This window comes from Pantoea sp. (assembly GCF_039594315.1).
In the GTDB taxonomy this organism is placed as follows: domain Bacteria; phylum Pseudomonadota; class Gammaproteobacteria; order Enterobacterales; family Enterobacteriaceae; genus Pantoea.
This window is the reverse complement of record NZ_JBCNNP010000017.1, coordinates 1-57,671: the sequence shown is the minus strand read 5'-3', so window position 1 is coordinate 57,671 and position 57,671 is coordinate 1. Positions and strand designations below refer to the sequence as shown.

The window sequence follows — 57,671 nt, the reverse complement described above, 5'->3', positions numbered from 1 at the left end:
TGTTCAAATCCAGCCAGAATACGCGTCAGGAGTTTCTGCGCGCGGTTCGTCACAGTTAATCTGTTTGGGCGACACCTTGTCGCCCATTTTCCCCCATTTGTCAGGGCACTCGATGCAACGCTATCTCGCGCTGGATTTCATTCGTGGTTGCGCCATTCTCGGCATTTTGCTGCTGAACATTGTCGGCTTTGGCTTGCCGTCGGCGGCCTATCTTAATCCGGCGTGGCAAGGGCAGGCTTCACTCTCAGATGCGTGGACGTGGGCGATCATGGATGGCCTGGCGCAACTCAAATTTCTCACGCTATTTGCTTTGCTGTTTGGTGCCGGTTTGTACATGCAAGCGCCGCGCGGCAGTCGCTGGATGTCGGCGCGCCTGACGTTATTAGTGCTTTTTGGCTTTATCCACACGCTGTTTTTCTGGGAAGGCGACATCCTGCTGGATTACGGCCTGATTGGGCTAATTATTTGGCGCATGTTGCGCGATGTGCCCTCCGACCGTGCGTTGTTACAAACCGGCGTATTGCTCTATTTAGTCGGCTGCGGTGTGTTGCTGGTGTTCGGCATGATTTCTAACGCCCAACCCAGTCGTTCATGGTTGCCAGGCGCGGCGGATTTGGAATACGAAAGCTACTGGAAACTGCTCGGCGGCTGGGAAGCGGTGCAGAATCGGCTTGATCACTTGTCATCCGGTTTGATGGCGCTGGCTTCGCAATATGGCTGGCAACTGGCCGGTTTGATGCTGATTGGTGCTGCATTGATGCGCAGCGGCTGGCTGAGCGGGCAATTCAGCGTGCAGCATTATCGCCGTTCAGCCGCGCTGTTGCTAACCATCGGTTGGCTGATCGCCATTCCCGGCATTGTCGCGCAGTGGATGATTGGCTGGGAATTCCGCTGGACCGGCTTCTTCCTGCAACTGCCGCGCGATCTTGCCAGTCCGTTTATCAGTCTCGGTTATGCAGCATTGTGTCTGGGATTCTGGCCGCAAATTGCTGCAACGCGTTTCAGTTACGCCATTCAATGCGTTGGCCGCATGGCATTGAGCAACTACCTGTTACAGACGCTGATTTGCACCACCTTGTTCTATCGTTTCGACCTGTTCCTCAAGTTTGATCGCCTGCATCTATTGGCGTTTGTTCCAGCTATCTGGTTGGTTAATATCCTGTTTTCCGTACTGTGGCTACGTTTCTTCCCACAAGGCCCAATGGAGTGGATATGGCGTAAATTGACGCGCTTAGCAGCTGGACAACCCAACTCTTCCTCTCACATCAGATAATGATGTTCATCACAAAGGTTACAGATTTGTATGTAACCGTTTTCATCCGTGTGACGTAATTCACGTAGTGGGTCCACATGCCCTGACAGAATAGCGCCGTTACGCGCTTGTCGCGCATTTTTAGCCTCTGTGGAACCGCTGCATGATAACGATTCGTGATGTTGCCCGTCAGGCCGGTGTGTCTGTTGCCACCGTGTCACGTGTGCTCAATAACAGCAGTGCAGTCACCGCCGATACCCGCGAAGCCGTGCTGGCTGCGGTTGATGCGCTGGGTTATCGCCCCAACGCCAACGCGCAGGCATTGGCAACGCAAGTCAGTGACACCATTGGCGTGGTGGTCATGGACGTTTCCGATCCCTTCTTTGGCGCGCTGGTGAAGGCGGTAGATACCGTGGCGCAGCGCGTGCATAAACACGTCTTAATCAGCAATTCCTGGCATCAGGAAGAGAAAGAACGTCATGCCATTGAGGTGTTGATACGTCAACGTTGCAACGCATTGGTGGTGCACGCGAAAACGCTTTCAGACGCTGAGTTGACACAATTTATGGGTCACGTTCCCGGTATGGTATTGATTAACCGTACAATTCCGGGATATGAGCACCGTTGTGTTTGCCTGGATAATGTCACTGGCGCGCAGGTGGCAACGCGCATGCTGTTACAACAGGGCCACCAACGCATTGGTTTTCTCAGTTCAAGTCACCCGATTGAAGATGTTACACAGCGGCGTGAGGGTTGGCTGCAAGCCTTGTCAGAGCAGGGGATTCGCCCACAAGAGTCATGGATTGCCCATGCCGAACCGGATATGCAAGGCGGCGAAGCAGCGATGGTGGAACTGCTCGGCCGTAACTTACATTTAACAGCGGTGTTTTCCTACAATGACGGCATGGCGGCCGGCGCATTGACGGCATTGAAGGACAACGGCATTCAGGTTCCGCAGCATTTCTCTGTCATCGGCTTTGATGATATTCCCATTTCACGTTACACCGATCCGCAGCTGACTACGGTACGCTATCCCATTGTTTCCATGGCAAAACTCGCCACTGAGCTGGCATTGAAAGGCGCGGCAGGTGAGCTGGATCTGCACGCTTCACACTGCTTTATGCCAACGCTAGTGCGTCGTCATTCGGTGGCTCAGCGGCAAATTGTGGAGTCGGTCACTAATTCAGGCGATAGCCCTGTGTAACCGTTTCCAATCTGTGATTGTATTCACAGTTAATTAACATGCTGCTCACTATGATGGCAGCGTCTTACCGGACTGAAACATCATGTAACGCCGGGTAATCCTTCTCCCAGCAGGTTTCAGTAGCCGATTGAAATAGTTCACAACACTCTTCAGGAAGCGTTTACCTACAGGGAAGTCAGGATTGCGATGGTGGCCCGGCTTTGCGTTTACGCGTCCGCCCCATTATTGAATTAAACCGACGGCGCTGGTTGCCCGCAGGCAATACGGCGCAATGAAATGCCCTACATAAAAAACCGGAGATACCATGAATAAGAAGGTTTTCACGCTCACAGCACTGGTTGCCAGCATGATGTTTGGTGCAACTGCGCACGCCGCCGATACCCGCATTGGCGTGACCATTTATAAATACGACGACAACTTCATGTCGATGGTACGTAAGGACATTGAGAAAGAAGCTAAAGCCGTTGGCGGCGTCCAGCTGCTGATGAATGACTCGCAGAACGACCAGTCAAAGCAGAACGATCAGATTGACGTGCTGATGGCGAAAGGCGTGAAAGCGCTGGCAATCAACCTGGTTGACCCAGCTGCTGCGGCAGTGGTGATCGACAAAGCAAAAGCTAACGATGTGCCTGTGGTGTTCTTCAACAAAGAGCCAAACGCCAAAGTACTGGCGAGCTATCCAAAAGCTTACTACGTCGGTACTGATTCAAAAGAGTCCGGCATTATCCAGGGGCAGCTGATTGAGAAGCATTGGAAATCAACGCCAGCCTGGGATCTGAACAAAGATGGTCAGATTCAGTACGTACTGCTGAAAGGCGAACCAGGCCATCCTGATGCCGAAGCCCGTACCAAATACGTTATCGATACTCTGAACAAAGACGGTCTGAAAACGCAGCAGCTGGCGATGGACACCGCGATGTGGGATACCGCACAGGCTAAAGATAAAGTGGATGCCTGGTTGTCTGGCCCGAACGCTGACAAAATTGAAGTGATCATTGCCAACAACGATGCCATGGCGATGGGCGCGGTTGAAGCGCTGAAAGCACACAACAAAACCAGCATTCCAGTATTCGGAGTCGATGCCTTGCCAGAAGCGCTGGCGCTGGTGAAATCCGGTGCGATGGCCGGTACCGTGCTGAACGATGCGGAAAACCAGGCTAAAGCCACGCTGGATATCGCCAACAACCTGGCCAATGGCAAAGAGCCAACTGCCGGTACTAACTTCAAGATGGAAAACAAAATCGTACGTGTTCCTTACGTACCAGTAGATAAAGAAAACCTGTCTCAGTTTGTGAAGTAATTCATCCTGGGCGCGGCACTTCGCCGCGCCTTATTGCATCTGACCAACGCTTTTATTTAGCCAGGTAAATTATGGCCAGTGAGAATCCGACCACACAGCGTGAATATCTGCTGGAGATGACGAATGTCTCGAAATCATTTCCAGGGGTTAAAGCCTTAGATAATGTGAATTTAAAAGTGCGTCCGCACTCCGTTCATGCATTAATGGGAGAAAACGGCGCCGGTAAATCGACATTATTAAAGTGCCTGTTTGGGATTTATAAAAAGGATACGGGGAGCATCCTGTTTCAGGGTGAAGAGATTGATTATAAGAGCTCCAAAGAAGCGCTGGAAAATGGCGTCTCAATGGTGCATCAGGAATTAAACCTGGTTCTGCAACGCAACGTAATGGATAACATGTGGCTGGGCCGTTATCCACGTAAAGGCGTGTTTGTTGATCAGGATAAAATGTATCGTGATACCAAAGCGATCTTTGATGAATTAGATATTGATATCGATCCGCGCGACAAAGTGGCGAATCTATCGGTATCGCAGATGCAGATGATTGAAATTGCCAAGGCTTTCTCTTATGACGCCAAAATTGTCATTATGGATGAGCCAACGTCATCGCTGACAGAAAAAGAAGTTAACCACCTGTTTACTATTATCCGTAAGCTGAAAGATCGCGGCTGCGGCATTGTTTATATCTCGCATAAGATGGAAGAGATTTTCCAGCTGTGCGATGAGATCACCATTTTGCGTGATGGACAATGGATTGCCACTCAGCCGCTGGAAGGGCTGGATATGGACAAGATCATCTCGATGATGGTGGGACGTTCATTGAATCAGCGCTTCCCGGATAAGACCAACGTGCCGGGCGAAGTGATTCTTGAGGTGCGCCATTTAACCTCGCTGCGCCAGCCGTCGATTCGCGATATCTCTTTCGATCTGCACAAAGGCGAAATTCTCGGCATTGCTGGCTTGGTGGGTGCTAAACGTACTGACATCGTCGAAACCCTGTTTGGTATTCGCGAGAAGTCAGGCGGCACGATTAAATTGCACGGCAAGAGCATTAATAACCACAGCGCGAATGAAGCAATTAATCATGGCTTTGCGCTGGTGACGGAAGAGCGTCGTTCTACCGGGATTTATGCTTATCTGGATATTGGTTTTAATTCGCTTATCTCCAATATTAAAAAGTATAAGTCCAGCATGGGACTGCTGGATAATAAACGCATGAAAAGCGATACCCAATGGGTAATTGATTCGATGCGCGTAAAAACGCCGGGGCATCATACCCAAATTGGTTCGCTTTCCGGTGGTAACCAACAGAAAGTGATTATTGGTCGCTGGCTGTTAACCCAGCCGGAAATATTGATGCTGGATGAGCCGACGCGCGGGATTGATGTCGGGGCTAAATTCGAAATCTACCAATTGATTGCCGAATTAGCTAAGAAAGAGAAGGGCATCATTATTATCTCTTCTGAAATGCCAGAGCTGTTGGGAATTACCGATCGTATTTTAGTGATGAGTAATGGCCAGGTAGCGGGCATTGTTGATACCAAAACGACCTCGCAGAATGAAATCCTGCGTTTAGCGTCATTACACCTTTAATGAAGCAAGGGCTTTAACATGAAAGCGACTACTAAAAAGAATGCGCTAACCTGGTTAAAAGAGGGCGGCATTTACGTTGTCCTGTTCGTACTGCTGGCAATTATTATTTTCCAGGATCCAACGTTCTTAAGTTTAATGAACCTGAGTAACATTCTGACCCAATCTTCAGTGCGTATTATTATCGCGCTGGGTGTGGCGGGCTTGATTGTGACGCAGGGTACTGACCTTTCCGCCGGACGTCAGGTGGGCTTAGCTGCGGTGGTGGCCGCCACGCTGTTACAGGCAATGGATAACGCCAACAAGGTGTTCCCACATCTGGATACCGTGCCAATCCCATTGGTGATCCTGACCGTATGCATCATCGGTGGCGTGATTGGTCTGGTGAACGGCGTGATCATCGCTTACCTCAAAGTGACGCCATTTATTACCACTTTGGGCACCATGATCATCGTTTACGGTATCAACTCACTCTATTACGACTACGTGGGTGCTTCGCCGATTGCCGGTTTTGATGCGGGTTTCTCGAAGTTTGCTCAAGGCTTCTTGCGCTTCGGTGATTTCAAACTCTCCTTCATCACCTTCTACGCGATCATCGCTATTATCTTCGTGTGGGTGCTGTGGAACAAAACGCGTTTTGGCCGCAACATCTTTGCGATTGGTGGCAACCCAGAAGCAGCCAAAGTTTCTGGCGTAAACGTACCGTTGAACCTGATTCTGGTGTACGCCTTGTCAGGTGTGTTCTATGCCTTCGGCGGTTTGCTGGAAGCGGGCCGTATCGGCAGCGCCACCAACAACCTCGGCTTTATGTATGAGCTTGATGCAATTGCGGCGTGCGTGGTCGGTGGCGTGTCGTTTGCTGGTGGCGTCGGTTCGGTGGCTGGCGTGGTCACTGGTGTAATCATCTTCACCGTCATCAACTACGGTTTGACCTATATCGGCGTGAACCCTTACTGGCAGTACATCATCAAGGGCGGCATCATTATCTTCGCGGTAGCGCTGGATTCACTGAAGTACGCACGTAAAAAATAAGACACATCACACAGCAAACAAAGGGCCGCACAGAGCGGCCCTTTTTAGTTGGGTGCGCGTTGCCGGATAGACGATAAAAAACTTACTTCTGCAACTTCTCTTCCAACTCTAACAACTGCTCTGGCGTTACGGCCGGATAACTCTGCGCATCTTCCGGCACTTCATGTACCGCTGGAATCGGAATCAACGGCCCAAGAAAACGCGGCTCGCGCTTCATTAAATACAAATCAGCCAATGCGCCCAAACGCGCACCCACTTCACGTAAGCGCACCGACAGCATATTTTTCGGCGATGGCACCGCATAACACTGCGCCTGAATGCCTAAATGCTGGGCAATATACAGCGCGCGTTCACAATGAAAACGTTGCGTAATGATGATGAAATCGTTGGTATCGAACACTTTGCGGGTTCGCACAATCGAATCCAGCGTGCGGAAACCGGCGTAATCCAGCACGATGTCGGCGGGCGCTACGCCGGCTTTGATCAAATCGCGGCGCATCGTCATCGGTTCGTTGTAGCTTTGCTGGGCGTTATCGCCGCTCAGCAGCAGATAATTGACCTTGCCGCTGTTGTAAGCATTCAACGCGCCCTGGATGCGATACAGGTAATACTGATTGATCACGCCAGTGCGATAATATTTGGCGGTACCCAAGACCACGCCGACCTGACGATGTGGCAATGAAGTCACATCTTCGTAAATAAACGGTGCGGTTTTCCAACTAATCCAGCGATCCAGGCCGAGCGCGGTCGCCACCATCAGTAAGATGATGAAAAACAGACCAAACAAAACGCGTTTAATCATGCGCGTAAGCACTCGGTTGGCAGAATTCAGAATGGATAAAGGCTACTTGAGGCAGGTCGGGGAAGCAAGCTAACGCCGGTTGGCTGATGTTATTTTAAGCATTGCCGGACCTAATCGATCCGGCAATGCCTACAATCAAATAGACGTACGACGGTAATGACGATACTGCGGCAGCCAGAAGTTATTGCTAACCGCTTTCGACAGCACATCTTCCGAAGTGACCACTGCAACACCCGCCAACTGCGCCGCTTTGCCAACTTCAATGGCGATCAGTTTAGATACGCCCTGGATGTCTTTGATTTCTGGCAGCACCGGTCCTTCACCATCATTCACCAGCGGTGAACAGTCAGCCAACGCGCGGCTGGCGGTCATCAGCATTGAATCAGTGACGCGCGTTGCACCCGCTGCAATCACGCCCAAACCGATGCCTGGGAAGATGTAGGAGTTGTTGCACTGGGCGATAGGATAGGTTTTTCCCTTCCAGGTAACAGGCGAGAACGGGCTGCCGGTGGCAACCAGCGCCGCACCGTCGGTCCACGCGATGATGTCGGCTGGCGTCGCTTCGACACGTGAAGTCGGGTTCGACAGCGGCATCACGATTGGACGTTTGGTGTGCTTGTGCATCTCACGAATGATCTCTTCGGTGAACAGGCCCGGTTGGCCCGACACGCCGATGAGGATATCGGGCTTCGCGTTACGCACCACGTCCAGCAACGAAATGGAGTCGCTGTCGGTGTCCCAATCCTTCAGGTTTTCGCTCTTCTGCACCAGTTTGCTTTGGAAGTTGAGCAGATTTGGCAGTTTGTCCGTCAGCAGGCCAAAACGATCGACCATCATCACGCGGCCGCGCGCTTCGTCATCGCTTAAACCTTCCGATTTCATCTGCGCAATGATCTGCTCGGCGATACCACAACCGGCGGAGCCCGCACCAAGGAACACTACTTTCTGCTCACACAGACGGCTACCGGCTGCGCGGCTGGCGGCGATCAAGGTGCCCACGGTAACAGCGGCGGTGCCTTGAATGTCGTCATTGAAGCAGCAAATCTCATCGCGATAACGCTCCAGCAGTGGCATGGCGTTTTTCTGCGCGAAATCTTCGAACTGCAACAGCACGTTTGGCCAGCGACGTTTCACTGCCTGAATGAATTCGTTAACAAAAGATTCGTACTCTTCACCGGTGATACGCGGATGGCGCCAGCCCATGTACAGCGGATCGTTGAGCAGTTGCTGATTATTGGTACCGACATCCAGCACCACTGGCAAGGTGTACGCTGGGCTGATGCCGCCACAGGCGGTGTACAGCGACAGCTTACCAATCGGAATCCCCATGCCGCCGATGCCGAGATCGCCGAGGCCGAGAATACGCTCGCCATCGGTTACCACGATCACTTTTACATTCTGCTTGGTGGCGTTTTGCAGCATGTCTTCAATGCGGTCGCGGTTGTTATACGAGATGAACACGCCGCGCGCGCGACGGTAAATTTCGGAGAAGTGTTCGCAAGCCGCGCCAACCGTTGGGGTATAAATAATCGGCATCATCTCTTCCAGATGATTGTCCAGCAGGCGGTAGAACAGCGTTTCGTTGGTGTCCTGGATGTTACGCAGATAGACGTGCTTGTCGTTATTGTTTTTGAAATCCAGGAACTGGCGCCATGCGCGTTCGACCTGCTCATCAATGGTTTCTACCGCTTCGGGTAGCAAACCGTTGAGGTTAAATTCGTTACGTTCTTCGAGGGTGAAGGCGCTGCCTTTATTCAACAGCGGAAATTCCAGCAGGATCGGACCCGCATAAGGAATATACAGCGGGCGTTTACTTTCGTAGTCGAGTTCCATGCAGTGCTTGCTCCGGTTGCAGTGTTTTCTGACGTATCGCCGGGAAAAGGTAACGCCAGTCTATCTTGAAGTGAAGAGGTTCTGGCGCCCGATCCTATGAAAATTCCTGCAGATGTACAGCTTTTGTTAATAGAAGGTCACAAAAGCGGTAAAAGGATCACTAAACTGATGTTTTCGAAACTAAAGTAAGTGAAAAATCTTCACATCCTAATGCGGCAAGCGTGGCGCGTGTGGCATCCAGCTGACTTAGCGTACTGTCCTGACACTCAGCCAAAACCGCTTGCTGAATAGTATCTAGCGCTTCGTTGCTCATATTCATCAAAATCAGCGCCGCCTGTAACGGTGGCAAACTTGGGTTAAAGGCGGCATTTTCCGCGTAACGTCCGGTAAACGTCTTGCCGCTCGCCGTAAGCAATGACACGCCGCTGTAACTTTTGCTGTAAGGCGCGTGGCTGTGATTCGCTGCCTCAATGGCTGCTTGCTGCAATGCGTCGCCTTGCAAGGCAAAACCGTGATCAACCGGCGTCAGCAAACGCTCGGTGATATTCAAATCTGCCGGGCCAAACGCATCGGGTAGATAATCACCCAGCGTGCTCACTGCGCGTCCCGGCAGGCTGATGCGAATAGCGGTGCCGCTGTTCAGTTCGTTCATAAACTGGCGGCAATGTCCGCATGGCGTGTAATTCACCGTTATCGCCGCCAACTGCTCTTCACCGCGCAACCAGGCATGGGTAATTGCGCTTTGCTCTGCATGGACGGTTTGTTGCAGCGGCGTATGCAAAAATTCCATGTTGGCGCCGAAATACCAATGTCCGCTGACACCACGAGAAATCGCGCCAACGTTGAAATTCGAAACGGTCGCCACGGCACAACTGGCCGCCAGCGGCAGTAAGGCCAGCGCCAGCGCATCATCATCCAACGCAGTGAGTTGTTTTAATTGCCCCACATCTTGCGGACGCAGCACGCCATGAAAATCATCCGCATCCAGCAATGGCTGAACGGCCGATTGCAACGCAGCGGGCAGGGCGGAGAAGGCGGGTGTAAATCGTGGATGCATGATGTGATGGCCTCAGTTGCACGTTAGCGGCAATGCGCCGCCTCACGGTTTATATGTGATCCAAGTCGCTATGACAATGCAAGCTGATTGGCTTGTTTCAACTTTGCGAGATCTCTCGCAAGTTTCAGCCCAGCCAATGCATGAGTAACGGGAAAAGGAACGGTGCCAGCAGCGAGGTGATAATGCCGCAAATCACCAGCGCCAGAGAGCTAAACGCACCTTCCTGATAATCAATTTCAGCGGCACGCGCGGTGCCTAGCGCATGTGACGCATTGCCAATCGCCAATCCGCGCGATGATTTGTTTTTCACTTTAAATAGATTGAGCAGCATATGGCCGAACACCGCACCCAATACGCCGGCGATTAGCACGCAAATGGCGCTGATAGCGGGAATACCGTGCAGCGATCCGGATACCGCCATGGCAATCGGTGTCGTTACCGATTTCGGCATGATGGTCGCAGCAATTTCAGGCGTCGCGCCCATCCACAGCGCAATGGCGGTGCCCGAAACCATCGCGGTGATGCTGCCAATGAAACACACGCTGATAATGGTTTTCCAGCGGGCGCGGATCTGGTGCATCTGTTCATACAGCGGCAGCGCCAGCGCCACCACCGCGGGTTGCAGTAGCTGGTTTAAAAAACTGCTGCCGGCGAAATAGCGTGCGTAGGGCATATGAGTGAGCAGCAACAAGGGAATGACAATCGCCATCGCCACCAATAATGGATTGACGATGGAGATGTTGATTTTCGCTGCCAGTTTGCGCGCGACAAAATAGGCGATAACCGTCAGAGGCAGCGACCACCATGCATCAGTCATGTGGCTTCTCCTGCGGGCGCTGCAAGCGTTCAGCGCTGAGCCCGACAATCAGCAACACCATAAAAGTACTGGCAATGCAGGAGACGACAATCGGTCCAAACTGCGCGGTGAGAATGTCGGTATAGCCCATTACGCCGACGCTAATCGGCACAAACAGCAGCGCCATATAGCGAATCAGCAGATGACAACCGGGTTTGACCCACTCAACCGGCATAATTTGCAGCGCCAGCAACAGGAACAGCAGCAACATGCCGATGATGCTGCCAGGAATGGTGATCGGAAGCAGGGCGGAAATGCCCATTCCGGCATACAGCGCCGCATAAATAATCACGAAGGCGCGCACATAGCGCCAGCAAGCAGAGAGAACGGCAGGCATGTCAGGCTCCTGTTTTCGTAGCGCTTTATCATACGCATTAAGCCAATAGCGTGCTAGCGATCACATTGGAATGCAGATTCCAGCTTTTGCATCCGATTATTTTTTTCGCCTGCCATTGGCGTAGGCTGCGCCAAAACAAGGAGGTGAGGATGCGCCATAGCATTGTGCGGCAGCGTGAACTACGGAAAGCCATGCCAGAAGCGGAACAACAATTGTGGCGTTTTTTACGTAATCGGCATTTGTGCGGTTTTAAGTTTCGCCGCCAATACAAGATTGGACGCTATATCGTGGATTTCGCTTGTATAGAACGGATGCTGATTGTTGAGCTGGATGGTGGGCAACACAATGAAGATGAAGCGAAAATTTATGATGAACAGCGCACGGCGTGTTTGTTGCGTGCAGGCTGGAGAGTGATTCGCTTTTGGGATAATCAGGTCTTCAAGGAGTTTGATGCGGTGATGGAGGAGATTTATCGGCAGTTGGTGCTGCGAGGTGAGTGAGGAGATGAATTTCCCTCACCCTAGCCCTCTCCCACAAGTGGGAGAGGGGATTATTAGGTGGAGCTGAGGCGAATTCGGTGCAAATTGTTGAGATAGAATACCGTTCTTGCAAACCGCATTAAACGGTTCCCTCTCCCGCCTGCGGGAGAGGGCTAGGGTGAGGGGAAGAGCGCACCTACTTAACCGGCATCCCCGGCACGGCTCCGCTATCAACTGACAACACAAACAAATCTTTGCCGCCTGGACCCGCAGAAAGCACCATACCTTCAGAAATGCCGAAGCGCATTTTACGCGGCGCGAGGTTAGCGACGATAATCGTCATCTTGCCAACCAGCACCGACGGATCCGGATACGCCGCGCGAATGCCAGAGAAAATCTGACGCTTCTCGCCACCCAGATCCAGCTCCAGGCGCAGCAGTTTGTCGGAACCGTCAACCAGTTCGGCTTTCTCGATCAGCGCTACGCGCATATCGACTTTGGCAAAATCATCAATGGTGATGGTGTCGCCAATCGGCGCATCGGCCAGCGGACCGGTTGCCGCTGGTTTGTTAGCGGCTGCGGCGTCCTCTTTTGAAGCCTCAATCAGCGCCTCAACTTTGGTCATTTCAATGCGGCCATACAATGCTTTAAACGGTGCCACGTCGTGATCCAGCAGCGGTTGTGCAATCGCATCCCAGCTCAGTTCGCTTTGCAGGAAGGCTTCGGCACGCGCGCTCAATGAAGGCAACACCGGCTTCAGCCAGGTCATCAACACGCGGAACAGGTTGATGCCCATTGAGCAGATCGCTTGCAGGTCGGCATCGCGGCCTTCTTGCTTCGCCACCACCCAAGGTGCCTGCTCGTCAACGTAGCGGTTGGCCAAATCAGCCAGCGCCATGATTTCGCGGATCGCACGGTTATATTCGCGGCTTGCCCAAGCTTCACCAATCTTCTCAGACGCATCCACGAAGGTCTGATACAGCGCCGGATCGGCCAGTTCGCTCGCCAGTTTGCCGCCAAAGCGTTTGGTCAGGAAGCCAGCGTTACGCGAAGCCAGGTTCACCACTTTGTTGACCACATCGGCATTCACGCGCTGCACGAAATCTTCCGGATTCAGGTCGATATCGTCGATGCGTGAAGAGAGTTTAGCCGCGTAGTAATAACGCAGGCTATCGGCATCCAGATGCTGCAACCAGGTGCTGGCTTTAATAAAGGTGCCGCGCGATTTGGACATCTTCGCGCCGTTCACCGTCACATAACCATGCACGAACAGGTTGGTCGGCTTACGGAAGTTGCTGCCTTCCAGCATGGCTGGCCAGAAAAGGCTGTGGAAATAGACGATGTCTTTACCGATGAAGTGGTAAAGCTCGGTGATTGAGTCTTTTTTCCAGAACTCATCGAAATCGAGATCGCCACGTTTGTCGCACAGGTTTTTGAATGAACCCATGTAACCAATTGGCGCGTCCAGCCACACGTAGAAGTATTTGCCTGGCGCACCTGGAATTTCGAAGCCGAAGTACGGCGCATCACGGGAAATATCCCACTGTTGCAGGCCAGATTCGAACCACTCTTGCATCTTGTTAGCAACTTGCTCTTGCAGCGCACCTGAGCGCGTCCACGCTTGCAACATCGCGCTGAACGACGGCAGATCAAAGAAGAAGTGCTCTGAATCACGCAGCACTGGCGTCGCACCAGACACCACTGATTTAGGATCGATCAGCTCAGTTGGGCTGTAAGTGGCGCTGCACACTTCGCAGTTATCGCCATATTGATCCGGTGATTTACATTTCGGGCAGGTGCCTTTGACAAAACGATCCGGCAGGAACATGCCTTTCTCTGGATCGTACAACTGCGAAATGGTGCGATTCTTGATGAAACCATTCTCTTTCAGACGACCGTAGATCAGCTCAGACATCTGGCGATTTTCTTCGCTGTGTGTCGAGTGATAGTTGTCGTAGCTGATATCGAAGCCAGCAAAATCGGTTTCGTGTTCCTGCTTCATCTCAGCGATCATCTGCTCTGGCGCGATGCCCAACTGCTGCGCTTTCAGCATGATCGGCGTGCCGTGCGCATCATCTGCACAGATGAAGTGAACCTGGTTGCCACGCATTCGCTGGTAACGGACCCAAATGTCAGCCTGAATGTGTTCAAGCATGTGACCGAGATGGATTGAACCGTTTGCGTACGGCAAAGCGCACGTTACCAGAATTTTTTTAGCGACTTTAGTCATGATTGCGTAGCGTTCCATTGATGAAAAAATGCGAGCTAGATGGTAACCGAAGCACCCTCTGGCGTAAACACAACTGCGGCGACACGTCACTTTTAACGCCTATCTGATATTATTGAACAGATATCGCCGCAATCTGGCGTGATGAAAATAACAAGGAGTAGGGATGACTTCTCAATCCCAGCAACACCATTCACCTGAAGCGCTGCGTGCCGTGGTTATCGGCGTGCTCAGTGAATTTGAACATCCGACGCTACAACATAATCTGACCACGCTGAAAGCCTTGCGCCATGTCGCGCTGCTGGATGACAAGCTGCACATCGAACTGGTGATGCCGTTTGCGTGGGCCAGCGCGTTTGAAGAGTTGAAAGCGCAAACCAGCGCCGAGTTGCTGCGTTTAACTCAAGCCAGTGCGATTGATTGGCGGTTGCGTCACGACATTGCCACTTTGAAGCGGGTAAAAAATCATCCCGGTGCCAACGGCGTGAAAAACATTATCGCGGTGAGTTCCGGTAAAGGCGGCGTGGGCAAATCCAGCACCGCAGTGAATATGGCGCTGGCGTTGATCGCCGAAGGCGCGCGCGTCGGCATTCTTGATGCCGATATTTACGGTCCTTCGATTCCCAATATGCTCGGTACTGAAAGCCAGCGCCCGACCTCACCGGACGGCACGCATATGGCGCCGATTATGGCGCACGGTCTGGCAACCAACTCGATTGGCTATCTGGTGACCGATGACAACGCCATGGTGTGGCGCGGTCCGATGGCCAGCAAAGCCCTGATGCAGTTGCTGAACGAAACCATGTGGCCGGATCTCGATTATTTGATTCTGGATATGCCGCCGGGAACCGGTGACATTCAGCTGACGCTGGCACAAAACGTGCCGGTGACCGGTGCATTGGTGGTGACCACGCCGCAGGATATTGCGCTGATCGATGCGCGTAAAGGCATGGTGATGTTCGAGAAAGTCAGCGTGCCGGTGCTGGGGGTAATCGAAAACATGAGCATGCACATCTGTAGCGAATGCGGCCATCACGAACCGATTTTCGGCACCGGTGGCGCGCAGAAGCTGGTGGAGGATTACCACACCCGCTTGCTGGCGCAGTTGCCGCTGCACATTATGCTGCGTGAAGATCTGGATGATGGCGAGCCGACGGTAGTGCGTCGTCCTGACAATGAATTTACCGCGCTTTATCGCCAGCTAGCTGGACGCGTGGCGGCGCAGTTGTATTGGCAGGGCGACGTTATTCCGGCTGATATCGCTTTCCGCGCGGTTTAATTTTAGCGATTTCCGCTGGCGCGTCTGGCCAGCGGAAAATGCATCAACACGTACTTTCCCTGTTCGCTCTCGCCAGTCGCTTCCCGTCGCCAACCGTGTTTGAGGTAAAAATCCTGTGCCGCCTGATTTTCTTGCAGGCATTTCAACGCGCCGGTCGAGCTGAAACGTGATTGCACATGCGTGAGTAACGCGCTGCCCACGCCTTGCCCCTGCGTTGCGGGATCGACATACAAACTGTGTAGAAAATTGTCGTTATCCAGCACAGCGGCAAATCCCATGCGATGACCGTCATTTTCGGCGACGAAAACCGTTTCGCCCAAAATCACCGCATCAAAATCTTCCAATTGCCAATGTGCGCCATCCAGCCACGTCCAGTTATGGCGCCGCGCCGCCAGATATAGCGTGCGCAAAAACGGGCGATCGGTTTCCTCAAATAAACGTATATCCACTCAGGCACTCCATTCACAGAATTGATTGACGCTTTGCCAGGTCACCATAAATGGCGACCCTACGAAAACGGCTCAGCTCTCTGTAGGGTCGCCATTTATGGTGACCGTCCGCATTCCTAAAAAATAGCAGCAGCGGGACGAAAAGATAAAGCCTGTTAAATCAGCGCTTTTTCTGTGTAGAATGCCCGCGCGAGCCGCATGAAATCAGGTGTCGGCGCTTTGATAGCTTTTAGTTATCTGATTGATAACGTCTGCGTATTAGAAGTTGGCCCGAAAATTCTGTAGCCTGCATCACATCTTTTAACGGAGGTCACCATGTCCATCATTAATACCAAAATCAAACCATTTAAAAATGCAGCGTTCAAAAACGGCGAATTCATCGAAGTCACCGAGAAAGACGTTGAAGGTAAATGGAGTGTTTTCTTCTTCTACCCGGCTGACTTCACCTTCGTATGCCCAACCGAACTGGGCGACGTGGCCGATCACCACGAAGAATTCCAGAAACTGGGCGTAGACATCTACTCCGTTTCTACTGACACGCACTTTACCCACAAAGCCTGGCACGGTTCTTCTGACACCATCGCGAAAATCAAATACGCGATGATCGGTGACCCAACTGGCGCACTGACCCGTAACTTCGAAATCATGCGTGAAGACGAAGGCCTGGCAGACCGTGGTACCTTCATCGTTGATCCAGAAGGCATCATCCAGGCTATCGAAATCACTGCTGAAGGCATTGGCCGTGACGCATCTGACCTGATCCGTAAAGTGAAAGCAGCCCAGTACGTGGCTTCTCACCCAGGTGAAGTTTGCCCGGCTAAATGGAAAGAAGGCGAAGCAACTCTGGCTCCATCACTGGACCTGGTTGGCAAAATCTAAGTCAACACCACGCCATTCGATCTTTCTCAATCGGGTGCTACGGCACCCGATTTTCATGACAGGAACTCACTATGCTCGACACCAATTTAAAAACCCAACTCAAGGCCTATCTTGAGAAACTAACTAAACCGGTTGAGTTGATTGCCACATTGGATGATGGCGCCAAATCTGCGGAGATTCGCTCTCTGTTGGCCGATATCGCGAGCCTGTCTGAAAAAGTCAGCTTCCGTGAAGAGAACGATCGTCCGGTTCGTAAACCTTCTTTCTTAATTACCAATCCAGGCAGCAACAGCGGCCCGCGTTTTGCCGGTTCGCCAATGGGTCATGAATTTACCTCGCTGGTTTTAGCCTTGCTGCAAACCGGTGGACACCCTTCGAAAGAAGCGCAAAGCCTGCTGGATCAAGTGGCGGCGCTGGAAGGTGACTTCCATTTCGAAACCTATTACTCGCTGTCGTGCCACAACTGTCCTGATGTGGTGCAGGCGCTGAACCTGATGGCGATCCTCAATCCGAGTATTAGCCACACCGCGATTGACGGCGGCATGTTCCAGAACGAAATCACCGATCGCAACGTGATGGGCGTACCGGCGGTATTCCTCAACGGCAAAGAGTTCGGTCAAGGCCGTCTGAGCCTGGCGGAAATCGTCGGTAAAGTGGACACCAACGCTGATAAGCGTGCGGCAGAAGAGCTAAACAAACGTGATGCCTATGAAGTGCTGATCGTCGGCAGCGGCCCAGCGGGCGCAGCTGCAGCTATCTATTCGGCGCGTAAAGGCATTCGCACCGGTTTGATGGGCGAACGTTTTGGTGGACAGGTACTGGATACCGTGGACATCGAAAACTACATCTCAGTACCAAAAACCGAAGGTGCGAAGCTGGCCGGTTCACTGCGCGCGCACGTTGATGATTACGATGTCGATGTTATCGACACGCAAAGCGCTATCAAGCTGATCCCAGCGGCAAAAGAGGGCGGTTTACACGCAATTGAAACCGCTTCTGGCGCGGTGTTGAAATCACGCAGCATCATCATTGCCACCGGCGCACGCTGGCGCAACATGGGCGTGCCGGGCGAAGAACAGTATCGCACCAAAGGCGTCACCTATTGCCCACACTGCGATGGCCCGTTGTTCAAAGGCAAACGCACGGCGGTAATTGGCGGCGGTAACTCTGGCGTGGAAGCGGCTATCGATCTGGCTGGCTTGGTTGAGCACGTGACGCTGCTGGAGTTCGCCGGTGAAATGCGTGCCGATAAAGTGTTACAGGATAAACTGCGCAGCCTGAAAAACGTCGATGTAATCCTTAACGCGCAGACCACCGAAGTCAAAGGCGACGGCAGCAAAGTCACCGGCTTGTCTTACATCGATCGCAACACGCAAACCAGCCACGACATCGCACTGAGCGGTATTTTCGTGCAAATCGGTTTGCTGCCAAGTACCACCTGGCTGGAAGGCGCAGTTGAACGCACTAAAATGGGCGAAATCATTATCGACGCCAAGTGCGAAACCAGCCTGAAAGGCGTATTCGCCGCGGGCGACTGCACCACCGTGCCGTACAAGCAGATCATCATCGCCAGCGGTGAAGGCGCCAAAGCCTCACTGAGCGCGTTTGATTATTTGATTCGTACGCAGCCAGCTGAATAATTTTCAGCACTCGCTTCACGAAAGCCCTGCAACAGATGTTGCGGGGCTTTTTTTTGCCTGAATTCAGCTGATTAATCCCGCTGCCGATTTTTTCTCATTGCGGCTAAACTGCCAATATTACAAGCGGTGCGCAAAAGGAAAGCGAATGAAGTGGCTGATGTTGATATTGCTGGTCGTACTGCAAGTGGCGAAGGCTGAACCTATTGCCTTAACACCAGCACAACAAGCATGGATAAAGGCGCATCCGGGTATTACTTATACGGTTGCCGATCGCTGGCCGCAGGACTACCGTGAAAATGGTCAGCCTATTGGGCTAAGCCGCACCATTCTTGATGAAATTAGCCAACGTACTGGCCTGCATTTCAAATATGTCCCTCCCGAAGAAGCGCTACTTAATCCACCAATGCTCAATGCTGCGGTAAGCGCAGATCTTCTCCCCACGCAGGAAAAACAGCGATGGTTGTTTACGCGATCCTGGATGCAAACCATGCCGATGTTGGTCGGACGTAAGGAAACAGTGGATATTCGAAGTATCGATCGGTTAAGCGGCAAGCGACTGGGTATCGCGCAGTCGTCAGAATATGAGCCGTGGATTCGTCAGCATTATCCTGCAATTGATTTGGTGGATTTCACCAACGTTAGCGATGCATTGCGTGCAGTGGAAGAGGGCAAGATTGATGTCGTGATAGGTTCTGGTTTGATTATCCTGCCGATTTTGCAGCGGTTTTATGCGGGGGATTTGGCCGTTACCGGTCAAGTGCCGGAAATGGCAAGTGGCATCAGCATGGCCATTAATCCTGCCAATCCAGAGTTACGGGATATTATCAACACGGCATTTACCACCATAAATGGCGTTGATGCGCAAAATATTTTCAAACGTTGGGTGGGGATCGTTGATTTAGGCACACCGTCAATTGGTGTGATTATTGAACATTATCGATACCAGTTACTGATTTTTGCCACCTTACTCATCTTGTTATTGTTGGCATTGCGCAGCGCCGTTGTCGCGCGTCGCCGAGCGCAGGCCAGTGAAAAAAGTAAATCTGAATTTCTCGCCGTGATGAGCCATGAAATTCGCACACCAATGAATGCCATCATCGCTTCACTTGAATTGCTGCAACAACCGGCACCGGCCAAAAAACATCAGGAATATCAGGCGCTGGCGCTTTCGTCGTCGCAGGACTTACTGGAACTGCTGAACAGTGTCCTCGATCATACAAAACTCACCCAGCAGCAAATCCCCCTCAATATTGCGCCTTGTGATATCAGCACGCTGTTAACCGCAGTCTGTGATAGCCACCGTCCATCAGCCGAACGTAAAGACGTGCAGCTAATATTGGTGATACAACCAAAACTGGAACATCTTTGGGTGGAAGTAGATGCGCATCGTTTGCGGCAAATTATCAATAATTTGCTGTCAAATGCGGTCAAATTCACTGACAGCGGCAGCATTACGATGAAAGCAGATTGGCAAAGTGAGCCTGGATTACCTGATGCGCTGACAATCGCGGTAGAAGATTCTGGTATTGGTATTGCGCTAGCCGACCAACAACGGATGTTCCAGGCTTGGCAGCAAGCTGAAAGCCGTGGTGGCCGCATTCGCAGTGGCAGCGGATTAGGACTTTATTTATGCCGCACGCTGACCAAACGTATGGGAGGAGATTTAACACTTAGAAGTGAATTAGGAATTGGCAGCACCTTTACTTGCATTCTGCCGCTAAAACAAACGCATAGTGACCTGCAAATTGAAGAACAGCGGCCTCTTAATGCACTACCGAACGGGCTGTCTGTTTTGGTGGTTGAGGATCACCCTGCCAACCAGCAAGTCGTGGCTGCGCAGCTCACACAGCTAAATTGTCATTATGAAATGGTGGCAACGGCTGAAGAGGCGCTACAACTGCTGGAGGAAGAGAATTACTACGATGCCATGCTGCTGGATTGCAACTTGCCGGGCAAAGACGGTTACTGGCTGGCCGAACAAATCCGTCGGTTTGAAATGGAGCAACAACGCGATCGCACGCCGTTAGTGGCGATTTCGGCCATCAGCAGTCTGGAGCATCGCCAGCGTTGCCTCAGTAGTGGCATGGATGATGTGTTGGTAAAACCGATACGTTTGGCAGAGTTGGCGGAAAAGTTGGGGCAATACCATGCGATAAATGAACCTCAAGCGCCAATGCTGCTCAGTGATGAGGTCAAACTCTGGTTGCAGCAGGACCGGGATAATTTTGCAGGTGCCTGCGAGCAACGTGATACCAAACACATGATTCATTTTATCCATCGCATTTACGGTGTCGCGCAGATGTACCAGCTTGATGAGTTGGCAGTTTGCGCTGGTAAAATCGAAACGCATTTACGCCACGCTGAGCTGCCCGAAAAACCGATGCTGACAAGCTGGCAATCACAATTATCCCTGCTTATTCCTTAAGACTCATCGCAAATTCGAGAGTGCTCTCGTAGAGAGTGTGCTGAAATTTGCATCAAATATCCGGCTTAATCTGCTGCGCCGGAACAAATTTTGCGCGGCGTTTGGTTTCTCTAGCCGAGTTAATACGTTATGCGCACATTGCTCTCAGGTTTGCTGTTGCTGGCAAGCCTGCTGCTCCCTTCATCTTCAGTTGCTGCTCAGATATTTTTAACGCCGGATGAACAGCGTTGGATCGCTACGCACTCTACTGTTCCTTATCATTTTATTGCCAGTTGGCCGCTTGATTACCTGGATCAAGGGGAACACATCGGTCTGAGCCGCGATTATCTGGATAAAATCAGCCGAATCACCGGATTGCACTTCGTGCAAGCACAACAAACTGGGCAGCAACCGCTGCTGGTTTCGGCGGTAGCGCCCGAATTTCTCTCTGCGAAGCATCTCCGCAACTGGTCTTTTAGTGAGCGCTGGCTTTCCACTAGCGCGTCGGTCATTACTCATAACGATGGCGCAACGATTAATTCACTCGATCAACTGCAAGGGAAACGCGTTGCCGTGCGCAGTGGCACGCTCTATGAAAGCTGGCTACGAGAAAACCGCCCCGATATTGTTTTAATTCCAGTTGATCACATGCGCGAGGTTTTTCAGGCGGTATTCGAAAATCGCGCGGATGTCGGATTAGGCTCCAGTTTAGTGATGCGGCCGTTATTGTGGCGTTATTACTCGCACAAGCTGGCGCTGGCGGGACAAATTCCAGAACTTTTTGCCAGCATGACGATGGCGGTAAGCGCACAACATCCTGAATTACTGAGTATTATCAATAAAGCATTAGCCGCGCTGCCTGCTGAAGATGCCAATGCGATGTTTGATCGTTGGGTCGGTGATTTGCGCTTAGGTTATCCATCAATGGGGGTGATTTTTTCGCTGTACCAGTGGGAAATCATGACCTTTTGCCTGCTGGTATTATTGCTCGGTTGGTTGTTACAACGCGCAGTGGTTCATCGTCGGCGTGCCATGGCCAGTGACGCGCGTAAGACCCAATTTCTTGCCATGATGAGCCATGAAATTCGCACGCCGATGAATGCGATGATTGCCTCGTTGGAGTTGATGAAACGCACTGATAATGAGCATCAGCAAGAGCAATATTTAGCCTTAGCTTCCTCTTCCGCACGCAGTTTATTGGATCTGCTCAACGATATTCTTGATCACAGCAAATTGTCAGCGGATTGCATCACCATTGATAGTCAACCCTTCGACCTCAGCGAACTGATCAATACCATCTGCGATAGTTATCGCCCCATCATGGCGGAGAAAGGGTTGAATTTGGTGATCTCTATTGAAGAGCCGCTCAACAAACAGTGGATGCTCGGCGATCCGCATCGTTTACGGCAAATTATCAATAACTTGCTGTCTAATGCGATTAAGTTTACTGAAAATGGCGCCATCTCCATCACGCTTGATGGAGAATATTTTGCCGACAATACCTGCATGATTTCTTTAGCAGTGGCAGATACTGGCATTGGCATTCCGGCAGAGGCACAAAACACCCTGTTTGATGCCTGGACGCAAGTCGATGATGGCGCAGAGCGACGTTATGGAGGCAGCGGACTCGGTTTATGGATTTCACAGCAGTTAGTCACGTTGATGCGAGGCGCACTGAGTTGTTATAGCCAGCCTGGAGAAGGCAGCACCTTTATTCTGAAATTACCGCTTCGTCCCTGTGCCGCTAAGGCCAAAGTGGTCGAAGCCGCATTACCGCGTTTTGTCACAGAAACCATGATTCTGCTGGTTGAAGACCATCCAGCCGCGCAGCGAACCTTGCAGGCGCAACTTGCAGAATTGGGCTGTCAGGTTGAATTAGCCGAAAATGGACAACAAGCGCTGACTTTGCTGGAAGAAGAGAATTACTACGATGTCATTCTCCTGGATGCCAACTTACCGGATATCAGTGGCTATGACATTGCCCGGCGCCTGCGCGAACTTGAACGTGAGCGCGGTAATGAAGCGACGCCAGTGGTGGCCATTTCAGCGATGAGTGATGATGCGCATTATGAGCAATGTGAAGAGAGTGGCTTCGATGTGGTATTAAGTAAGCCGATATTGCTCAATACATTAGCCCAATGTTTGCGCCGTTGGTGCCACCTGGCATCGGCTAATGAGGTGCGTGAAATCAGGCTGGAATCGAATCAACAGGAATTACAAGTATGGCTGGAAGCGGATGTGCGCGGGTTTAATAACGCCAGTCTGAACGTAGATATACGGCTAATGCAGCATCATATTCATCGTCTACGCGGTACTGCGCAAATTTATCAAATGAATGAGCTGGCGCAGTTGGCTGCCACGATAGAAGGCCAACTGCGCACAGGAATTACGGTCAGTGAAGAGTTAGCTCATCAGTGGAGCGACACGCTTAAAAATGCAGTGATTTAAGTAATTCTTCTTTGATGATGAACAGTTCGTGGTCAGCTTTTAGTCCCAGTTTTCGCATGGCGCTTTGTTTTTGACCGCTGATGGTTTTCAAACTACGGTTAAATTTCTCGGCAATATCCGTTACCGTCATGCCGGTGAGGAAACAGCGAATCACCTCCTGCTCTTTGGGTGACAGCGCTGATAAACTCACGGCCTGACGCATGTTTTCTTCACTGAAATTTCCATTGATCAGCGCTTCACCATGGCGCTGTTGATTCGCCAACTCTTGTGCCATTTGTGGTTCGATAAAAGTACGGCCACGGCTCACTTCCAACGCAGCATTGCGAATCTCTTCAAACGGTCGATTTTTACCAATAAAGCCTTTGGCACCCCCGCGGAATGCCAAGGCAACGGTGGCAGGATTGTAATGGGCCGAAACCACCAGCACGGCAATATTGGGATGCAATCTCGACAATGTTTTAATTAAATTAAGACCATCAACATCTGAAGGCGCGAGTTCATAATCAGCTATAACCACATCGACTGAGGTTTTTTTAATACAATCAAGCAATTCCTTGCTACTGGTAAAGGTTCCCACCACTTCAAAGTCAGGATTTTCTTTCAGTACATCACTTAGCCCGCGTAATACCAAAAAGTGATCATCTAACAAAGCAATAGAGACGTTTTTACGACGGAATGTTTTCATCCACAAACACTCTTATTTATCAAATAGGGGGTAAGAATCAGTGTACTGCACTTTTGGCAACTGTATGGCATGACTGACGATTTTTAGCGCATCACATCCGTGTTGCCGCGGCCGAAAACTACCGCGCTTGTCGGATGATGTCATCCTTTTTTGCTATCTAATTGACGCTGCTCACCAAAAAATTTCTTATTAGATGAAATTAACAGCGTAATGATGAATTACATACAATCTATATCGGTTGGGAAATGATTTTATAAAAAATAATTGATTGATTTGAGAGTGCTCTCGTTTTTCTTTTTACTTGGAAGCTTTACGCTTGAGCATGAACATTACGCTTCTTCCGTAAAATAATACTGTTGCTTTTTGATTGTAAATGAAAATTTACCCTACGTTAAAATTATTGGGTTGGCATGCTATTGCCTTTATTTTCATGAAAGTCAAAAAATAATGCCTGCGCGGATCATGGCGATGAGTCGTTATGAAGCCATGCGAAAAATAAAAGCGCCAGCAGATATACGCGAGAGGTTTAATTAGCCCCCAATCGACTGGAACTCTTATTGTTATGCAATTGTCCGGATATTTAAAACTCAGCTTGGTCATCGGCAGTATTGCGATGATAACTGGCTGCATTTCGCGGCATGAAGCCATGGCTTCACACCACACCACTGCGTTACAAAACGCGTCGCTGCCAGGTCTTGAGCGCTGTCAGTCTGAACTATCGGCGTTGGCACATTACGATCTGGCGCGTTATCAAACACAACATAGCGCGCTTAACGGTTTACTGGATCGCAGCGCTAAATATCTCTTAACACGCGCGCAGCTCAATACGGATATGCAAGCCACGCTCGACAGCGTTTATCAGGCCGAGTTAGCAAAACGCTGCCAAAACATTCATAGCGAATTGTTCCGTGCCATGTTGGCGCAGGCTGATGGGGAGTGATGTAACTATGAAAACCTTGTTCCCATTATTCGCTGTTAGCGTGCTGTTGAGCGGTTGTGTTGCACACAATCCACCGCAATCGCAATTGAACCAGACAAGCGCCCCGCAATTCGCCGAACCTCGATTATTGCGCGACTTCAGCCAGCAGATGGACAGCACACGTCAACAAGCCGCTGCCGGCGCGCGCAGTGCTCAGCAACAATATGGTGGCTGGTTAGCTTCTGCCGGTCAGCGTGATGCCGCGCAACCGTTGCTGACAGCTGCGGCCGAAAGTGGCCAGGTGCAGGCGCAATATCAACTCGGCATGTTGCTGCTAGATAGCCAGCCGCGTGAGGGCAAGCAGTGGCTGCAACATGCGGCTGAGCAAGGTAACAGCACAGCAGCACAGCAGCTTGCTCGCTACCATCGCAGCGGTAATCCGCTGATACAGGATCCCCAGCAAGCATTTAATTGGTTGTTGCATGCTGCGCAGCAGGGCGATGCACAAGCACAAAACGATGTTGGAGCGGCCTACAGTCGCGGAATTGGCGTGAAGAAAAACACCGCGCTGGCGGCAGGCTGGTATCGCAAAGCGGCCGAACAAGGTAATGCGCTGGCGCAGTTCAATCTGGCCGGTGCTTATCAAGCCGGTGAAGGTGTTAAAACACATCCGTTGCAGGCCTACGCCTGGTACCACGTGGCGGTACAAAACAGCCGCGATCCGCACCTGACTACTATTGCTGAGCAGATGAAGCTGCGCATGTATGCCGCTGCCACGCGTAATGGCCAGGCGGCGCAGGCGCGCCAACTGGCGCAGCAATTCACGCAGCAATATGTCAAACCTCATGAGGATGTACTGCCATGAAACCGATATTCCCCCGATCACTGATTGGCTTGGCCGTGGCGACAACCTTGTGGTCTTCTGCCAGTTTAGCCACGCCGTCGCTGACGGGTTTTAGTTCTGATAGCACGATTCCGTATTCATTATTTGAGGATACTGAAACGGTAAACCCATGGATAAAGCCAGCACCCGCAAAGAACAAGCCGCTCAAACCGGCCACTACTAATCATGTGAAGCAGATGCAGCAGCTCAAACAGTTGCAGCAATCGTTGAGCGAACAGCAGCGCATCAATCAAGAAGTACTGGCCGGACATCAAGTTGAGAAGCAAGCCTTGCAACAGCAGTTAGCGGCCTTGTCCGCTGACCAAGCCACGGTTGAAACACAACGGCAGCAATTAGTGGCTTTACAGCAAGAGTTGGCGCATCGCGAAAATCAGCACACCGGTTCGCAGCAGCAGTTAAATGATCTGCGACTGTTATTGGCGGCACATCAGCTGCAGGTGGATACCCACACCCTGCAGCAATCAACGTTGGCCGATAAGCTGAAAGAAAAAGAACAGGTGGTGATTGCGCTGAGCAATCAGCTGGAAGCAGAGCGCGTAGAAAAGCAGGCATTACAAGATCAGGTTGTAAAACCCGACGCTGCGCAATTGGCTGAGTTGAAACAGCACCAGGATAAAATTGCTGAGCTGCAAATCACGCTGCTGGAAGCCGAGGATCAGCGGGCAGCATTACGTGAGCAATTAACTAAGCAGCAAGCCATGCAGCTAAGCGCGGCGCCAGAAAGCCATGAGCAGAAACTCTCTTATGCCAACGGCGTGGCGTTCGCCAGCAACATTGTGCAGAGCCTGCGCGCGCAGCAAAACCTTGGTGTGGAGCCGGATCGTCCGATGGTTCTGGCGGGGATAAAAGATGCTTTTAGCCAGCGCGTGGCACTGAACAGTGACGAAGTCGCCAAACTGGTCACCGAGCTGGATGGCACGCTTAATGACAAGCTGCAACAACAGCAGAAAACCCAGGCGGCAGAGCGTGAAAAACAGTTAAAAGCCGGTAAGGCGCTGATTGAGAAAACCAAACAGCGTAAAGGCGTGAAAACACTGGATGGTGCTTATTATGTGGTGAGCAAAGCCGGTAAAGGAGAGAAACTTAATGCAGAAAGTACGGTAGATATTCTGCTCACCGGGCGCTTGCCGGATGGCACGGTATTCGATAGCAGCGGCAAGGATAATAAGGTGCAGCGCGTGAAGCTGGATTCCTTATTACCGGCCTTAACCAAAGTGTTAAGCCAATTGCAGAAAGGCAGCCAAGTCGAAGTGATATTGCCAGCTGAGAAAGCCTTTGGCGATGCGGGGGTAGAGAATCTTATTCCTGCCGGCGCGACGTTAATCTTTGATATTAAAATCAACTCTTAATTACCCTACGTCGACAGGGGGCTGTCGTCACCTTGAGGAAAATATCTGACTCATTCCCTCTACGCCACGCTAAATAGTGTGGCGTTTTTTTATGTTTTATTTTTAGGGTTTTCTCACCGAATTGAGAGTGCTCTTGTGTTAGGCGGGGAGGGTAATGGGTATTATTATTTCACCAAGAAGCGATGGTTATAATTCGCACAGCAAAGTTTTATTGGTTGTACCACGTAAAAAACAAAGGAAAATTCATGCAGTTTTCCCTTGTTAATTTTCTAACTTTGAAAAGGGTTCGTAATAATGAACAAAAAAATCTTGTCATTGATGACATTCGCAGCGATCTCGGCAGCAAGTGTGAGCAGTGTTAATGCTGCAACCTCGGGTGTATTAAGTTTTACCGGTACTGTTGAAGAGTCAACATGCGAATTAGTTGGCCACACTCAAACCATTTCTTTCCCAGAATTTAACGTAGCAGAAGTCAACGGATTAGCTCATAACGCTCAGATACACAGAATGCCTGTTAATTTCCGAGTTCAAAATTGCCCAACTAATGTCAGTGCTGCAGGTTTAACATTTGATTATACGCCTCAATCAGGAACTGATAAAGAATATATTGATTTACCTGGTGCATCAGTACGTGGTGTGGGTATGGCTATTTATGCGGGTTCTTATATCAAGAATGGCGATACTCGCACTGTAAATATTAGAAATGGTTCTGGAAGCTATACTGTATATTCCCGTTTGAACCGCATGACACGTAATGGCCCAGAAGGTACCGGCGCAACGGTGGTGCCAGGCAGCTATAATGGTACGTTTAACGTGACTATGACTGTTCAATAATAATTTTAATTAGGGGAATATAAAATGAAATTTAAAAAATCTGTATTAGGCGCTATTTTGGTTATGGGCATGACTTCTGCATCTGCATTTGCTGCCAATAACGGAACAATTACTTTTTCTGGTGCCATCACTGATGGTAGTTGCCAGATTCCTGTCAGCCAAATGACTCGGACTATTAATCTGGACAATGTTGGCGCATCTGATTTAAACACTGCTTCGATTGGTACAAGCGTCCAAGAAGAGGCATTGCAATTTGACGCGGCATATTGCCCAAATACAGTAACTGATGTGGCTGTTCAATTTGACTTCACTCCAGATGCTACTAACAGTCAGTATATTGCCAACACTGGAGATGCGCAGGGCGTGCTGTTTGGTATCACCGATGCTAACGATACCTTAGTCGCAAATGGTGGTTCTGTTGCCGCTGATGCAGTGTCTGGTACTGGCACCGCAACTGTTAATGCTAAAATCCGTGCTTATCGGGTTGGTAGTGCAGCTCCAGTTGCTGGTTCTATTGCTTCAACAGCGACTGTAACGCTGATTACGCAATAAATTTATGGCAGCATGAAATAAAATAAAAACGCCTTGAGGAACTCACGGCGTTTTTTAAATCAACAAGTATGCCTTAGGAATGCATCAGATTCATTCCTAAGGTTACTAATGAAAGTTTTTAGTTGTTGTTTTGGTTCTTATTATCGGGAGAGAAAGATGAATTTTTTATGTAAAACAGTTGCTTGTTTATTGGTATTAAGTCCTTTGATTATAACTGATGCTCTCGCAAATAATGGAGAAGGAGGTTTTAGTTTAGGTAGCACGAGAGTCATCTATGATGGCCGAAACAATGAAGCAACGTTTAGTGTTATAAATAGTGCAAAAGATGCACCTTTTTTAGCACAATCATGGATAACTGCTTATGATGAAAATGATAAAACTAAGCCACCATTTATCATAACGCCACCCCTTTATCGTCAGGATAATGGAAAAAACACCCTAAGAGTTGTACGCTCAGGTGGAGATTTAGCCACTGATAAAGAGTCCGCATACTGGTTAAATGTTAAAGCTATTCCTGCAGGAGTTAAACCCAGTGATCAAAGTAATTCACTATCATTTGCCTATGTTCTTCGGATAAAACTTTTTTATCGTCCAGCAGGGCTTGCCGGAAATCCTTCTACTGCCTACAAGGATCTGGTTTTTACACGTCAGGGTGAAAAACTTATCGTTAAAAACCCAACGCCTTATCATATAACACTTAATAAAGTTTCATTGGGTGGGGAAAATTTGAAAAATATATCTGCTATGGTTCCTCCTTTAGGGCAGCAGACTTATGAGCTACCCCATTCAGCCGTTAGTAACGTTGTTCGCTATCAGGCTGTCAACGATTTAGGTGGTGTTCTGCCTGAAGAGAATAAAAAAATATAAGATAGTTGCGTAGAATGCCGGCGATTAGTACGCCAGGGGAGAGTTGCGTGCGTAAGAATAATAAAGAAAATAATAAAGAAAATAATAACGAAAAATATATTCCTTCTAACTTGCGTGTGAAATTACTGAATTTTTTTGTTCGTCATGCAATCTTTACTGGAGGTGTTTTTCTTAGCCTGAACGGAACAGTATTGGCTGATGAGTATTTTAATCCGGCATTACTCTCTATGCAGGGGCAAGATGTTAATAGTGATGTAGCAGACCTCAGCCATTTTTCATCAGGTGCGCAGTTGCCAGGTGAATATCGCGTATCACTCTATATTAATGACCAATTCATTGGTGATGAAAAAGTCAACTTCATCGCTGGTGACGGTAAGCAATTGTTGCCAGAATTCACCCGTGCGCAATATGAGCAATTTGGTGTGCGCACTAACGCTGTTAATGGCTTATCAGATCGCGCCAATGATGAGGTGATAAAAGATATTCGTGACTATATTCCTAGTGCACGAAGTGATTTTCTCTTTTCTGAGCAACGCTTAAAACTGTCAATTCCACAACTATTAATGAAACGTCGTGCACAGGGAGAAGCAGATCCTTCAAGCTGGCAACAGGGGTTGCACGCTGCTTTACTTAATTATGCAATTACAGGCAACCACACTCGTGATCCCGGTCGATTAAACGCTAGTGCAAATGATTCCCTGTATTCCAATTTACGTGGGGGAGTCAATTTCGGTGCCTGGCGCTTACGAAGTTACGCTACGTATCAAAAACGATCCTCAACCAGAAACAATAGCAATAGCTTCGATGTGATAAGCACGTATTTGCAACGCGATATTCACGCCATCAAAGGCCAGCTAACGCTCGGTGATACTGCAACGCCCGCTGATGTATTTGACAGTGTGCAGTTCCAGGGAGGACAACTGGTTTCTGATGACAGTATGTTGCCTGATAGTTTGCGCGGTTTTGCACCAGTGATTCGTGGCGTGTCGGAATCAGGCGCGGAAGTCACTATTCGTCAAAATGGCAGCACGATTTATCAATCTTACGTGCCGCCCGGCCCATTTGAGATTAACGACCTTTATCCGGCATCGCTGAGCGGCGATCTTGTAGTGACCATCAAAGAAAACGACGGCAGCGAGCGTACGTTTTCTCAGCCTTACTCGTCCATCGCCATCATGCAGCGCGAAGGGCAACTGAAATACGCTATGACCATTGGCAAGTTGCGTAATAGCGGCGGCGCGATTTCCGCCAGTGCGGCTAAGTTTGTGCAGGGTACGCTAATCTACGGCTTGCCGAATGCCATCACCGTGTACGGCGGCATGCAGTTGGCGAAAGAGTATCTGTCGGCTAGCGTTGGTGTCGGTTTGGGCATTGGCCGCTTGGGTGCAGTATCTGCCGACATCACGCAATCCAACGCTACCTTGCCAAACGGTGAAAAGAGCCAGGGGCAATCTTATCGTCTGCGTTATTCACGCAGTATTGTGGATACCGGCACTTCAGTATCGCTGGCGGCCTATCGCTACTCCACCGAAGGTTATTACACCTTGCAGGATGCAATGACCAACCCTGGGGATGCGATTGATGGCGGCTTTAATCGTAATTATCGTCCGCGCGGTGAATTCCAATTGATGGTGAACCAGTCGTTGGGTGACATCGGTTCGATGTATGTATCAGGTTCCCAGCGTGATTATTGGAATAAACCGGGCAATCTTCGCACTTATACGTTGGGCTATAACACCAACGTGTTTGGCATCAGTTATGGCATGAATCTCAGCCAATCACAGGACAGTGATAGCGGTAAAGAAGATCGTCGCCTGGCGTTGACTGCTTCAGTGCCATTGAGCCGCTGGTTGGCTGGTGATTCGCGCAACACCATGCAACTCAATTATGGCATGGCACACACTAAAGGGCAGGGAACCACGCAGCAGGCGGGTTTGAGCGGCAACGCACTTGATAACCAGCTCAACTACAACCTGAGCCAGACGCTGGGCAATGACAGTAACACCAGCAATCTTTCAGCGTCCTATCGTGGTAACAGCGGCACCGTGTCTGCGGGATATAACCGTAGTCACGCGCAGGAACAAATCAACTATGGCTTGCGCGGTGGAATTGTCGCCCATCCGTATGGCATTACACTGGCTCAAGAGCTAGGCGACACCGTTGCCTTGGTGCGAGCACCTGGCGCAGCCAACATCAAAGTGAACAACCAAACCGGTCTCTCAACCGACTGGCGCGGCTACGCAGTGATGCCGTATATGTCGCCGTATCGTCGCACCGACATTTCGCTCGATCCGCAGGGCTTAGGCAACAACGTCGCCCTCGATCAAACCAGCACGTCGGTGACGCCAACGCGCGGCGCTGTGGTGCTGGCTGACTTCAAAACCCAGCGCGGTCACCAGGTAATGATGACGTTACGTAAAGCTAACGGTGACTTCGTGCCGTTTGGCGCCACCGCCAACCTGTTGCTGGATGAAGGTGAGCAGAATAACGGCAGCATTGTGGGCGATGAAGGATTGCTCTACATCTCCGGGATGCCAGACAGCGGCACGCTGAGTGTGCAGTGGGGGCGGGGTGCAGACGCATCGTGCAGGGTGAGTTTCAATCTGAAAAGCGCCAGTGAAAATCAAATTGACGGCGTGCCGTTGCAGGTAGAGAACGTCTGCCAGAACAGAGAGGGAACTTAACATGGCTAACGCTATCGTTAAAGGCACGTTATTCAGTGGCCTGATAACCGCCGTTTTAAGCAGTAGCGCCATGGCGCAGAGCCTGGCGCTCTCAGCATTACCCGCAGGATGCAGCTACACGCGCAGTGAGCAGCAACCGCTTAATGGACTAATTAAAATCCCGGCGGCAACGCCACAGTTTGCTGCCATTGGTGAAGCCCCCCATACGTTGATGGATATTGGGGTGTTGTGCGAGGGACCGCTGAGTGCGCCGGTGTCAATCGGATTGAAAGAGAGTGGCGCGCTGAGCTGGATTGGTCCCGGTCGTGATGTGCTGGCAACCAATGTTAACGGTATTGGGGTGCGCCTGTTTGCGGAGGATACAAGTGAAGGCGGTCAATGCGTTGGTTCGGGCGCGATAACGGCCGGACAATCCGCGCACTGTTCGATTGGGCGTGAAGGTGAGGGCAGGAAACGCTTCGATTTTAAACTGAAAGCGCAACTGGTGAAAATTAACAACAACACGCCAATACAGTCGCAGCGCACGCTGCAATTAAGCGACGGCGGAGCGATGTTCCTGGAGTCGCAAGGCACAAGGCAGCAACAGTTAGATGTGTTGAACAGCGGTTTGCTCGCGCCATCGATTGCCACGCAAGCCAGCTGCACGCTAAGGACACCACAAAACCGCACGGTTAATTTTGGTACGCTCTACCGTCCCAAATCGGGCAATCAGGAAGTCACACTGGGACAGGCGCAGGTCACGCCAATTGAAGTGTCCTGTTCGCCGCTGCGGGATGACGGCAGCAATAACTACAACGTCGACATCACTTTCAGTGCCGGCAGCCTGTCGAATAATGATGATACGGCGCTAGCGACGTCCATCGACGATATGGCGATCCGTTTTTCCACCAAAGCGGAAGGAGGAGACTGGCAAAAATTTGGTGAAAAACTGCCGATGATTTATAGCGCAGCGTTAAGTGGTAACGAAAGCCATTTTGCACAAACGTGGTATTGGTTCTTACGTTATTTGCCGAATGCTAATCATCAGCAAACCGGGAATTTCACGGCCGTGGCGACTTATACCATTACCATCCAGTAATTATACTTTTCATAAGTTATTTCTTATGAAAGCTGATTGATGATTGAGAGTGCTCTGGTGTTTGATTTGAATTAATAATCGCATAATGTCTTGGTGGAATCATGGATTTATAAAGAATTCCAATTATTGCTAGCAGGTTATTATTTTGAATGGACGAAAATAAAATGAGTGAAAATAATATTGTCATCCTCGATGATCATCCGCTGTATTTGATTGGCCTCAAAAGAATTATTAATGACGAATCCGACTTTCGCGTAACTGATTGCTGTAAAAATAGTAGTGAGTTATTTTTGTCTCTCAGTTTAGCACCTGCAAATATTGCGATAATTGACTGTTCACTTCCCAATGGGGATTTGGATGTTAAAGCGGTGATTGATAAACTTCACCGCCATTATCCCAAAATGGCAATTGTAACGATGGGGGATTGTCGTCATCATCAAATGCAGAGTGATGCACTGCAACCATTGGTCAAATCTTATTTTTGCAAGTCGCTCTCTCCTGAAAATGTCATTACCGGCTTACGCCACATTTGGCTTAATCATCGCTATGATGAAAAAGGTATTTCCGCTGATGGGGAAAAGGACAAAATTGGCGCCCGATTATCGGCAAAAGAAAAAATAGTAATGGAATATTTGCATGCAGGGCTTAGTGTATCGAAAACGGCATTGAGATTATCACGCAGCGTCAAAACCATTAGTTCGCAAAAAAGAGCGGCGATGCGTAAGCTCGGATTACATCGCGATAGCGATATCTTTCGCTTAGATATAAATGATGTTTAAATAATCATGCTGCGAGGATATTATCCCAGCCAGCGGCGGGCTTCCGCATCACTAATATCGCGGTAATATACTTTATTGATCTGAACATCGCAGCCTTTACATTGGGCGCTGATGTGTGTGGAGTAATAGCTGCGGCCAGAGGGTGAAATGGCACCACCTCGCGTGATGGTAATATTTTTCCAGCGATGCATGTGGGGGATAAAACTGAATAATTTCATTGTGATTTCCGGTTCTAAAACAGGTAAGTGACAACTTGACGCGTTACGCTGTGTAGCCGGAGGCTTATTAGGCCGATTTTATTCATGTCATAATTTGATTTTAATCAATTTGAATCCATTGTTTACCTATGAATAGGTATTAGCGGTGTTCAATCATTTCCATTATATGAATATTGGCGCGCTATTAACGCTTAGCGCGCCTTTTATTTGATGTAAACCGTTTAGAGCGTTATCGCCATAAACAGCAATTTATCATTGAAACAGCTTACTTCCTTTTCCATCGTGGCGATCAACTCAAATCCTTTCTTGCGATAGATCACAAGCGCCGGGCTGGACTGCCAAACACATAAAGTGATACGGCGCAATTTTTGCTGTTTGGCTTGATGAGTTATCCGCGACAAAACTTGACTGAAATAGCCTTTACCCTGTTCTTCAGCATGCAGCGCCACGCTGCAAACAAAGTAATCGTCAGGCTGACTGTGATAGGTGACAAAGCTGTCGTATGCGTCATCCAGCGGCCTTACCTCCGCGCGGTAACCGTAGCCAACCTTAATCGAATCGTAATCTCTCATCGGTGCAGCATTGATGAAACCAATCATTTTTCCAGCCGCGTTGTACAGCATGGATATTTGGCTAAGAAACGGTTGGATATTTTGTTGTTGCTGTAAGCTAATAATATCCAGCGAGTGAAGGTTGCTAATCGAACAATATTCCAGATAACTGGTGCGAAGAATTAGTTGTGCCATACAGCGTAGTTCGGCGCAGTTGGCTAAGGTTCCCGGCTTAAACCATAATGTTTTTTCAATCGTGGCGAAAATCGGCTGCCAAAAATCACCCGCATCAATCGCCTGTTGGTTATTAGCAATAAGGAAATCACTAAATAACGCGTTAACTTTATCGAGTTGTTTATCCTGAGATAGTACGCCGTAATAGTGATAATAAGGAATCTCAGCGCGCAGTTGCGGTGCATAAGCAATCTGCAAAATATCACAGTCAATAAACAGTGGGGCAAATTCAGCCAGCGTTAAAGGGTTATCTATTTGCCAGTTACGCAGATTGAGCTGAGCTATCGTGTGTTGATAATACGACTCTTCTTCATCACTCAAAGCACGCTTTTCGCCGCTTAAAATATCCTCCTGCAAGCGCATACCTTTAATTCCACAGATGCGCTGTTGTGGCACATCAAAACCGCAGATTGCGTATTCACGGCTGAAATCCTGGTGGCTCAATTGGCTAATGGTTAATTGTTCGCACCATAATTGATAAAACGGCTCGAAAATCGCACGCTCGCTTTCGGGTGTTTTATTCGCTAGTGGTTGCGGCCAGTGGCGATAAATATCGCTGAGTTGTTGCTGCATTTTTAGTAACGCAGGATTTTGCTGGTGGCTAATGATCATGCCAGTTTCATCAGTAAATAAATTTAGCCAGTTAATTCGCTGTTGCGTGCCGGAAAAATCCGGCAGTTCTGGCTGACATAAAAACAGCGTTGCCGGTTGTGCGGGAAGAGTATCCGCATCCATATATACGCCGCCACGTTGGGTCAAAATGGCCATGCGGAAAAAGTCGGAAAGGGTGGCGTAATAACGTTTATCATGCAGTTGCTGCAACATCTGCGTTAAAGCAGGATCAAACTCGCGCATTAACGCGCTCAAACTGTTCACGTTAACCAACGCATCCGTTAGAAACAGGATGCCAGGTTGCAATTCATCATCGGCTTGTTGAGCGACAAAGCGCACATCGCCCGCCAGTTGCTGCGCATCCCAAACCCATAATGTCTGCTGAAATTCACTTTGGCTGGCCTCGATAGCGCGTTGCCATTGGACAATAGTTTGGGTTACGTTCGGCGGCGGCGGGCCACCAAGCCATACGCGATGCAGCGTGCATTCTTTGCCGCTCAAGCGACTGGTGGGCACCGCAAACATCGATGAGAAATCGGCAACGTTGATTTCACCGGGCTGAAATTGTTGGCACCAACGTTTGAATTTGCGAAATTCATGTTTCCATCGTGTAGTAGTTGGGATGGTAAAGCGTTGTTTTAACCCAGCAATTTGCTGTTCATACTGAACTAAAAAGCATTCACGATTGAGTTTCATCATACTTCCCCTTCAACCGGCTGAACGACATATCCCTGCGGGTTTAGTACTTGCCAGCGCCAGGCATCGCGCAGCATCGCTTCCAATCCACGGGTGGCTTGCCAATCCAACTCCTCTCTAGCGGAACTGGGATCGGACAAGCAAATCGCCACATCGCCGGGACGACGTGGACGCATATCCAGCGGTACGCGCTTGCCGCTCACCTGTTCAAACATGCGTACAATTTCTAACACCGAGTAGCCTTGCCCGGTGCCGAGATTGTAATGGCGATAACCGGCTTGCAGATTCTTCAGGGCTTGAATGTGGCCTTCGGCGAGATCCATCACGTGAATATAATCGCGCACGCCGGTGCCGTCTGGCGTAGCGTAATCATCACCGAATACCGGTAATGCTGCACGTAAACCGTTGGCTACCTGAAATAAATAAGGCAATAAGTTGTTGGGAATACCTGCCGGATGTTCACCAATCTGGCCCGAAGCGTGTGCGCCTGCCGGGTTGAAATAGCGCAAGGCGGTGATGGCTAATTCGGGTTGCGCATCCACCACTTCTCGCAGGATCTTCTCCACCATATATTTCGATGCACCGTAAGGATTGGTGGTGTTGCCAGCATCGCAGTTTTCACACAGCGGAATTTTCACCGGAATGCCATACACCGTGGCCGATGAACTGAAGATCAGCTTATTGACCTGATGTTGCTTCATGGTTTCCAGCAGCGTTAGCGTGCCGGCAATATTATTCTGATAATACTTCACCGGTTTTTGCAGTGATTCGTTGACTGATTTCAATCCGGCCATATGGATCACGGCATCAATAGATTCGCTATTGAATACGCGATTGAGATCGGCGCGGCGACGGATGTCACCTTGATGAAAAGCTAGCTTCTTGCCGCTTAATGCTTCCACGCGCTGTAACGCGATCGGTGAACTGTTACACAAATTATCCAGCACTAATACATGATGATTTTGTTGTAGCAGGCTAAGGGCAATATGCGAGCCAATATAACCGGCGCCGCCAGTGATTAAGACATTCATTTACGTACACTCCATGTGTTTTGATGTGCGCAGCGATGCGCGACGAATGAGGTTTTTTAGACATTGTCGACCTTTGTTATCAGTAGTAATGAAATCACCAGCAGCATACAGGCCGCGGGCCAAATCGCCAGCGGTGAAACTGTGGTGAGAATTCCCTGTAATACGCCAGCAATCAGTACGCCGATGGATACCGCATTGGTATATAGCGTTGCCGCCATTCCCTGCTGCTTTTGCAGTAAGTCCTGAAACCAGAACAATCCAACGGTGGCGATGATGGCGATGAAAGTGGCATTGAAAATTTGTAGCAACATCAGTGCGATAAAACTGTGGCTAAAGAAGATTCCCGCATAAAAAATGATGCCGCACAGCATGGCGAATTGGATCTGCGTGCGTTTGCCCCAGCGCGTTAGCATTCTGGTGCTCAGCAACATGATGGGGATTTCCAGCGCAGCGGCAAGGCCGTAAAGGACGCCGGTCCAATCACTGGAAAGCGAGGATTGCTGCGCTAAATGCAACGGAAATCCAATTAAATAGAGTGAACTGCAACTCCACACCAACAAAGTAGCGAGCATCAAAAAGATCAGGTTGCGGCCTGGCGGCTGTCGTTCGGCGGGAAGGCTGGCAACTGTGCTAATCGGCTTTTCACCGTTCGGTAAGCGCAGCGCCAGCAAAGTGACGCCAACTAATAGGATCAGCATCCCGCTATAAAGCCAGGCGAAGCCGGAAGAGTGGATTATCCAGAATGCCAGCGGCGGACCAAAAATCCACGCCAGCGAGAATTGTGCGCGCAGAATAGCGCTGAATCCATTGTCACTGCGCGATTGGCGGGCCAAGGCAAACAGTTGTGGCACGGCGGCGCTGCCGCAGGCGCTGAGCAGTGAACCTAGGGTAATTAGCAGCAGATAGTCGCGGCAGAAGGTAAACAGCAGTGCGTTGAAAGCCAACGCAGCTAAACAGCACAACAGCAGTGGACGACGTTGAGGCAGACGATCGGAATAGCGCGCGATCGCCACGCTAATCGCAATACTGCTGAGCGCGTTAACGCTATAAAACGTGCCGATTTTCCATGCGGCGACATTGAGTTCGCTGGCAAGAAACAGGCTAAGTGTGGGAGTGAACAGGGCGCCGCTTAAACCGGCACCCAGCGCCACTATATAAAACGAAAATACCGCGATTTTCATCGACATCCTTGTCAGAGAGAGCCGCGCATTCCCACGCGGGATTGAGTTTTTACAGCGCTTCAGCGCGGCTAGTACGTTTGCCGTCTGGGCTTACGCTGCGCACCATCACTTTATCGCTGGCAGTCACATGCGGTTTTGCCTGAGCATCATAATTTTGCCAATTTTTACCGTTATCCAGACTGTATTGCAGTGGTAAGCCTGGCAGCGCGATGTTCATCTCCAGCGTACCGTTTTGCACCTTCGCACCCGGCACTGGCAAACGATATTGGATGCCGGCTTTATCCATTTTCGCCAGTTCACGCTGGCCTAACAGGTTGGCGAAACGCTGCCAATCCTGGTTGCGCTGCTGCTGGTCCACGAAGTGGGTTTTGCCACCTTCAAAAGTACGGCCCTGTTGATAATCCAGCTCCCACTCTGCGCGATGCCAGCCGCGCTCGGCGACTGAAAGCAGGCGTGGGAACACCATGTAATCCATTTGCTGATCGGTGCGGGTGGTTTCGCTCCACAACTGCACAGAAATGCCATATGCGCCTGACCACGGTTTGTTTGAGGTAGCCTCAAAGCTCATGCCATCACGATCGACCGAGGTTTCGGCATTCTGCGGCAAGTTATCTGGCGCGAAACCAAACATCTTGCGCTCATCGCTGAAGCGTGTGCCCCAGTAATAGCCACGTTCCTGCGGATTCACTTCATATGGGAAATCCATGTAGACATAATCAGGATTCGAGATCACCACCTGATAATCTTTTTGCGTCCAGTCGCTGGCGGTATCAAAGCCGCCCCAGTACAACGTGTCCCAGAAATTAACCCGTACGCGCGAGGTGGCGAAGGCGTGAGCGTTGGCAGCATCTTTTAATCCATCTTGCCAGGCTTGCATCACGGGAATGCCGTGCGCATTGACCATCTTGCTGACTTCCAGGGCGAAATGGCTAGGCAAGTGCTCAAGATCTTCCACCTCGCCAGATTTCACTACCGCCTGACAGACCTGGGATTTTGCCCAAGGCTTATCTTCTTTGCTTTGGTCCAAAATGCCTTTTCCAGCCTCAGGCTTTTTGATATCTGTGTAGCCCGGACCAAGGCGGATGTTTTTCGCTTCGTCACCACCAAAGTGCCAGGTGGTTAACGGTTGGCCCGCTTCACGGTGCATGGCTTGCACTTCGCCAATCACTTTATCAACAAAGCGTTTCGAGGAATCGAGGCACGGGTTGAGGTAGCTGGTGCGGTCATATAACTGCACTGAGCGCGTGTTGGAGGTGTCTGTCGGATCGACCAATCGATACTCGCTGGCCTGTTGCGTTTTGCCTGCTTTCATCAATTGTTGATAGCGCGCTTCCATTGAGATCACCGCAGCGCGTGCATGGGCAGGCATGTCGATTTCAGGAATCACCTCGATATTGCGTGCTTTGGCGTACTTAACGATCTCAATGTAGTCAGCACGGCTAAAGTGGCCGCTGCCGTTGTTATCACTAAATGGGCCAGAACCTAATTGTGGCAGTAAACATTGTTGTTCGGTGAGGTCGTGACAACGTTTGCTGCCCACATCAGTCAGTTCCGGCAAACCCGGAATTTCGATACGCCACGCTTCGTCATCGGTTAAATGGAAGTGGAACTTATTCATCTTCCACGCCGCCATTTGGTCAAGCATGCGCAGTACCGCGGGTTTGGTATGGAAATTACGCGCCACGTCGAGGAACGCGCCGCGATAGGCAAAGCGCGGTGCATCTTTAGCTTCCAGCGTGGCGATAACCGGTTTGCCCTCGGCTGGTACCAATGAAAGTAGCGACATCAAACCGTAATAGACACCAGCCTGATCGTAACCAATGATCTCGGCTCCGCGCGGGGTAATACGTAATTGATAAGCGCCGGAGACGGCATTTTCGCCATGGAATTGTGGGGTTGAAATGCGGGTTCCGACGCTATAACCGGCAGATTGTTGCTTAATGTTGAGCAGTGAGAAACGTTGTATGACGGCATCGGCTTGATCAGCGGATAGCGCATCAAGATGTAATGTCACACCACGACTCAGATCAACATCAGCAGCGTGGATTTTCACAGTTTGTGGCGTTGGCGTGATTTGTCCGCGCAGCGCGCTTTTTGGCAACTGATGTACATCGGCATTCTTCGCAAAGCGGCTTTGCGGTTGCATCAGTACGTTTTTATCGTCGGCAATACGTTTCCACTGATTGCCAAAAGGTTTGACGAACTGGTTAAGGTTTTCGGTATCGGTGCTGGCGATGATTTTTGGCGAAGCGTTGTCGGCAGTAACGTACCAACGCGGCATCACATCAGTAATAAACAACTGCCAATACTCGTTGACGATCGGAATCACTACCGATTCACCCGCGGCAAAACCTTTGAATTTTTCGGTCGGTTCCAGTCGGGTTAAATCGCCGACAATGTGCGTCATTTTGAACTGATCGTTATCAACACGCAGCGTTTCGTGCACGTTGCTCATGTAGATTGCCCAGTTTTTACTGGTCAGGGCCGGGCCATTGTTGGTTAAGGTGATGGTCGCGCCATTACAAGATGCCCAATCCGCCCCCAACGCCGCGCAGTTGATGCCGTGATCGGCAGCCTGATTATCCGTAACCTGATACTGCACGCCAAATTGGCTGATTTGATCGACGACTTGTTGATTGGTTTTCAGCGACGAATGGCAGGCCGCCAAACCCATTACACTGATTGCCAGTAAACTTAATTTCAATTTTTTCATGATGTATCCTCGTCCACGGATGAATGTCTCTGGCTCCTGCCAGATAAGGGTCAGAAAAGGGTGAATGGCGCGATGACCATAAATTTGATGTCTTTTTCGTCCTGGAAAATATTGCCGTAGCCGCCGCTGTAGCTGGGCAGATCGCTGTGGTTGTTGTAGCGGGTGTAATGCAGCTTGAATTGGGTGTTTTTAGCGCGGCCATCCTGGATGGTGTAAACCAGATCGAGATTCCACGCTGATTCTCTCAGGCGTTGGCTTTGGTCATAAATGGGATTGGTCGAAGGCTTGGCATCCCAGCCATAGGCGTAAGAGGTGCCTACTTGCCAGCCGGGCAATTGCCAATGGCCGAGATCGACCATCACACCCGCAAACACGGCTTTCTCGCCGTTGGCGTTCCAGTCAGAGCGCGAATCCCACCACACATCAAGGCGTCCGTTCGAACCGGCGTAGGATGGCGTCATGCGTTGTAAAAAGAAGCCTTGATTGCCTTCCGCTTTAACCCACGTGCCTTCGAGGCGAAAATCAAACGCGCCTGCGGTGTAGCCGAATGTCAGTGCTTGCAACCACGCTAAGCCGTCATAAACATCGTTGACCTGACCGACGCCGCTGTTGTCACGATCTTTAGCGCCGTAAAACTGGTAGCTACTGCGCAGCGGTGATCCCGCTAGAGGCAGCTGATAGGAGGCTTTGGCGAAATATTGATCCATATAATTCGCTGCCTGACCGTACGCACCTTCGATCACCAGCGTGTTTTTGAAATCGTATTTGGCACCAAAGGATTGCAGCCACGGAATATCGGTGAGGCCATCGGCTTTGCGGAAGTTATACATGTCGCGATACCACGGCGCTTTGTATTCATCGGCCCACATCCATGAGAACGATAGGGCGCCGGCATCAGCAAAATCGAACATCGTACCGGCTTCCACGCCGCGATAGGTTCCCGGTAAGAAGCTCCAATGCGAGGCTAAAATCGTTTGCCCGTTGGGTTGTAAATAACCCGCGCGTAACCAGCTATCCTGCCATTTGGCTTTGAGCGCGGCCTTGTAAATAGTTAAACCGCCCTTATCTCCGCTCCAGTCTTCATCCCAGCGAGTGCGGGCGTTACTGAAGCCGATTTCATTCGGTGCAGCCGGGCCGCTATCGCTGAGTTCCAGCGCACCATAGGCCGCCAGATCAAAGCCAATCACATCAGCAGCGTAACCGGATGAGAAATCAAGATTGGCATTGGCAGAGGCGTGGTGCAGATTGGCATCGTATTGGCCGTAACTGCCTTTTTGCGGATCCATCTCTTTGCGATCACGCTGGCGCTGCCAATAAAATAGGTTGCCAGAGAGTGAGGAATCGTCAACAAATCCAGTGGCTTGGGCGTAGTTGTTAGGAATAAATGAGCCGGCAATCAACGCGGTGATAACCGCATTGGACAGCGGCGCGCGTGGGATCCTGCGCATAGTAAATCCTCCGTGATGTTTCCATTAATAATTAATTTTCCAAAACTGTTTCATCGTGAAACAAGTTGCTGTGGATGCTATTTTTCGCGACGCGAATTATCAATGGAATTTATTACAAAGTATGACTTAGTACGCAAAAATGACCGCTTTTAAGGACTTTAATCAATAAGTTACACGAATGAGTAACATGTAAATTTGTGAGACATATCCACAACTGAATCGTAGTCCCTTGCTTTCGAATACTGACTTGCCTATGCTCCCAACGTTGTTTTGACTCGGGGTGCCCCTCTAACACAGGGCTGAGATACACCCGCTGACCTGATCTGGATAATGCCAGCGTAGGGAAGTCAGATGCCTGACCGCATTCGCCTTCTTGATCGCCGGTTGGGAGCTATATGAATTCGCACTTTCTCTCCACCGCGCCACGCGCACCTTCTGCAAAACGCATTAATGCGCTGACCATTGCCGGCACCGATCCCAGCGGTGGTGCAGGTATTCAAGCTGACCTCAAAGCCTTCTCCGCGCTCGGCGCGTATGGCACCAGCGTGATCACCGCGCTGGTGGCGCAAAATACCTGCGGCGTACAGTCGGTCTATCGCATCGAGCCTGGTTTCGTTGGCGCTCAGCTTGATTCGGTGCTGGATGATGTACGCATTGATGCCGCCAAAATTGGCATGTTGTCGGAAACTGCGATTGTTGAAGTGATTGCTGAACGGCTGAAACGCGCCAGCTTGCCATTTGTGGTGCTGGATACGGTGATGATTGCCAAAAGCGGCGATGCATTACTGTCGCCAGATGCGGTTGCCAGCGTGCGGGAATTGCTGCTGCCGCAAGTTTCACTGATCACCCCCAATCTGCCGGAAGCCGCAGCTTTGCTGGGACGCGCAATGGCAGAAGATGAGAAAACCATGTTGCAGCAGGGCGATGCATTGCTCGATTTGGGCTGTGAAGCGGTGCTGATGAAGGGCGGCCATCTTAGCGATGCCGAGAGCCCGGATTGGCTGATTACCCGCGCCGGTCGCCAGCGTTTTACTGCGCCGCGCGTTAACACGCGTCATACGCATGGCACCGGCTGTTCGTTGTCGGCGGCGTTGGCGGCGCTGCGTCCACGCCATAACGATTGGGCAGAAACGGTGGCGTCAGCCAAAGCGTGGCTGCAACAGGCGCTGCTGCACGCCGATTCGCTGGAGGTTGGTAAGGGCATTGGGCCGGTGCACCATTTCCATCAATGGTGGTAGGGCGTAACGCCAGATTGCCGCTTTTTTACTGCGAATCCGTCTGAAAAATGGAGTCAGCAATTTGCCAGCCTGGCGCATTTCGGTCCAGGCTGTTGGGGGCGAATCGGCAGGTGCCGGTTCCAATCCAGCCATTTATCAGGAGCGAACATGACGGACATCGTACAGTTATTGGGCAAAGAAGCGGACACTCTTCTTCAACATCGCTGCATGACCATTCCAGCGGATAGCCTTTATTTACCAGGCTCGGATTATGTTGATCGCGTGATGATCGACAACAATCGTTCTCCTACCGTATTACGCAACATGCAAACGCTATACAACACTGGGCGCTTAGCGGGCACCGGTTATTTGTCGATTCTGCCGGTCGATCAAGGCGTTGAGCACTCGGCAGGCGCGTCGTTTGCTGCCAATCCGGCCTACTTTGATCCCAAAAACATTGTTGAGCTGGCGATCGAAGCCGGTTGTAACTGCGTGGCATCCACTTATGGCGTGCTGGCATCGGTAGCGCGTCGCTATGCGCACCGCATTCCGTTTATGGTCAAACTGAATCACAACGAAACGCTGAGTTATCCAACCCAATATGACCAAACGTTATACGCCAGCGTCGAGCAGGCATTTAATATGGGCGCGGTAGCAGTGGGCGCGACGATTTATTTCGGCTCTGAGCAATCGCGCCGTCAGATTGAAGAGATTTCTGCTGCGTTTGAGCGTGCGCATGAACTCGGCATGGTGACGGTGTTGTGGGCCTATCTGCGTAATAACGACTTTAAAAAAGATGGCGTGGATTACCATGCCAGCGCCGATTTAACCGGTCAGGCCAACCATCTTGCGGCGACTATTGGTGCGGATATCGTCAAGCAGAAGATGGCGGAGAATAACGGCGGCTATAACGCGGTGAAATTTGGTCATACCGATGAACGTGTTTACAGCAAGCTGACCACCGAGAATCCGATTGATTTGGTGCGCTATCAGCTGGCGAATTGCTACATGGGACGTGCCGGGTTGATTAACTCCGGCGGCGCGGCGGCCGGTGCTACCGATGTGGCCGAGTCAGTGCGCACGGCGGTGATCAACAAACGCGCGGGCGGCATGGGATTGATTCTGGGTCGCAAGGCGTTTAAGAAGTCACTGAAAGAGGGCGTGCAACTGATTAATGCGGTGCAGGATGTTTATTTGTCGAAGGACGTAACAATAGCTTAATAGAGCATTGAGGGCGCTTTCCCTCACCCTAACCCTCTCCCGCAGGCGGGAGAGGGGACCGATCGAGCTCGTATTGAAATTAAGGCGCTTCAAACCATTCGCTGTTACGTTCGGCAATCGGCGTGATGGTGAGAATCATCTCCTGCAAATGACGGCGCATCGCGCTTTCGGCGGCCTCAACATCTTGTGCTTTCAACGCGTTATAGATGTTTTGATGCTGCTGAATCAAACTTTCTGGCGGCGACACTTCGCTTAATGTCAGAAAGCGCACGCGATCCATGGTGGCTTTGATGTTCTCCACCGTTTCCCACGCCAACAAGCAATTAATCCCTTCGGCAATCAAGCGATGGAACTCATCGTCCAGCGCTAAAAACGCCTGGCTGTCATGACGTTCTGCCGCTAAACGCTGCAACTGCAAGTTATGTTCCAGCGCCATTAAGCCTTGCGCGCCCATCTCTTGCGCAGCACGGCGCACCACGGCAATTTCTACCGCTTCGCGGATAAAGCGGCCATCAGCCACGCGCTGCGCGGAGATCTTGCGCACGAAGGTGCCGCGCTGCGGTAACACTTGCACCAATCCGGCCTCCGCCAGCTTGATAAAGGCTTCGCGTACCGGTTGGCGTGACACATTAAAGCGCGCCGACACTTCCTTTTCCGACAGCAGCGAGCCCGGATGAATAACGCAGGTCACAATATCTTTGCGCAGATAGCGATAGATCTGCTGATTTACCGGTTCGCTGGTGGTTATGGTGTAGGCAGTCGACATGCAGCAATATCCGTATTACGGCTGACCAATGCCAGCCCGATGAGAAAGAGTCAGTCTAATCAGCACGCTGCGTCTGCGCTACACATTTTGACAAGGCGCTTACGCTTGTGTGACCAGTGCCTGCACCGTGGCGCGCGCGCCCTGTTTTACCAGTTGTAGATAGAGTTCGGTCACGCGCGAGACAAACGCGCTTTGTTGCAGCAGATCGTCGCCAAATACTGCCTGCATGCTCAGCAATGCCTGCACGCGCTCTGCGCCTTCAGCGCTGTTGGCCACGATCGTTGCTAGCTGATCCTTTAGCGGATCGCGAATCTCAAACGTATTGCCCTGTTCATCCACGCCGCTGACGTAACGCATCCAGCCCGCCACGCCCAGCAGCAGGAAATCGCAGGATGTGCCATTGCGCAGATGCCAGCGCACGCTATCCAGCAAACGCTGTGGCAGTTTTTGCGTGCCGTCGGTGGCGATTTGATAGGTGCGATGTTTAATCGCAAGGTTCTCGTAACGCGCAATCAGCGAATCGGCGTAAGCGGTTAGATCGACACCTTGGGTGCGCAGCGTCGGCGCTTGATCCTGCAACATCAACGCGCGTGCCGCCTGGCGATAATCGGCATCGGCCATGCAATCACTGATGTGTTCATACCCAGCCAGGAAGCCGAGGTAGGCGAGGAACGAGTGGCTGCCGTTCAGCATGCGCAGCTTCATCTCCTCAAACGGCAATACATCGCTGACTAATTCCGCACCGGCGTTTTCCCATGCTGGGCGACCATTAACGAAGTTGTCCTCAATTACCCACTGGAAGAACGGTTCGGCTTCAACAGCGACCGGATCGTGACTGCCTAACCGTGCTGTTAACGTATCGAATGCGGCATCGGTCATCGCCGGGACAATGCGATCCACCATGGTTGAGGGGAAGGTGATGTGCGTTTGGATGTAATCTGCTAATGCCGGATCGAGGCGCTCAGCGAGTTGAGTGATGACGTTACGCGTCACGTGGCCATTTTCTGGCATGTTATCGCATGACATCACGCTAAATGGCGGCAGATCGCGCTCACGACGACGTACAATCGCCGCCAGAATCAAACCCGGCAGCGAACGTGGCGCGTGAGGATTGGCAACATCGTGCACAATATCGGGATGATCCGGGTTGAGCTTGCCGCTTGATGGCATGTAGCAGTAGCCTTTTTCGGTCACGGTCATTGAGACAATCGCCACATCCGGTTGGCTCATCGCCTCAATCACCGCTTCAATGCCGTCGCCTTTGCCATGCAAGGCTTGCGTGATGACGCCGATAACGCGCGTGTGCAAGCTGCTATCGGCCATTTCGGTCAATGTATACAACAAGTCCTGCTGACGCAGCGCCTGAATCAGTTCGCCGCTATTCAGATTCACTTCGCAATAGCCCCAGTCGCTGCCTTGTTCGGCCAGTTTATCGCTGGCTAAGGCTTGATGGGCACGATGAAAAGCGCCAAAGCCGATATGCACCATGCGAGTTTTAAGCTGTTTACGGTCGTAAGCGGGACGTTGCACGTCGGCGGGAAGGCGGTCGAGCTGGAGCATAGTCAGTCCTTAAGCAAATGGGGCGCTGAGCGCCCCATGAAAATTATACGGAAACCGGTTTATCGCTGGTTTTCGGTTCGCGAATCACCACCAATACCAGCAATGCGCCGAGTCCGGCGACCGCACCGGCAAGAATAAAGGCGCTGTCGAACTTGCCAGAATGCTGCACGATAAAGCCGGTCACTACCGGGCCAATCACGCCCGACAAGCTACCAATCAGGTGGATAAAGCCGCTGATGCTGCCGACGCGGCTTTTGTGCACCACGTCCTGCACGATTGCCCAGTAAATGGCGCCGGTGATGTAGAGGAAGAAGATCGAGATCGACATCATGATCACCGCCGAGTTGACCTCTTTAATGGTGCCCGCCATCGCCACGCAAATCGCCGCGGCCGCCAGCGAAACCACCAACACGATCTTGCGTGATAGCAGCAGTTTGCCGGTGATATTGAAGATTTTGTCCGAAATCCAGCCGCCCAGTGCCAGGCCGACGAAGCCGACAATCCACGGAATCATGGTGGTATAGCTCATCGATTTGATGTCGAGGCCATGCGCCTGCACCAAGTATGCCGGGAACCAGCTGAGGAAGAAGAACAGAATGTAGTTGTAGCAGAAGAAGGCGAAGGCGGTGACCAGGATAATCGGTTGACGCAGGTAAAAGCCCAGACCGTGCGCTTGACCACTGGGATCGATGACATCGGCGGGTTGTTCGGCTTTTAATTTTTCAACCAGCGCGCGCTCTTCCTGCGACACGCGTTTGCTCTTGGCTGGATTGTCCGCAGCGAAGAAGAACCACAGTGCTAACCAGATAAAGCCAATCGCCGCGATGACGATAAACGCCGGGCGCCAGCCAAAGGATAACGCCAGATAGCCGACAATCGGTCCAGCCACCGCGCCGCCCAACGGTGAACCGGAGCTGAGCAAGCCCATCGCGGTCGCCGCCTGTTTTTTCGGGAACCAGCCGTTAATCGCTTTGTTGGCGGAGGCGGAAATCGGGCCTTCTGCCATGCCAAACAGCACGCGCAGAATCATCATTGACCAGAAGCCAGTTGCCAGCGCCGTTAATCCGCAGAACAGCGACCACATGCCGACAGCGGTGCCGAGCACGATGGTCGGGCCGAATTTGTCAGTGGCTAATCCGCCGACAAAGTTGAACAGGGCGTAGCCGAAGAAGAAGCTGCCGAAAATCATGCCGAACTGTTCGGCGTTGATCATCAGGTCTTTTTCCACCAGCGGTACGGTCAGCGACAGGGCAATACGATCGAGGTAGTTGATCATAAAGACCAGGAATAACAGCAGTACGAGGATCCAGCGCAGATTCTTAAACATAGAAACTCCGTCATTTATCATTTTTATAATCGTTATGCCGGCGGGTACGCACCGGCAGCAGGACACCTGGTGTGAGCGTTAAGTTAACCCATTTGTAGAATCACTTTGCAGCAGGTGCGGGGATCTTTTTCGAACAACGTCATGGCTTGTTCCACTTCTGCCAGCGGGAAATAGTGCGTCACCAGCTTTTCGGGTTGAATCTGGCCTTGCTCAATCCACTCAATAACCTGCGGGAAGCGATTGCTGTTAAGGCGTGAGGTGAACAGCGACAGCTCTTTGCTGGTGAGACTTTGCTGCGTGATGCTGCACGGTTCGCCAGAGAAGCCGAGCAAACCAATGCGCGCGGCTGGCGAGGCGAGGGCGGCGGCTTCAGCCAGGATAGAAGGATGGCAAGCGGCATCAATGATAAGCGTAGGCTGCACGCCTTCCAGCTGCGCGGCGAGCGGGATTTCACTGTTATTGAATACGCGATCGGCGCCGTTTTCCTGCGCCATAGTCAGGCGTTCAGGTAAACGATCCACCACCAAAACCTGCTCGACGCCGTACACGCCTTTTAGCACCTGAATTGCGGTCAAACCCATCGGACCGGCACCGTAAATCAGCGCCACATCGTTGGGTTGCGGTTTGAGGAAGGCGGTGATGTTAGCGGCGATGGTGAACGGCTCAACCATGCTGGCGAGTTTATCCGGTACGCTTTCTGGCAAACGGAAGGCGTTTTTTGCCGGCGCGACCGCGTATTCGCTAAAACCGCCATCGCGATGCACGCCAATCACCTGCAACTCTTTACAGACATTGGGGCGACCGATTGAGCAGGGATAGCAATGGCCGCAGCTCACCACCGGATCAACCGCCACGCGCTCGCCAATACGGCTGGCGGCGACGTCAGCGCCGACCGCATCAATCACACCAAAGAATTCATGACCAATCACGCGCGGATATTTAGCAAAAGGATTGTGACCGTGCCAAATGTGCACATCAGAACCGCAGATGCTGGCATAGCGCACTTTGACACGCACTTCATTGGCAGCGGGTTGCGGCAGCGGACGCTCTGCTAATACCAACTCGCCGGGTTGTTCAATCACCACACTTTTCATCATCTACTCCTGGCCTGATGCCTTTCCAATCGCGGATCGGGCATTAACGGAAATCAATGATGAAAAAATACGCGCGTTAATACTACCATACAAGTTGACGTTGCAGAGTTGTGAACACAATCACAGAGCGCATAGCATAAAACCACGCCGATCGGTTCCTTCGCCCGCTTGCGGGAGAAGGTTAGGATGAGGGAAAAACCGCACTCAAATCGCAGACATAAAAAAAGCAGCCTTAAAGGCTGCTCTTTTTAAGAATTTGGCTCCTCTGACTGGACTCGAACCAGTGACATACGGATTAACAGTCCGCCGTTCTACCGACTGAACTACAGAGGAATCGTTTGAACGGGGCGCATATTAACGAGCGAGCCCGACCTTGTCAAAGCACTTTTTCACAATTATTACTGACTGCTGAATAAAGCGTCAATTCAGCCTTTCCGCCTAACGTCATAGCGCTAAATGGCGCCCAAATCGCCGCCAATTGTGATGAATATCACCTTCTCTATGCAAAATTACATTCTGATTTGTCGTTTTTGTCAGATACCTCGCATGCATGATCACAGATATTTCATTTCGCCGTTGTCGAGCCAAAAAGCGAAACATATATTCCAGATCACTTCTTACTCGCATCCAGGGATTAGTCATGAACAAAGTCAGAATCGGTATGATCGGCAGTGGTTACATTGGTCGTTGTCACGCGATTGCCTACGCGCAAGCCCCAACGGTGTTTGCCCTCAAAGGCGAAATCGTGCGGGAAATGCTGGCGGAGGTGAATCCTGAGCTGGCAGCGAAACAGGCGGCGACGTTTGGTTTTGCCCGCTCCACTGGCGATTGGCATGAACTGGTACGCGATCCCAACATTGATGTGGTCGATATCTGCGCACCGAATTTCCTGCATAAAGAGATGGCACTGGAAGCGATTCGCAACGGCAAACACGTTTACTCTGAGAAACCGCTGTCGTTATCTGTGGCGGATGCCGAAGAGATGGTGCAAGCCGCTCAGCAAGCGGGCGTGAAAACCTTGGTGGGTTTCAACTACATGAAAAACCCCACCAGCCAACTGGCGCGCGAAATCATTGCACGTGGCGAAATCGGCGAAGTGATTCACTTCTACGGCACGCACAACGAAGATTATCTGGCGCGTCCGGAAACGCCGCTGGATTGGCACTGCCAGAAAGCGCTGGCGGGTTTAGGCGCGTTGGGCGATTTGGCCGCGCACATTGTTAATATGGCGCACTATTTGGTCGGCGATATCGAAGAAGTCAGCGGCGATATGATGACAGTGATTCAGCAGCGTCCCGATCCGAAAGATGCATCGCGCCTGCTGCCAGTGGAAAACGAAGATCAGGCTAGCGCGTTGTTGCGCTTCAAGAATGGTGCGCACGGCGTATTCGAAACCTCGCGTATCGCCTGCGGCAGCAAAATGGGCCTGACCTATGTGGTAACCGGCACCAAAGGCACGCTGCGTTACACGCAAGAACGCATGGCGGAGCTGGAGTTGTATATCCACGATGAACCGGCGGGACGTCAAGGTTTCAAAACCATTCTGACCGGTCCAGCGCATCCGGATTACGCCAACTTCTGTGTTTCTGCCGGGCATGGCATTGGTTTTAACGATCAGAAAACCGTGGAGATTCGCGATTTGATTAACGGCATCGCCGCGGGCGATCGCATGTGGCCGGATTTCGCTGAAGGTTTGCAGGTGCAGAAAGTGTTGGAAACGGTGGCGGTTTCCGCGCTGGAACGCCGTTGGATGAAGGTGTAATCGGTATTAGTCAGGTGCGCATCTTTGCGCACCTGAAACTCGACCCTACGTGATTATGCCAACAACTGACACTGCGGCGGTAAGCGGCAGCTCAGCGCGCCTGGCATCACTTCAATCTTGAATTCACTGCCGGTCAGCGGTTCACCATCCAGATTAAACGTCATCTGATGCGGCGAACGAATGGTCAGCGACTGCAACTGCGCTTTAACGATATTCGGATTTTCATCATCGCGCGTCAGTGAATGCAGCAAGGTCGGCAGTAACTCTTGTGCGGTCACAATGCTGAGATTGAGTTGACCATCATTAATCAGTGCTTCGGGGCACAGTTTTTGCCCGCCGCCCGCCTGGCGTCCATTACCAATGCCGATCACCAACGCATCGCCTTGCCAGTTAAAACCGGGTCCGCTGATTTCGCAGCTATCCGGCTTCAACGCATCTACGCGCATCAATCCGTGAATAAAGTACGACACGCCACCCAGCGCCGACTTTAGCTTTTCCGGTGTTTCAGTGGTGATACGCGTACCAAATCCGCCGGTTGCCATATTGATAAAGTAACGTTCGCCATTCACGCGCGCCAAATCGATAGCGGTGGCTTTGCTGAGCAATGCCAATCGCAGCGCCGGTTCCATTTCTTCTGGAATGCCAACGCTGGTGGCGAAATCATTGGCGGTGCCGAGCGGCAAGATACCTAACGCTGGACGCGCCTGCTCTGGCAGCGCCGCCAACGCGGTCGCAATCTCATTGATGGTGCCATCGCCGCCACCCGCGACCACGGTTTCTGCCTGCAATTCCACGGCTTCGCGCACATAACGGTCGCCGTCACCTTTCTCCCAAGTCACACGTACCGCCAGATTAAAGCCTTCGTCACGCAGCGTATTAACGGCGGCGCGCAACGCTTCATTACCGGCGCCTTTGCCGTTGAGGATCAGCAATGTGAGCGGTTTATTTTGCATTATCAGTTCCTTGACGCGAGAGACAGAGCACAGGTTATAGCATAGCTATAATGAGAAATTTATCGGCGGGAGACTAAAAAAGAAAACCCGCACGGGGGAGCCGGGCGGGTGAATGAGGTGGTTCCTGTTAAAACCTGCTTTTATTGTTACTCGTTAGCAGCAGGCGCGATTCTAAAGCGAGGCGCAGCGACGGTCTGTGATCCTAATCTAACTTCGCCATTTTCTTTTCCTTAAGTGCGATCTTTGCTATGCGGATCGCGTGTTGTGTTGCCATCGACAAAATTACGCAGCAGCAGGGCAAAATCCAGCTGCACTGCTTCCGGTACTGGGATCCATACGCGATGCCCGTCGCCCGGCGCGACCTCCACCGCTGCGCCTTTGTCATTCTGCATGGTTTCCAGCGTACAATTGAGGTTGCCTTCTGGCGTCATGATCTCGACTGAATCACCAATGATGAATTTGTTCTTCACTGCAATCTGCGCCCAATCGGCACGGCGTTCACCGGTGAATTCACCGACAAATTGCTGACGTTCGGAAATAGAAAAACTTTGCTCGTAATTCTGATAGCTGTCATGCGTATGACGACGCAGGAAACCTTCGGTGTAGCCGCGATGCGCCAGACCTTCCAGCGTTTCCAGCAGCGCCGGGTCAAACGGTTTGCCTTCCGCTGCATCGTCAATGGCACGGCGATAAACCTGAGCGGTGCGCGCGCAGTAATAGAAGGATTTAGTGCGGCCTTCGATTTTCAGCGAATGTACGCCCATTTGGCTCAAACGTTCAACGTGTGCCACGGCGCGCAGATCTTTGGAGTTCATGATGTAAGTGCCATGTTCGTCTTCGAACGCGCTCATCACTTCGCCCGGTTTCATCTTCTCTTCCAGCAGGAACAGACGATCGGTAGTATCGCCAACGCCAAGTGTCGGTTGCTTTACCTGAACCGGCTGATGAAAACCGACAATATTGCCGACATCGTCCTGCTTGCCTTCTTCCACTTTATATTCCCAGCGGCAGGCATTGGTGCAGGTGCCTTGGTTGGGATCGCGCTTGTTGAGGTAACCAGAAAGCAGACAGCGACCGGAATACGCCATGCACAACGCGCCGTGCACGAAGATTTCAATCTCCATTTCCGGCACCTGCTGGCGAATTTCGGCAATTTCATCTAGCGACAATTCACGCGACAGAATCACGCGCGTCAGTCCCATTTGCTGCCAAAACTTCACCGTCGCCCAGTTCACCGCGTTGGCCTGTACTGAGAGATGAACTGGCATTTCCGGGAAGGCTTCGCGCACCAGCATTATCAAGCCGGGATCGGACATGATTAGCGCGTCCGGTTGCATGGCGACTACCGGCGTTAAATCGCGGATAAAGGTTTTCAGCTTGGCGTTGTGCGGCGCGATATTCACCACCACGTAGAATTTTTTGCCGAGTTCATGGGCTTCATTGATGCCCTTGGCCAGCACTTCGTGGGTAAATTCGTTGTTACGCACGCGCAGGCTGTAGCGCGGTTGTCCGGCATACACCGCGTCAGCGCCGTAGGCAAAGGCATAGCGCATATTCTTCAGCGATCCCGCTGGAGAAAGCAGTTCAGGTTTTAACATGGATTTTCTCACTGATGTCAGGTCAGCATGCCATCGTCGATGGCAGGTGCCGCAGCCGCATTAGGCGGCCCGGCAAAAGGTGGGGAATTGTAGGCAGGCCGGCAGGGAGAACAATTGATTCAGATCAATCTAAGCGGCTACAGCAAACGACAGACATCCGCTTCCCAGCGATATCCCATACCGTAAACGGCACGAATAAACGGCTGCTCGGTATCAAGGCTTTCCAGCTTGCGTCGCAGGTTTTTGATATGGCTATCGATGGTGCGGTCGGTTACCACACGGTAATCATCGTACAGGTGATTCAGCAACTGCTCGCGCGAGAATACTTTGCCCGGCTCCAGCGCCAGGGTTTTCAGCAAACGAAATTCGGCAGGGGTTAACTCCAACTGCTGTTCACGCCAGCTGGCCTGGAAACGGCTTTCATCGATTTGCAGATGCGACGCTTGCTGCGCCTCTTCTGGCGAACGTTTCACGCGGCGCAGAATGGTTTTCACACGCGCTACCACTTCGCGCGGGCTAAACGGTTTGCAGATGTAATCATCCGCACCAATTTCCAGCCCCAATAGACGATCAATCTCTTCGGTGCGCGCGGTGACCATAATAATCGGCAGCTCAGAGAAGCGGCGAATTTCGCGGCACAGCGTTAAGCCGTCGCGGCCGGGCAGCATCAAATCCAGCAACATCAAGTCCGGCGGCGTTTGCTGCACGTAATTCAGCACTTCGTTGCCATCCGCAATGTGGTGCGTGCGATAGTTGGACGCTTGCAGATAATCAATCATCAACTGCGCCAGTTTCGGTTCATCTTCTACAACAAGAATCAGGGGATCGCTATTTTCCGGGCTCATAAGTGGCGTCTAGTGAGGAACATACGGCAAGTTTAGCGTGATTTGCAGGCCACCTAAATCAGAGTGATCTGCACTTATGCTGCCGTTATGCGCTTCGGCGATGTTTTTGCAAATCGCCAGGCCAAGCCCCGAGCCGCCGCTGGCGCGATTGCGCGAACTTTCGGTGCGGAAAAAACGTTCGAATATTTGTGCCTGATGGGTGGGATCAACGCCCGGTGCGCTGTCGGCAAAGGTCAGCTGCCACAATTCGTCTTTCTGCTGCACGCTAACCTGCACCGCGCCACCCGCATCGGTGTAACGCAGGCTGTTTTCCAGCAGATTGGTGAATAGCTGCATCAGACGATCGGGATCGCCGAAGCTTTCGGCTTGGGTTGGCAGCGCCAGATTCAGCGCCAGCTCGCGGCTGCGGTAACGTTCGTTAAAGCTGCCCGCCACCACTTCCAGTAAGTTCACCAGATCCACTGGTTGCATGCGATAGGCGAGGGCGCCAGCATCCGACAACGATAGCTGATGTAAATCATCCACCAGTTTGGTCAGCACCACCACTTCACTTTGCAGCGAACTGATCGCTTCTGGTGTCAGCTTGCGCACACCGTCCTGCATCGCTTCCAGCTCACCACGCATGATTGCCAGCGGCGTGCGCAGTTCATGGGAAATATCGGCCATAAAGGCGCGGCGATTGCTCTCGTTTTTCTCCAGCGAGCGCGCCAGCAAATTGAAGTCGCGTCCTAACTGGCCCAGCTCGTCGCTGCTGCCGACTTCAACACGCGTGGCGAAATTGCCCGCCGCCAAATGGTGCGTGCCATCAACCAATCGTTTTACCGGGGCCAGCAAACCACGCGCCAGCAACCAGGTGACCAGCGCCGCCAGCAAGCCGGTGAGCGCCACAATCATCCAACTGGTGCGCCGCTGTTGTTGATCGAAATTGATGTCGGTGCTGCGCGTCAATCGCTCGGCTGGCGAGGCGATTACCCAGCCGACAATCTTGCCGTTGCTGGTGGTGATGTTGCGTCGCGTCCCTTCCGGCGGCACTGGCGCGCGCGGACCCGACAGCACTTTGTATTGCTGATCGACAATCCAGAATTGGGTGCGCCAGCCGTGCGGCGGCAACTGATTGACGCTGCCAGGATTTTGCTCCAGCGATCGCAAAATCGAAAAGATCAGACGATCGTTAGCCCGCAAAAAATCCCAGCTACCGTGCTGCTCATATTGATCGGCCAATGCATCGCTTAATAAAGTGAGGCGCTGCTCGTTACCTTTCTTGATGTAATCGACAAAGCCATGCTCGAAGCTGAGACGCACGCCCCAATGCATGGTGATGATCACTAACATGCAGGTAGAAAAAATCGCCATAAACAGCTTGGCGCCAATGCCCAGTTTGACCGGCCGTTTCATCCTTTTCTCCTGCCTCGCAGATCGACGTTTTTACTCACATCCTTGGGGACGCGCCAGAACACTAACGCGGGCAGCACAATCACCAGCGCCATGCACAGATAGGTGTAAATAAAGGTTTGATGCGCTGCCGCGCTATCGGTGACGACGCCATGACCAAACGCACCCAGCAGCAAACCGGCGACGGTGACGCCGATACTCATCGACAATTGCATGATCATCGACAGCAAGCTGTTGCCGCTCGACGCTAAATCATCTGGCAACTCTTTCAGCGTTAAGGTGTTCATTGATGAGAAGCGAATGGCGTTGACCATGCCTTGCAGCAGCAACACTAACGGCAGCAGCCAGAACCAACCGAGCAGCGCGACGACGGGGAACAGCAGCACCACCGCCGCCAGCGCAATGGTCGTGCCAACCAGCGCATTGCGATATCCAAACAGATTGACGATGCGCACCACTACGCGTTTGGTGCCCATATTGCCCAGCACCATCGGAATCATCATTAAACCGGCGTGGAATGGGCTATAACCGAGGCCAACTTGCAGGAAAATCGGCGTCATAAACGGCAGCATGCCGCTACCAATGCGCCCGGTAAAACTGCCGAGCAGGCCAATCGAATAGATGCGGTTGTCGAATAGTTTCAGGCTAAACAGCGCGTTGTCGTTGTTGCGGCCATGCATGAGATAGAACAGCAGCGAAAACACGCCCAGCAAGATCAGCAGGCCGAGCAGCAGCGGAGAACCGCCAGAACTGCGTTGGCCATCCAGCGCCAGCGTCAAGGTCGCCATGCCAACCGCCAGCAGCACGAAGCCGAGGAAATCAAAGCGTCGCGTTTGCATGGTGTAATTGGGCATCAGCGTCAGCGTGGCAATCGCGCCGATAATGCCGACCGGAATATTGATCAGGAAGATCCAGTGCCAACTGGCGTATTGCACCAGAATCCCGCCGAGCGCTGGGCCAAGCAGCGGGCCGATTTGTCCCGGCGTAGTAACAAAGGTCATCGCCGACATATATTGCTCACGCGGCACGATTTTCATCACCGTTAAACGCCCAACCGGCACCATCATCGCGCCACCAATCCCTTGCACCACGCGCGCCATGATCAATTCATTCAGCGTGGTGGAGAAGGCGCACAACAACGAACCGATGCTGAACAGCACAATGGCGCAGAAGAAGATGTTGCGCACACCAAAACGATCCGCCAACCAGCCGCTGATTGGCAGCGTCACCGCCACGGTGAGTACATACGAGACGATCACCGAGTGCATATTCAGCGGGCTAACGTTGAGGTCGCGCGCCATTGATGGGATCGCGGTGTTGACGATGGTGGTATCCAACGCCTGCATAAAGAAGCCAAAGGCGACGATCCACAACTGCCAGCGCACGGTGGCGTTTTGAGGTGACATGAAAGTACCTGTTATTTCAGAGCCAGTTTTCGCAAATCAATCCATTTACGCGTGAGAACTCGCGTAAGTTATTTGATACCAGCGTGAGTGCAGTACTGCGGGCGTGACCGGCGATATGCAGGTCATTG

47 protein-coding genes, 1 tRNA gene, 1 pseudogene and 1 riboswitch (1 of these 50 running past the window's edge) are annotated in these 57,671 nt (G+C 51.4%); of the genes and pseudogenes, 24 read left to right on the top strand and 25 right to left on the bottom strand.

Translation table 11 applies throughout. From position 1 onward, the window contains the following. The 6 genes from folE to mglC form a co-directional block, all read left to right on the top strand. Positions 1 to 59, top strand: the 3' portion of a protein-coding gene (folE, locus tag ABDW13_RS12410; protein WP_049852430.1) for a GTP cyclohydrolase I FolE. It extends 607 nt beyond the left edge of the window; only the last 59 of its 666 coding nucleotides appear in the window; the start codon falls outside the window, past its left edge; its stop codon occupies positions 57 to 59. 53 nt (positions 60 to 112) lie between these two features. Further along, positions 113 to 1,273 (top strand): DUF418 domain-containing protein YeiB, encoded by a 1,161-nt coding sequence (gene yeiB, locus ABDW13_RS12405; RefSeq protein WP_343552860.1) that lies wholly within the window; start codon positions 113 to 115, stop codon positions 1,271 to 1,273. Between the two features lie 142 nt (positions 1,274 to 1,415). Next, positions 1,416 to 2,456: an HTH-type transcriptional regulator GalS gene (gene galS / locus ABDW13_RS12400; protein WP_343552859.1), complete on the top strand. Its 1,041-nt coding sequence runs from the start codon at positions 1,416 to 1,418 to the stop codon at positions 2,454 to 2,456. 304 nt (positions 2,457 to 2,760) lie between these two features. Next, a complete protein-coding gene (gene mglB / locus ABDW13_RS12395; RefSeq protein ID WP_343552858.1) occupies positions 2,761 to 3,756 on the top strand; it encodes a galactose/glucose ABC transporter substrate-binding protein MglB in 996 nt (331 codons plus the stop codon). 71 nt (positions 3,757 to 3,827) lie between these two features. Then, positions 3,828 to 5,348 carry a galactose/methyl galactoside ABC transporter ATP-binding protein MglA gene (gene mglA / locus ABDW13_RS12390; RefSeq protein ID WP_343552857.1) on the top strand — a complete coding sequence of 507 codons (1,521 nt, stop codon included), beginning with the start codon at positions 3,828 to 3,830 and terminating at the stop codon, positions 5,346 to 5,348. Positions 5,349 to 5,366: 18 nt separating this feature from the next. Then, a complete protein-coding gene (mglC, locus tag ABDW13_RS12385; RefSeq protein WP_343552856.1) occupies positions 5,367 to 6,377 on the top strand; it encodes a galactose/methyl galactoside ABC transporter permease MglC in 1,011 nt (336 codons plus the stop codon). Between the two features lie 82 nt (positions 6,378 to 6,459). On the opposite strand, the gene sanA is transcribed toward mglC, so the two are convergent. The 5 genes from sanA to ABDW13_RS12360 all read right to left on the bottom strand — a co-directional run bounded on the left by sanA (position 6,460) and on the right by ABDW13_RS12360 (position 11,262). After that, positions 6,460 to 7,179, bottom strand: a complete 720-nt coding sequence (gene sanA, locus ABDW13_RS12380; RefSeq protein ID WP_343552855.1) for an outer membrane permeability protein SanA — start codon at positions 7,177 to 7,179, stop codon at positions 6,460 to 6,462. A gap of 135 nt (positions 7,180 to 7,314) precedes the next feature. Next, positions 7,315 to 9,012 carry an NAD-dependent malic enzyme gene (locus tag ABDW13_RS12375; RefSeq protein WP_343552854.1) on the bottom strand — a complete coding sequence of 566 codons (1,698 nt, stop codon included), beginning with the start codon at positions 9,010 to 9,012 and terminating at the stop codon, positions 7,315 to 7,317. 160 nt (positions 9,013 to 9,172) lie between these two features. Beyond that, entirely contained in the window at positions 9,173 to 10,069 is an 897-nt protein-coding gene (cdd, locus tag ABDW13_RS12370; protein ID WP_343552853.1) for a cytidine deaminase, read from the bottom strand. 124 nt (positions 10,070 to 10,193) lie between these two features. After that, on the bottom strand, positions 10,194 to 10,886 hold the full coding sequence (locus tag ABDW13_RS12365) for a CidB/LrgB family autolysis modulator (RefSeq protein WP_343552852.1): 693 nt from the start codon (positions 10,884 to 10,886) through the stop codon (positions 10,194 to 10,196). Then, positions 10,879 to 11,262: a CidA/LrgA family protein gene (locus tag ABDW13_RS12360; RefSeq protein WP_343552851.1), complete on the bottom strand. Its 384-nt coding sequence runs from the start codon at positions 11,260 to 11,262 to the stop codon at positions 10,879 to 10,881. The genes ABDW13_RS12365 and ABDW13_RS12360 overlap by 8 nt, the downstream gene beginning before the upstream one ends. A 149-nt stretch (positions 11,263 to 11,411) precedes the next feature. Here ABDW13_RS12360 and ABDW13_RS12355 point away from each other — a divergent pair, with 149 nt between their 5' ends. Further along, positions 11,412 to 11,762 carry a DUF559 domain-containing protein gene (locus tag ABDW13_RS12355; protein WP_343552850.1) on the top strand — a complete coding sequence of 117 codons (351 nt, stop codon included), beginning with the start codon at positions 11,412 to 11,414 and terminating at the stop codon, positions 11,760 to 11,762. Between the two features lie 175 nt (positions 11,763 to 11,937). On the opposite strand, the gene metG is transcribed toward ABDW13_RS12355, so the two are convergent. Next, positions 11,938 to 13,971: a methionine--tRNA ligase gene (gene metG, locus ABDW13_RS12350; protein WP_343552849.1), complete on the bottom strand. Its 2,034-nt coding sequence runs from the start codon at positions 13,969 to 13,971 to the stop codon at positions 11,938 to 11,940. A 163-nt stretch (positions 13,972 to 14,134) separates the two neighbouring features. Here metG and apbC point away from each other — a divergent pair, with 163 nt between their 5' ends. Then, positions 14,135 to 15,247 carry an iron-sulfur cluster carrier protein ApbC gene (apbC, locus tag ABDW13_RS12345; protein ID WP_343552848.1) on the top strand — a complete coding sequence of 371 codons (1,113 nt, stop codon included), beginning with the start codon at positions 14,135 to 14,137 and terminating at the stop codon, positions 15,245 to 15,247. Between the two features lie 2 nt (positions 15,248 to 15,249). Here apbC and ABDW13_RS12340 read toward each other — a convergent pair whose 3' ends face one another. Further along, the gene (locus tag ABDW13_RS12340) at positions 15,250 to 15,696 is read right to left on the bottom strand and encodes a GNAT family N-acetyltransferase (RefSeq protein ID WP_343552847.1); all 447 of its coding nucleotides are present in this window, start codon (positions 15,694 to 15,696) and stop codon (positions 15,250 to 15,252) included. A 315-nt stretch (positions 15,697 to 16,011) separates the two neighbouring features. Between ABDW13_RS12340 and ahpC the strand changes: the two genes are divergently transcribed. From ahpC to ABDW13_RS12320, 4 genes are all read left to right on the top strand, one after another. Continuing rightward, entirely contained in the window at positions 16,012 to 16,575 is a 564-nt protein-coding gene (gene ahpC / locus ABDW13_RS12335; RefSeq protein WP_007889514.1) for an alkyl hydroperoxide reductase subunit C, read from the top strand. Between the two features lie 71 nt (positions 16,576 to 16,646). Beyond that, entirely contained in the window at positions 16,647 to 18,215 is a 1,569-nt protein-coding gene (gene ahpF / locus ABDW13_RS12330; RefSeq protein ID WP_343552846.1) for an alkyl hydroperoxide reductase subunit F, read from the top strand. Between the two features lie 145 nt (positions 18,216 to 18,360). Beyond that, positions 18,361 to 20,640 (top strand): ATP-binding protein, encoded by a 2,280-nt coding sequence (locus tag ABDW13_RS12325; RefSeq protein ID WP_343552845.1) that lies wholly within the window; start codon positions 18,361 to 18,363, stop codon positions 20,638 to 20,640. A 129-nt stretch (positions 20,641 to 20,769) separates the two neighbouring features. Then, on the top strand, positions 20,770 to 23,067 hold the full coding sequence (locus ABDW13_RS12320) for an ATP-binding protein (RefSeq protein WP_343552844.1): 2,298 nt from the start codon (positions 20,770 to 20,772) through the stop codon (positions 23,065 to 23,067). Here the strand turns inward: ABDW13_RS12320 and ABDW13_RS12315 are convergent. Next, positions 23,048 to 23,752 (bottom strand): response regulator transcription factor, encoded by a 705-nt coding sequence (locus ABDW13_RS12315; protein WP_343552843.1) that lies wholly within the window; start codon positions 23,750 to 23,752, stop codon positions 23,048 to 23,050. The two genes, ABDW13_RS12320 and ABDW13_RS12315, sit on opposite strands and share 20 nt — an antisense overlap. Before the next feature lie 646 nt (positions 23,753 to 24,398). Between ABDW13_RS12315 and ABDW13_RS12310 the strand changes: the two genes are divergently transcribed. The 9 genes from ABDW13_RS12310 to ABDW13_RS12270 all read left to right on the top strand — a co-directional run bounded on the left by ABDW13_RS12310 (position 24,399) and on the right by ABDW13_RS12270 (position 33,718). Then, positions 24,399 to 24,692 (top strand): hypothetical protein, encoded by a 294-nt coding sequence (locus ABDW13_RS12310; protein WP_343552842.1) that lies wholly within the window; start codon positions 24,399 to 24,401, stop codon positions 24,690 to 24,692. A gap of 7 nt (positions 24,693 to 24,699) precedes the next feature. Next, positions 24,700 to 25,536 carry a tetratricopeptide repeat protein gene (locus ABDW13_RS12305; RefSeq protein WP_343552841.1) on the top strand — a complete coding sequence of 279 codons (837 nt, stop codon included), beginning with the start codon at positions 24,700 to 24,702 and terminating at the stop codon, positions 25,534 to 25,536. Beyond that, positions 25,533 to 26,924, top strand: coding sequence for an FKBP-type peptidyl-prolyl cis-trans isomerase (locus ABDW13_RS12300; RefSeq protein WP_343552840.1), 1,392 nt, complete (start codon positions 25,533 to 25,535; stop codon positions 26,922 to 26,924). Before ABDW13_RS12305 ends, ABDW13_RS12300 begins: the two co-directional genes overlap by 4 nt. 294 nt (positions 26,925 to 27,218) lie before the next feature. Continuing rightward, on the top strand, positions 27,219 to 27,758 hold the full coding sequence (locus tag ABDW13_RS12295; protein WP_343552839.1) for a fimbrial protein: 540 nt from the start codon (positions 27,219 to 27,221) through the stop codon (positions 27,756 to 27,758). A 24-nt stretch (positions 27,759 to 27,782) separates the two neighbouring features. Next, positions 27,783 to 28,310, top strand: coding sequence for a fimbrial protein (locus ABDW13_RS12290; protein WP_343552838.1), 528 nt, complete (start codon positions 27,783 to 27,785; stop codon positions 28,308 to 28,310). A gap of 108 nt (positions 28,311 to 28,418) precedes the next feature. Next, positions 28,419 to 29,177, top strand: coding sequence for a molecular chaperone (locus ABDW13_RS12285; protein WP_343552837.1), 759 nt, complete (start codon positions 28,419 to 28,421; stop codon positions 29,175 to 29,177). A 14-nt stretch (positions 29,178 to 29,191) separates the two neighbouring features. Then, positions 29,192 to 31,861 carry a fimbria/pilus outer membrane usher protein gene (locus ABDW13_RS12280; protein WP_343552836.1) on the top strand — a complete coding sequence of 890 codons (2,670 nt, stop codon included), beginning with the start codon at positions 29,192 to 29,194 and terminating at the stop codon, positions 31,859 to 31,861. 1 nt (position 31,862) lies between these two features. Next, entirely contained in the window at positions 31,863 to 32,939 is a 1,077-nt protein-coding gene (locus tag ABDW13_RS12275) for a fimbrial protein (RefSeq protein WP_343552835.1), read from the top strand. A 149-nt stretch (positions 32,940 to 33,088) separates the two neighbouring features. Beyond that, on the top strand, positions 33,089 to 33,718 hold the full coding sequence (locus ABDW13_RS12270; protein WP_343552834.1) for a response regulator transcription factor: 630 nt from the start codon (positions 33,089 to 33,091) through the stop codon (positions 33,716 to 33,718). A 20-nt stretch (positions 33,719 to 33,738) separates the two neighbouring features. On the opposite strand, the gene ABDW13_RS12265 is transcribed toward ABDW13_RS12270, so the two are convergent. From ABDW13_RS12265 to ABDW13_RS12240, 6 genes are all read right to left on the bottom strand, one after another. After that, positions 33,739 to 33,936 carry a hypothetical protein gene (locus tag ABDW13_RS12265; protein WP_343552833.1) on the bottom strand — a complete coding sequence of 66 codons (198 nt, stop codon included), beginning with the start codon at positions 33,934 to 33,936 and terminating at the stop codon, positions 33,739 to 33,741. 221 nt (positions 33,937 to 34,157) lie between these two features. Then, positions 34,158 to 36,032 (bottom strand): GNAT family N-acetyltransferase, encoded by a 1,875-nt coding sequence (locus ABDW13_RS12260; protein ID WP_343552832.1) that lies wholly within the window; start codon positions 36,030 to 36,032, stop codon positions 34,158 to 34,160. Continuing rightward, positions 36,029 to 37,060, bottom strand: a complete 1,032-nt coding sequence (gene galE, locus ABDW13_RS12255; RefSeq protein ID WP_343552831.1) for a UDP-glucose 4-epimerase GalE — start codon at positions 37,058 to 37,060, stop codon at positions 36,029 to 36,031. Before galE ends, ABDW13_RS12260 begins: the two co-directional genes overlap by 4 nt. 56 nt (positions 37,061 to 37,116) lie before the next feature. Beyond that, positions 37,117 to 38,241: a sugar efflux transporter gene (locus ABDW13_RS12250; protein ID WP_343552830.1), complete on the bottom strand. Its 1,125-nt coding sequence runs from the start codon at positions 38,239 to 38,241 to the stop codon at positions 37,117 to 37,119. Positions 38,242 to 38,290: 49 nt separating this feature from the next. Beyond that, positions 38,291 to 40,954 (bottom strand): beta-N-acetylhexosaminidase, encoded by a 2,664-nt coding sequence (locus ABDW13_RS12245; RefSeq protein WP_343552829.1) that lies wholly within the window; start codon positions 40,952 to 40,954, stop codon positions 38,291 to 38,293. Between the two features lie 50 nt (positions 40,955 to 41,004). Next, positions 41,005 to 42,402 carry an OprD family outer membrane porin gene (locus tag ABDW13_RS12240; protein WP_343552828.1) on the bottom strand — a complete coding sequence of 466 codons (1,398 nt, stop codon included), beginning with the start codon at positions 42,400 to 42,402 and terminating at the stop codon, positions 41,005 to 41,007. A 266-nt stretch (positions 42,403 to 42,668) separates the two neighbouring features. Next, positions 42,669 to 42,764, top strand: a riboswitch (TPP riboswitch). A 33-nt stretch (positions 42,765 to 42,797) separates the two neighbouring features. Here ABDW13_RS12240 and thiD point away from each other — a divergent pair. Both thiD and fbaB read left to right on the top strand, forming a co-directional pair. After that, the gene (gene thiD / locus ABDW13_RS12235; protein ID WP_343552827.1) at positions 42,798 to 43,640 is read left to right on the top strand and encodes a bifunctional hydroxymethylpyrimidine kinase/phosphomethylpyrimidine kinase; all 843 of its coding nucleotides are present in this window, start codon (positions 42,798 to 42,800) and stop codon (positions 43,638 to 43,640) included. A gap of 147 nt (positions 43,641 to 43,787) precedes the next feature. Beyond that, on the top strand, positions 43,788 to 44,840 hold the full coding sequence (fbaB, locus tag ABDW13_RS12230) for a class I fructose-bisphosphate aldolase (RefSeq protein ID WP_343552826.1): 1,053 nt from the start codon (positions 43,788 to 43,790) through the stop codon (positions 44,838 to 44,840). Between the two features lie 79 nt (positions 44,841 to 44,919). On the opposite strand, the gene ABDW13_RS12225 is transcribed toward fbaB, so the two are convergent. The 5 genes from ABDW13_RS12225 to ABDW13_RS12205 form a co-directional block, all read right to left on the bottom strand. Next, positions 44,920 to 45,606 (bottom strand): GntR family transcriptional regulator, encoded by a 687-nt coding sequence (locus ABDW13_RS12225; protein ID WP_343552824.1) that lies wholly within the window; start codon positions 45,604 to 45,606, stop codon positions 44,920 to 44,922. A gap of 99 nt (positions 45,607 to 45,705) precedes the next feature. Then, entirely contained in the window at positions 45,706 to 47,166 is a 1,461-nt protein-coding gene (locus tag ABDW13_RS12220) for a mannitol dehydrogenase family protein (RefSeq protein ID WP_343552823.1), read from the bottom strand. A 43-nt stretch (positions 47,167 to 47,209) separates the two neighbouring features. Beyond that, the gene (locus tag ABDW13_RS12215; RefSeq protein ID WP_343552822.1) at positions 47,210 to 48,493 is read right to left on the bottom strand and encodes an MFS transporter; all 1,284 of its coding nucleotides are present in this window, start codon (positions 48,491 to 48,493) and stop codon (positions 47,210 to 47,212) included. Between the two features lie 83 nt (positions 48,494 to 48,576). Beyond that, positions 48,577 to 49,587, bottom strand: coding sequence for a Zn-dependent oxidoreductase (locus tag ABDW13_RS12210; RefSeq protein ID WP_343552821.1), 1,011 nt, complete (start codon positions 49,585 to 49,587; stop codon positions 48,577 to 48,579). 257 nt (positions 49,588 to 49,844) lie between these two features. Next, a tRNA-Asn gene (locus ABDW13_RS12205) sits at positions 49,845 to 49,920 on the bottom strand. 307 nt (positions 49,921 to 50,227) lie between these two features. Between ABDW13_RS12205 and ABDW13_RS12200 the strand changes: the two genes are divergently transcribed. Further along, on the top strand, positions 50,228 to 51,349 hold the full coding sequence (locus tag ABDW13_RS12200) for a Gfo/Idh/MocA family oxidoreductase (protein ID WP_343552820.1): 1,122 nt from the start codon (positions 50,228 to 50,230) through the stop codon (positions 51,347 to 51,349). Positions 51,350 to 51,402: 53 nt separating this feature from the next. Here ABDW13_RS12200 and yegS read toward each other — a convergent pair whose 3' ends face one another. The 6 genes and pseudogenes from yegS to ABDW13_RS12170 all read right to left on the bottom strand — a co-directional run. Next, the gene (gene yegS / locus ABDW13_RS12195) at positions 51,403 to 52,302 is read right to left on the bottom strand and encodes a lipid kinase YegS (RefSeq protein WP_343552819.1); all 900 of its coding nucleotides are present in this window, start codon (positions 52,300 to 52,302) and stop codon (positions 51,403 to 51,405) included. A gap of 230 nt (positions 52,303 to 52,532) precedes the next feature. Continuing rightward, a complete protein-coding gene (gene yegQ, locus ABDW13_RS12190; protein ID WP_343552818.1) occupies positions 52,533 to 53,900 on the bottom strand; it encodes a tRNA 5-hydroxyuridine modification protein YegQ in 1,368 nt (455 codons plus the stop codon). A gap of 137 nt (positions 53,901 to 54,037) precedes the next feature. Then, entirely contained in the window at positions 54,038 to 54,745 is a 708-nt protein-coding gene (baeR, locus tag ABDW13_RS12185) for a two-component system response regulator BaeR (protein ID WP_343552817.1), read from the bottom strand. A 9-nt stretch (positions 54,746 to 54,754) separates the two neighbouring features. Beyond that, complete coding sequence (baeS, locus tag ABDW13_RS12180) at positions 54,755 to 56,140, bottom strand: two-component system sensor histidine kinase BaeS (protein WP_343552816.1); 1,386 nt, start codon at positions 56,138 to 56,140, stop codon at positions 54,755 to 54,757. Beyond that, positions 56,137 to 57,543 (bottom strand): multidrug transporter subunit MdtD, encoded by a 1,407-nt coding sequence (gene mdtD / locus ABDW13_RS12175; protein ID WP_343552815.1) that lies wholly within the window; start codon positions 57,541 to 57,543, stop codon positions 56,137 to 56,139. Before mdtD ends, baeS begins: the two co-directional genes overlap by 4 nt. 16 nt (positions 57,544 to 57,559) lie before the next feature. Beyond that, a pseudogene (locus ABDW13_RS12170) lies at positions 57,560 to 57,671 on the bottom strand (VapC toxin family PIN domain ribonuclease); the annotation flags it as partial.

Excerpts from the sequence above, each read along its gene's own strand:
- yeiB (WP_343552860.1), top strand. The coding sequence starts at position 113 with ATGCAACGCTATCTCGCGCTGGATTTCATTCGTGGTTGCGCCATTCTC.
- galS (WP_343552859.1), top strand. The coding sequence starts at position 1,416 with ATGATAACGATTCGTGATGTTGCCCGTCAGGCCGGTGTGTCTGTTGCC.
- mglB (WP_343552858.1), top strand. The coding sequence starts at position 2,761 with ATGAATAAGAAGGTTTTCACGCTCACAGCACTGGTTGCCAGCATGATG.
- mglA (WP_343552857.1), top strand. The coding sequence starts at position 3,828 with ATGGCCAGTGAGAATCCGACCACACAGCGTGAATATCTGCTGGAGATG.
- mglC (WP_343552856.1), top strand. The coding sequence starts at position 5,367 with ATGAAAGCGACTACTAAAAAGAATGCGCTAACCTGGTTAAAAGAGGGC.
- sanA (WP_343552855.1), bottom strand. The coding sequence starts at position 7,179 with ATGATTAAACGCGTTTTGTTTGGTCTGTTTTTCATCATCTTACTGATG.
- ABDW13_RS12375 (WP_343552854.1), bottom strand. The coding sequence starts at position 9,012 with ATGGAACTCGACTACGAAAGTAAACGCCCGCTGTATATTCCTTATGCG.
- cdd (WP_343552853.1), bottom strand. The coding sequence starts at position 10,069 with ATGCATCCACGATTTACACCCGCCTTCTCCGCCCTGCCCGCTGCGTTG.
- ABDW13_RS12365 (WP_343552852.1), bottom strand. The coding sequence starts at position 10,886 with ATGACTGATGCATGGTGGTCGCTGCCTCTGACGGTTATCGCCTATTTT.
- ABDW13_RS12360 (WP_343552851.1), bottom strand. The coding sequence starts at position 11,262 with ATGCCTGCCGTTCTCTCTGCTTGCTGGCGCTATGTGCGCGCCTTCGTG.
- ABDW13_RS12355 (WP_343552850.1), top strand. The coding sequence starts at position 11,412 with ATGCGCCATAGCATTGTGCGGCAGCGTGAACTACGGAAAGCCATGCCA.
- metG (WP_343552849.1), bottom strand. The coding sequence starts at position 13,971 with ATGACTAAAGTCGCTAAAAAAATTCTGGTAACGTGCGCTTTGCCGTAC.
- apbC (WP_343552848.1), top strand. The coding sequence starts at position 14,135 with ATGACTTCTCAATCCCAGCAACACCATTCACCTGAAGCGCTGCGTGCC.
- ahpC (WP_007889514.1), top strand. The coding sequence starts at position 16,012 with ATGTCCATCATTAATACCAAAATCAAACCATTTAAAAATGCAGCGTTC.
- ahpF (WP_343552846.1), top strand. The coding sequence starts at position 16,647 with ATGCTCGACACCAATTTAAAAACCCAACTCAAGGCCTATCTTGAGAAA.
- ABDW13_RS12325 (WP_343552845.1), top strand. The coding sequence starts at position 18,361 with ATGAAGTGGCTGATGTTGATATTGCTGGTCGTACTGCAAGTGGCGAAG.
- ABDW13_RS12320 (WP_343552844.1), top strand. The coding sequence starts at position 20,770 with ATGCGCACATTGCTCTCAGGTTTGCTGTTGCTGGCAAGCCTGCTGCTC.
- ABDW13_RS12315 (WP_343552843.1), bottom strand. The coding sequence starts at position 23,752 with ATGAAAACATTCCGTCGTAAAAACGTCTCTATTGCTTTGTTAGATGAT.
- ABDW13_RS12310 (WP_343552842.1), top strand. The coding sequence starts at position 24,399 with ATGGCTTCACACCACACCACTGCGTTACAAAACGCGTCGCTGCCAGGT.
- ABDW13_RS12305 (WP_343552841.1), top strand. The coding sequence starts at position 24,700 with ATGAAAACCTTGTTCCCATTATTCGCTGTTAGCGTGCTGTTGAGCGGT.
- ABDW13_RS12300 (WP_343552840.1), top strand. The coding sequence starts at position 25,533 with ATGAAACCGATATTCCCCCGATCACTGATTGGCTTGGCCGTGGCGACA.
- ABDW13_RS12295 (WP_343552839.1), top strand. The coding sequence starts at position 27,219 with ATGAACAAAAAAATCTTGTCATTGATGACATTCGCAGCGATCTCGGCA.
- ABDW13_RS12290 (WP_343552838.1), top strand. The coding sequence starts at position 27,783 with ATGAAATTTAAAAAATCTGTATTAGGCGCTATTTTGGTTATGGGCATG.
- ABDW13_RS12285 (WP_343552837.1), top strand. The coding sequence starts at position 28,419 with ATGAAAGTTTTTAGTTGTTGTTTTGGTTCTTATTATCGGGAGAGAAAG.
- ABDW13_RS12280 (WP_343552836.1), top strand. The coding sequence starts at position 29,192 with ATGCCGGCGATTAGTACGCCAGGGGAGAGTTGCGTGCGTAAGAATAAT.
- ABDW13_RS12275 (WP_343552835.1), top strand. The coding sequence starts at position 31,863 with ATGGCTAACGCTATCGTTAAAGGCACGTTATTCAGTGGCCTGATAACC.
- ABDW13_RS12270 (WP_343552834.1), top strand. The coding sequence starts at position 33,089 with ATGGACGAAAATAAAATGAGTGAAAATAATATTGTCATCCTCGATGAT.
- ABDW13_RS12265 (WP_343552833.1), bottom strand. The coding sequence starts at position 33,936 with ATGAAATTATTCAGTTTTATCCCCCACATGCATCGCTGGAAAAATATT.
- ABDW13_RS12260 (WP_343552832.1), bottom strand. The coding sequence starts at position 36,032 with ATGATGAAACTCAATCGTGAATGCTTTTTAGTTCAGTATGAACAGCAA.
- galE (WP_343552831.1), bottom strand. The coding sequence starts at position 37,060 with ATGAATGTCTTAATCACTGGCGGCGCCGGTTATATTGGCTCGCATATT.
- ABDW13_RS12250 (WP_343552830.1), bottom strand. The coding sequence starts at position 38,241 with ATGAAAATCGCGGTATTTTCGTTTTATATAGTGGCGCTGGGTGCCGGT.
- ABDW13_RS12245 (WP_343552829.1), bottom strand. The coding sequence starts at position 40,954 with ATGAAAAAATTGAAATTAAGTTTACTGGCAATCAGTGTAATGGGTTTG.
- ABDW13_RS12240 (WP_343552828.1), bottom strand. The coding sequence starts at position 42,402 with ATGCGCAGGATCCCACGCGCGCCGCTGTCCAATGCGGTTATCACCGCG.
- thiD (WP_343552827.1), top strand. The coding sequence starts at position 42,798 with ATGAATTCGCACTTTCTCTCCACCGCGCCACGCGCACCTTCTGCAAAA.
- fbaB (WP_343552826.1), top strand. The coding sequence starts at position 43,788 with ATGACGGACATCGTACAGTTATTGGGCAAAGAAGCGGACACTCTTCTT.
- ABDW13_RS12225 (WP_343552824.1), bottom strand. The coding sequence starts at position 45,606 with ATGTCGACTGCCTACACCATAACCACCAGCGAACCGGTAAATCAGCAG.
- ABDW13_RS12220 (WP_343552823.1), bottom strand. The coding sequence starts at position 47,166 with ATGCTCCAGCTCGACCGCCTTCCCGCCGACGTGCAACGTCCCGCTTAC.
- ABDW13_RS12215 (WP_343552822.1), bottom strand. The coding sequence starts at position 48,493 with ATGTTTAAGAATCTGCGCTGGATCCTCGTACTGCTGTTATTCCTGGTC.
- ABDW13_RS12210 (WP_343552821.1), bottom strand. The coding sequence starts at position 49,587 with ATGAAAAGTGTGGTGATTGAACAACCCGGCGAGTTGGTATTAGCAGAG.
- ABDW13_RS12200 (WP_343552820.1), top strand. The coding sequence starts at position 50,228 with ATGAACAAAGTCAGAATCGGTATGATCGGCAGTGGTTACATTGGTCGT.
- yegS (WP_343552819.1), bottom strand. The coding sequence starts at position 52,302 with ATGCAAAATAAACCGCTCACATTGCTGATCCTCAACGGCAAAGGCGCC.
- yegQ (WP_343552818.1), bottom strand. The coding sequence starts at position 53,900 with ATGTTAAAACCTGAACTGCTTTCTCCAGCGGGATCGCTGAAGAATATG.
- baeR (WP_343552817.1), bottom strand. The coding sequence starts at position 54,745 with ATGAGCCCGGAAAATAGCGATCCCCTGATTCTTGTTGTAGAAGATGAA.
- baeS (WP_343552816.1), bottom strand. The coding sequence starts at position 56,140 with ATGAAACGGCCGGTCAAACTGGGCATTGGCGCCAAGCTGTTTATGGCG.
- mdtD (WP_343552815.1), bottom strand. The coding sequence starts at position 57,543 with ATGTCACCTCAAAACGCCACCGTGCGCTGGCAGTTGTGGATCGTCGCC.